This window comes from Kineothrix alysoides, from assembly GCF_000732725.1.
GTDB lineage: Bacteria > Bacillota > Clostridia > Lachnospirales > Lachnospiraceae > Kineothrix > Kineothrix alysoides.
On record NZ_JPNB01000001.1, the window covers coordinates 1,268,775 to 1,326,445 of the forward strand.

General features: G+C 45.3%; 53 protein-coding genes, 1 pseudogene and 1 other annotated feature (2 of these 55 cut by a window edge). Of the genes and pseudogenes, 52 read left to right on the forward strand and 2 right to left on the reverse strand.

What is annotated here, in order from left to right:
* From CC90_RS22955 to CC90_RS0105995, 4 genes are all read left to right on the forward strand, one after another.
* Positions 1-743, forward strand: partial view of a sensor domain-containing diguanylate cyclase gene (locus CC90_RS22955; protein WP_051869304.1) — the 3' portion only. Its footprint begins 547 nt before the window's first position; 743 of the gene's 1,290 nt are visible here — the last part of the coding sequence; its start codon lies beyond the left edge, outside the window; the stop codon is at positions 741-743.
* 279 nt (positions 744-1,022) lie between these two features.
* Entirely contained in the window at positions 1,023-1,484 is a 462-nt protein-coding gene (locus CC90_RS0105985) for a MarR family winged helix-turn-helix transcriptional regulator (protein WP_031389889.1), read from the forward strand.
* Entirely contained in the window at positions 1,477-3,627 is a 2,151-nt protein-coding gene (locus tag CC90_RS0105990) for an ABC transporter ATP-binding protein (protein ID WP_031389890.1), read from the forward strand. The genes CC90_RS0105985 and CC90_RS0105990 overlap by 8 nt, the downstream gene beginning before the upstream one ends.
* Positions 3,627-5,471 carry an ABC transporter ATP-binding protein gene (locus tag CC90_RS0105995; protein ID WP_031389891.1) on the forward strand — a complete coding sequence of 615 codons (1,845 nt, stop codon included), beginning with the start codon at positions 3,627-3,629 and terminating at the stop codon, positions 5,469-5,471. The genes CC90_RS0105990 and CC90_RS0105995 overlap by 1 nt, the downstream gene beginning before the upstream one ends.
* A 16-nt stretch (positions 5,472-5,487) precedes the next feature.
* On the opposite strand, the gene CC90_RS0106000 is transcribed toward CC90_RS0105995, so the two are convergent.
* A complete protein-coding gene (locus CC90_RS0106000) occupies positions 5,488-6,741 on the reverse strand; it encodes a nucleotidyltransferase (protein ID WP_031389892.1) in 1,254 nt (417 codons plus the stop codon).
* Positions 6,742-6,966: 225 nt separating this feature from the next.
* Here CC90_RS0106000 and pta point away from each other — a divergent pair, with 225 nt between their 5' ends.
* The 36 genes and pseudogenes from pta (at position 6,967) to CC90_RS22965 (ending at position 43,058) form a co-directional block, all read left to right on the forward strand.
* Positions 6,967-7,968, forward strand: coding sequence for a phosphate acetyltransferase (gene pta / locus CC90_RS0106005; protein WP_031389893.1), 1,002 nt, complete (start codon positions 6,967-6,969; stop codon positions 7,966-7,968).
* A gap of 114 nt (positions 7,969-8,082) precedes the next feature.
* Positions 8,083-9,279, forward strand: coding sequence for an acetate kinase (locus CC90_RS0106010; protein WP_031389894.1), 1,197 nt, complete (start codon positions 8,083-8,085; stop codon positions 9,277-9,279).
* A 108-nt stretch (positions 9,280-9,387) separates the two neighbouring features.
* Complete coding sequence (locus tag CC90_RS0106015) at positions 9,388-9,912, forward strand: YceD family protein (RefSeq protein WP_031389895.1); 525 nt, start codon at positions 9,388-9,390, stop codon at positions 9,910-9,912.
* A 2-nt stretch (positions 9,913-9,914) separates the two neighbouring features.
* Positions 9,915-10,094, forward strand: a complete 180-nt coding sequence (gene rpmF / locus CC90_RS0106020) for a 50S ribosomal protein L32 (RefSeq protein ID WP_031389896.1) — start codon at positions 9,915-9,917, stop codon at positions 10,092-10,094.
* Positions 10,095-10,399: 305 nt separating this feature from the next.
* Positions 10,400-11,413, forward strand: a complete 1,014-nt coding sequence (gene plsX / locus CC90_RS0106030; RefSeq protein WP_031389898.1) for a phosphate acyltransferase PlsX — start codon at positions 10,400-10,402, stop codon at positions 11,411-11,413.
* Positions 11,414-11,428: 15 nt separating this feature from the next.
* The gene (gene acpP / locus CC90_RS0106035; protein ID WP_031389899.1) at positions 11,429-11,659 is read left to right on the forward strand and encodes an acyl carrier protein; all 231 of its coding nucleotides are present in this window, start codon (positions 11,429-11,431) and stop codon (positions 11,657-11,659) included.
* 63 nt (positions 11,660-11,722) lie between these two features.
* The gene (gene rnc / locus CC90_RS0106040) at positions 11,723-12,412 is read left to right on the forward strand and encodes a ribonuclease III (RefSeq protein ID WP_031389900.1); all 690 of its coding nucleotides are present in this window, start codon (positions 11,723-11,725) and stop codon (positions 12,410-12,412) included.
* Positions 12,413-12,433: 21 nt separating this feature from the next.
* Positions 12,434-15,993 (forward strand): annotated as a pseudogene (gene smc / locus CC90_RS22155) (chromosome segregation protein SMC).
* 29 nt (positions 15,994-16,022) lie between these two features.
* Positions 16,023-16,970 (forward strand): signal recognition particle-docking protein FtsY, encoded by a 948-nt coding sequence (gene ftsY / locus CC90_RS0106050; protein ID WP_031389901.1) that lies wholly within the window; start codon positions 16,023-16,025, stop codon positions 16,968-16,970.
* A 127-nt stretch (positions 16,971-17,097) separates the two neighbouring features.
* A complete protein-coding gene (gene ilvA / locus CC90_RS0106055; protein WP_031389902.1) occupies positions 17,098-18,309 on the forward strand; it encodes a threonine ammonia-lyase in 1,212 nt (403 codons plus the stop codon).
* A 198-nt stretch (positions 18,310-18,507) separates the two neighbouring features.
* The gene (locus tag CC90_RS0106060; protein ID WP_242843250.1) at positions 18,508-19,569 is read left to right on the forward strand and encodes a YitT family protein; all 1,062 of its coding nucleotides are present in this window, start codon (positions 18,508-18,510) and stop codon (positions 19,567-19,569) included.
* A gap of 114 nt (positions 19,570-19,683) precedes the next feature.
* Positions 19,684-20,781, forward strand: coding sequence for a glycoside hydrolase family 25 protein (locus tag CC90_RS22960; RefSeq protein ID WP_051869305.1), 1,098 nt, complete (start codon positions 19,684-19,686; stop codon positions 20,779-20,781).
* Positions 20,774-21,622: an AraC family transcriptional regulator gene (locus CC90_RS0106070; RefSeq protein ID WP_031389905.1), complete on the forward strand. Its 849-nt coding sequence runs from the start codon at positions 20,774-20,776 to the stop codon at positions 21,620-21,622. The genes CC90_RS22960 and CC90_RS0106070 overlap by 8 nt, the downstream gene beginning before the upstream one ends.
* Positions 21,623-21,720: 98 nt before the next feature.
* Positions 21,721-22,062 carry a YlxM family DNA-binding protein gene (gene ylxM, locus CC90_RS0106075; protein WP_031389906.1) on the forward strand — a complete coding sequence of 114 codons (342 nt, stop codon included), beginning with the start codon at positions 21,721-21,723 and terminating at the stop codon, positions 22,060-22,062.
* Positions 22,063-22,103: 41 nt separating this feature from the next.
* Positions 22,104-23,462 carry a signal recognition particle protein gene (gene ffh / locus CC90_RS0106080; protein ID WP_031389907.1) on the forward strand — a complete coding sequence of 453 codons (1,359 nt, stop codon included), beginning with the start codon at positions 22,104-22,106 and terminating at the stop codon, positions 23,460-23,462.
* Between the two features lie 34 nt (positions 23,463-23,496).
* On the forward strand, positions 23,497-23,742 hold the full coding sequence (gene rpsP / locus CC90_RS0106085) for a 30S ribosomal protein S16 (protein WP_031389908.1): 246 nt from the start codon (positions 23,497-23,499) through the stop codon (positions 23,740-23,742).
* A 25-nt stretch (positions 23,743-23,767) separates the two neighbouring features.
* Complete coding sequence (locus tag CC90_RS0106090; RefSeq protein ID WP_031389909.1) at positions 23,768-23,995, forward strand: KH domain-containing protein; 228 nt, start codon at positions 23,768-23,770, stop codon at positions 23,993-23,995.
* Between the two features lie 532 nt (positions 23,996-24,527).
* A complete protein-coding gene (rimM, locus tag CC90_RS0106095; protein WP_031389910.1) occupies positions 24,528-25,040 on the forward strand; it encodes a ribosome maturation factor RimM in 513 nt (170 codons plus the stop codon).
* Positions 25,041-25,102: 62 nt separating this feature from the next.
* Positions 25,103-26,536: a tRNA (guanosine(37)-N1)-methyltransferase TrmD gene (gene trmD, locus CC90_RS22160; protein ID WP_242843251.1), complete on the forward strand. Its 1,434-nt coding sequence runs from the start codon at positions 25,103-25,105 to the stop codon at positions 26,534-26,536.
* 69 nt (positions 26,537-26,605) lie between these two features.
* The gene (locus CC90_RS0106105; protein ID WP_031389912.1) at positions 26,606-27,121 is read left to right on the forward strand and encodes an RNA polymerase sigma factor; all 516 of its coding nucleotides are present in this window, start codon (positions 26,606-26,608) and stop codon (positions 27,119-27,121) included.
* On the forward strand, positions 27,111-27,623 hold the full coding sequence (locus CC90_RS0106110) for a zf-HC2 domain-containing protein (RefSeq protein WP_031389913.1): 513 nt from the start codon (positions 27,111-27,113) through the stop codon (positions 27,621-27,623). The genes CC90_RS0106105 and CC90_RS0106110 overlap by 11 nt, the downstream gene beginning before the upstream one ends.
* 176 nt (positions 27,624-27,799) lie before the next feature.
* Positions 27,800-29,539 carry an indolepyruvate ferredoxin oxidoreductase subunit alpha gene (gene iorA, locus CC90_RS0106115; protein ID WP_031389914.1) on the forward strand — a complete coding sequence of 580 codons (1,740 nt, stop codon included), beginning with the start codon at positions 27,800-27,802 and terminating at the stop codon, positions 29,537-29,539.
* A gap of 16 nt (positions 29,540-29,555) precedes the next feature.
* Positions 29,556-30,125, forward strand: a complete 570-nt coding sequence (locus tag CC90_RS0106120) for an indolepyruvate oxidoreductase subunit beta (RefSeq protein WP_031389915.1) — start codon at positions 29,556-29,558, stop codon at positions 30,123-30,125.
* Positions 30,126-30,159: 34 nt separating this feature from the next.
* Positions 30,160-31,458 (forward strand): phenylacetate--CoA ligase family protein, encoded by a 1,299-nt coding sequence (locus tag CC90_RS0106125; protein ID WP_031389916.1) that lies wholly within the window; start codon positions 30,160-30,162, stop codon positions 31,456-31,458.
* Between the two features lie 39 nt (positions 31,459-31,497).
* Positions 31,498-31,932 (forward strand): amino acid-binding protein, encoded by a 435-nt coding sequence (locus CC90_RS0106130; RefSeq protein WP_031389917.1) that lies wholly within the window; start codon positions 31,498-31,500, stop codon positions 31,930-31,932.
* 217 nt (positions 31,933-32,149) lie between these two features.
* Positions 32,150-32,497: a 50S ribosomal protein L19 gene (gene rplS, locus CC90_RS0106135; protein WP_031389918.1), complete on the forward strand. Its 348-nt coding sequence runs from the start codon at positions 32,150-32,152 to the stop codon at positions 32,495-32,497.
* 266 nt (positions 32,498-32,763) lie between these two features.
* Complete coding sequence (gene lepB / locus CC90_RS0106140; RefSeq protein WP_031389919.1) at positions 32,764-33,345, forward strand: signal peptidase I; 582 nt, start codon at positions 32,764-32,766, stop codon at positions 33,343-33,345.
* Between the two features lie 31 nt (positions 33,346-33,376).
* On the forward strand, positions 33,377-34,219 hold the full coding sequence (ylqF, locus tag CC90_RS0106145) for a ribosome biogenesis GTPase YlqF (RefSeq protein ID WP_031389920.1): 843 nt from the start codon (positions 33,377-33,379) through the stop codon (positions 34,217-34,219).
* 63 nt (positions 34,220-34,282) lie between these two features.
* A complete protein-coding gene (gene lepB, locus CC90_RS0106150) occupies positions 34,283-34,822 on the forward strand; it encodes a signal peptidase I (protein WP_031389921.1) in 540 nt (179 codons plus the stop codon).
* 16 nt (positions 34,823-34,838) lie between these two features.
* A complete protein-coding gene (locus CC90_RS0106155; protein WP_031389922.1) occupies positions 34,839-35,603 on the forward strand; it encodes a ribonuclease HII in 765 nt (254 codons plus the stop codon).
* 33 nt (positions 35,604-35,636) lie between these two features.
* On the forward strand, positions 35,637-37,487 hold the full coding sequence (gene fliK / locus CC90_RS0106160; protein WP_031389923.1) for a flagellar hook-length control protein FliK: 1,851 nt from the start codon (positions 35,637-35,639) through the stop codon (positions 37,485-37,487).
* A gap of 66 nt (positions 37,488-37,553) precedes the next feature.
* A complete protein-coding gene (locus CC90_RS0106165; protein ID WP_242843252.1) occupies positions 37,554-37,859 on the forward strand; it encodes an EscU/YscU/HrcU family type III secretion system export apparatus switch protein in 306 nt (101 codons plus the stop codon).
* A 10-nt stretch (positions 37,860-37,869) separates the two neighbouring features.
* Positions 37,870-38,238: a YraN family protein gene (locus CC90_RS22165; RefSeq protein ID WP_031389925.1), complete on the forward strand. Its 369-nt coding sequence runs from the start codon at positions 37,870-37,872 to the stop codon at positions 38,236-38,238.
* Between the two features lie 598 nt (positions 38,239-38,836).
* Positions 38,837-39,688, forward strand: a complete 852-nt coding sequence (pgeF, locus tag CC90_RS0106180; protein WP_031389926.1) for a peptidoglycan editing factor PgeF — start codon at positions 38,837-38,839, stop codon at positions 39,686-39,688.
* Positions 39,689-39,763: 75 nt separating this feature from the next.
* Complete coding sequence (locus tag CC90_RS0106185; RefSeq protein WP_031389927.1) at positions 39,764-40,456, forward strand: response regulator transcription factor; 693 nt, start codon at positions 39,764-39,766, stop codon at positions 40,454-40,456.
* Positions 40,457-40,553: 97 nt separating this feature from the next.
* Positions 40,554-43,058 (forward strand): HAMP domain-containing sensor histidine kinase, encoded by a 2,505-nt coding sequence (locus tag CC90_RS22965; RefSeq protein ID WP_051869306.1) that lies wholly within the window; start codon positions 40,554-40,556, stop codon positions 43,056-43,058.
* A gap of 188 nt (positions 43,059-43,246) precedes the next feature.
* Here CC90_RS22965 and CC90_RS0106195 read toward each other — a convergent pair whose 3' ends face one another.
* A complete protein-coding gene (locus tag CC90_RS0106195; RefSeq protein WP_031389929.1) occupies positions 43,247-44,434 on the reverse strand; it encodes a ribose-phosphate pyrophosphokinase in 1,188 nt (395 codons plus the stop codon).
* Between the two features lie 295 nt (positions 44,435-44,729).
* On the opposite strand from CC90_RS0106195, the gene der reads away from it, so the two are divergent.
* From der to CC90_RS0106260, 12 genes are all read left to right on the forward strand, one after another.
* On the forward strand, positions 44,730-46,067 hold the full coding sequence (gene der / locus CC90_RS0106205) for a ribosome biogenesis GTPase Der (RefSeq protein ID WP_031389930.1): 1,338 nt from the start codon (positions 44,730-44,732) through the stop codon (positions 46,065-46,067).
* Position 46,068: 1 nt separating this feature from the next.
* Positions 46,069-46,710: a glycerol-3-phosphate 1-O-acyltransferase PlsY gene (plsY, locus tag CC90_RS0106210; RefSeq protein ID WP_031389931.1), complete on the forward strand. Its 642-nt coding sequence runs from the start codon at positions 46,069-46,071 to the stop codon at positions 46,708-46,710.
* A 21-nt stretch (positions 46,711-46,731) separates the two neighbouring features.
* Positions 46,732-47,745 carry an NAD(P)H-dependent glycerol-3-phosphate dehydrogenase gene (locus tag CC90_RS0106215; RefSeq protein ID WP_031389932.1) on the forward strand — a complete coding sequence of 338 codons (1,014 nt, stop codon included), beginning with the start codon at positions 46,732-46,734 and terminating at the stop codon, positions 47,743-47,745.
* Between the two features lie 3 nt (positions 47,746-47,748).
* Complete coding sequence (locus tag CC90_RS0106220) at positions 47,749-48,570, forward strand: AAA family ATPase (protein WP_031389933.1); 822 nt, start codon at positions 47,749-47,751, stop codon at positions 48,568-48,570.
* Positions 48,571-48,600: 30 nt separating this feature from the next.
* On the forward strand, positions 48,601-49,803 hold the full coding sequence (locus CC90_RS0106225; protein WP_031389934.1) for a VWA containing CoxE family protein: 1,203 nt from the start codon (positions 48,601-48,603) through the stop codon (positions 49,801-49,803).
* A gap of 38 nt (positions 49,804-49,841) precedes the next feature.
* The gene (locus tag CC90_RS0106230; protein WP_035315202.1) at positions 49,842-51,239 is read left to right on the forward strand and encodes an alanine/glycine:cation symporter family protein; all 1,398 of its coding nucleotides are present in this window, start codon (positions 49,842-49,844) and stop codon (positions 51,237-51,239) included.
* Positions 51,240-51,305: 66 nt separating this feature from the next.
* Positions 51,306-51,591: a binding site (T-box leader), on the forward strand.
* Positions 51,592-51,687: 96 nt separating this feature from the next.
* Positions 51,688-52,914, forward strand: coding sequence for a tyrosine--tRNA ligase (gene tyrS, locus CC90_RS0106235; protein ID WP_031389936.1), 1,227 nt, complete (start codon positions 51,688-51,690; stop codon positions 52,912-52,914).
* Between the two features lie 66 nt (positions 52,915-52,980).
* Positions 52,981-54,462, forward strand: coding sequence for a stage IV sporulation protein A (gene spoIVA / locus CC90_RS0106240; protein WP_031389937.1), 1,482 nt, complete (start codon positions 52,981-52,983; stop codon positions 54,460-54,462).
* Between the two features lie 174 nt (positions 54,463-54,636).
* Positions 54,637-55,458 carry a purine-nucleoside phosphorylase gene (locus CC90_RS0106245; protein ID WP_031389938.1) on the forward strand — a complete coding sequence of 274 codons (822 nt, stop codon included), beginning with the start codon at positions 54,637-54,639 and terminating at the stop codon, positions 55,456-55,458.
* Between the two features lie 46 nt (positions 55,459-55,504).
* Complete coding sequence (locus CC90_RS0106250) at positions 55,505-55,945, forward strand: cytidine deaminase (RefSeq protein ID WP_031389939.1); 441 nt, start codon at positions 55,505-55,507, stop codon at positions 55,943-55,945.
* Between the two features lie 103 nt (positions 55,946-56,048).
* Positions 56,049-57,347 (forward strand): amidohydrolase, encoded by a 1,299-nt coding sequence (locus CC90_RS0106255; protein WP_031389940.1) that lies wholly within the window; start codon positions 56,049-56,051, stop codon positions 57,345-57,347.
* A gap of 41 nt (positions 57,348-57,388) precedes the next feature.
* Positions 57,389-57,671, forward strand: partial view of an MBL fold metallo-hydrolase gene (locus CC90_RS0106260; protein WP_031389941.1) — the 5' portion only. The gene runs 443 nt beyond the window's last position; only the first 283 of its 726 coding nucleotides appear in the window; it begins with the start codon at positions 57,389-57,391; its stop codon lies off the right edge, out of view.

The window sequence follows — 57,671 nt, forward strand, 5'->3', positions numbered from 1 at the left end:
TAATGGAAATGGTAACGCCCATCGTACTTCTTACGGCAGTCTTTATGATAGTCATGGGCTATGTGAGCATTAGCTATTCCGGCAAGATGGTGAGAGGCTTCCGGAAAATAGAGAACTTTCTTTACAGGGTATCCGAAGGCGATTTAATGTCTTCCATGGATGCCTCCATTCTCGTAAGAAGAGATGAGATGGGAGAGATGGCGAGGCATATCGTAGCCATGCAGAAATCCTTCAAAGATCTGGTGGAGAAGGACATCCTGACGGGACTCGATAACAGAAGATGCGGAGAGAAGGCGTTAGAGCGACTTCATAGGAGCGCATTAGAGGAAAACGGTAAATTTGTAGTGGTATTAGGCGATATAGACCTTTTTAAGAAGATGAACGATCAGCACGGACATCCCGGCGGCGATGCGGTGCTAAAGGCGATAGCATGCCTGCTCCAAAAAAATGTGGAAGGAAAAGGAAGCGTTGCAAGATGGGGCGGCGAAGAATTTTTGCTGTTATATGAGAATATGGATTTGCCATCGGCCTTGAAAGCGCTGGAATGTTTGCTTAAGGAGATTAGGGAAACAATGGTGAATTACAAGGGAAATGAGATTCACGTAACGATGACCTTTGGTGTGGTGGAAGGAAGCACAGAGGAGATACATACGCTGCTTAAGGCTGCGGACGACAGACTTTATTTCGGGAAGGAGCACGGAAGGAACTGTATTATTTACGATATGGGGGAAGAGAATGAATAAGGGTGTTCGGTTTTTGGAGGACACATGTCTATAAACATGATAAAAAGGTTGCTTACAGGGAAGGATATAAGAGCTTGAAAAAACGGATGGCTCATATCCTTCTCTTTATTATTTTCATTTATAATTATTTAATATTTTTTTTATTGAATAGCATCGTAAATAATAGTATTATGTTAAATGCTAAATACATAACGAGGTTAAGAATTGCTTGTGTTAAGTATTTGCAGTTTATAGAGTGAGGGCAAGGTCTTCAGACTTTGAAAGGGGTGCAGTTATAAAATGAATCTGAATAAAATGCAGGAGGACTTATTAAAAACGGCGAATCGGTTTCGGAAGATGAAATACGAATTCCTTTTTCACGATATTTCCAAGAGAGAATTCGAAATGCTGATGGTGATGGAACACTTTTCGAGGGAAAATGATGACAGAAAAGGAATATACGTATGGGAGTTGGCAAAGGCTCTTCATATATCCTCTCCGGCAGTATCGAAAATGATAAGAGCGCTGGAGGAACGGGGATATGCAGGGCGCGATGTGGATAAGGCGGACAGAAGGAATACCTACGTATATGTGACCGATAAAGGAAAGGAAGCTCAAAGGAAGAGTAAGGAAAAGATGGACGAAGTCATGCGCAAAGTCGTGATACGTATGGGCGAAAAGAATATGAAAGAATTTATCGTATTATGCAATTTGTTAGAGGATATTATGGAAGAGGAGTTAAAAGGAGACAGTCATGTTTAAAATATTAAAATATTTAAGCGAGTCTAAAGCATCAGTAGCGGTAATTATAGCTCTTTTGGTGCTGCAGGCATACTGTGATCTGACCCTGCCCCAGTATACGGCGGATATCGTAGACGTGGGGATAAGCCAGGGAGGTATCGATCATGTGGCGCCCGATGAAATAAGGGAAGAAACTTTGGAAAACATAAGTCTGTTCATGCCTGAGAACGAGGCAGAGTTCATGATGTCTTCCTACAGTGTGAAAGAAGATGGAAATTATGAGCTGAATACGGCGGATGTTCAGACGGTGGAGACGCTGGATGAGAGCATGGCGGTGCCGATGGCGATGTTAACGGCACTTTCCCAATCGAAAGAAATGGATATCGACACGCTGAAGACTATGATAGAAGGCGGCATGATGACGAAGGAGCAGGTACTGGATTACCGGAGCAAAGCAATGGAAGCCTATGAGGACATGGGAGATGCTGCCGTTTCACAGATGGCAGTGAATTTCGTGAAGGCGGAATATGAGGCCATGGGCTTGGACAGTGCTTCTATACAGACACATTATCTGCTGAACAAGGGAGGAAGGATGCTCGGACTTTCCGTAGTGATGATGATTACGGCAATTTTATCCAGCCTTCTCGCATCCAGAGTCTCAGCGAAAATAGGAATGACGCTGAGAGGAAGAGTATTTCATAAAGTTGTTTCCTTCTCTAATACGGAAATGGAGAAGTTCTCTACGGCTTCCCTGATTACGAGAAGCACGAACGATATTCAACAGGTACAGATGGTTTCCGTCATGTTACTGCGTATGGTGATGTACGCTCCAATCATAGGAATCGGCGGCGTGATCAAGGTTGCGAGTACGAGAACCGGTATGGGCTGGATTATCGGAGCGGCGGTAGCGGCTATTACCGTGCTGGTGTCAGTACTTATGGTTGTGGCTATGCCTAAGTTCAAGATCATGCAGACACTTATTGATAGATTGAATCTCGTTTCCAGAGAAATACTTACAGGTATTCCGGTTATTCGCGCGTTCGGCAGGGAGGAGTTCGAGGAGGAGCGCTTCGATGAAGCTAATGTGAAGCTCATGAAAAACCAGTTGTTCACCAATCGGGTCATGACCTTTATGATGCCTCTTATGATGTTAATTATGAACGGAATTACTGTTACGATCGTCTGGTTCGGAGCACAGGGCATCGATATGGGCAACCTTCAGGTGGGTGATTTGCTCGCATTTATTACTTATACGATGCAGATCGTTATGGCGTTTTTGATGATAACGATAATTTCTGTCATGCTTCCCCGTGCGGGAGTGGCTGCAGAGCGTATTGAAGAGGTTATTCATACGGAAGCGGCAATTCACGATAAGGAAGAGGTGAAGGATGAGGAAACCGGAGAATTAAAGGGCAGGCTTTCCTTTGAAAATGTATCCTTTAAGTATCCGGGAGCGGATGAGGATGCTCTTTCTAACATCGATTTTACGGCGGAACCGGGTAAAACTACTGCGATTATTGGAAGCACCGGCTGCGGCAAATCTACGCTGATCAATCTCGTTCCGCGGTTTTATGATGTGACGGAGGGAAGAATTACGATAGACGGTATAGACATCAGAGATTTATCCCAGCATAAACTAAGGAGTCAGCTAGGTTATGTTCCGCAAAGGGGTGTGCTTTTTTCTGGGGATATTGAATCAAATATTAAGTTTGCGGGAGATACCATAACCGACGAAGAAATGGTAGAAGCGGCCAGAATCTCACAGGCCCAGGAGTTTATAGACAGTAAGCCGGAGACTTATAAGAGCGAGATTTCTCAAGGCGGAACTAACGTATCGGGAGGACAGAAGCAAAGATTGTCCATTGCCAGAGCAATCGTAAAGCGCCCGAAAATTTGTCTTTTCGACGATAGTTTTTCGGCTCTGGATTATAAGACGGATGTGGTGCTTAGGAAGGCGCTGCACGAGAAACTGACGGAGACGACAGTCATCATCGTGGCGCAGCGGATCAGTACAATACTGCATGCGGATCAGATTATCGTATTGGACGACGGAAAAATAGTGGGAATCGGGACCCATGAGAAATTACTGAATTCCTGCGAGACATATCGGGAAATCGCCAAGGCGCAGTTGTCCGAAGCAGAGTTGAGAGGAGGGGCCTTGTAATGAGCGAGAATAATTCAAAACCTCAAAGAGGGATGCATGGTCCCGGCGGCGGGATGATGCCGGGAGAAAAGGCGAAGGACTTTAAAGGAACTACCCGGAAGATTTTGCAGTATATGGGAGCCTATAAATATGGATTGCTGGCAGTTATGATTTTCGCTATAGGAGGTACTGCATTCAATATTATAGGACCTAAAATAACGAGTAAGGCGATAACGGAAATTTTTAACGGTGTAATGGCAAAGGTTGCAGGAACGGGAGGGATCGATTTCGAGAAAATTGCCCGTATTTTGCTTTTGTTACTAGGGCTTTATGCGATCAGTGCATTGCTGTCGTTCATACAGGGGCTGATCATGACGGGGATTTCCCAGAAGCTGAGTTATCGGTTCCGAAAAGAAATTTCCCAGAAAATTGACCGTATGCCCATGGAATATTTCGAATCTAAGACAGTGGGAGAGGTATTATCGAGAATTACTAACGATGTGGATACCTTGGGACAGAGTTTGAACCAGAGCGTAACACAGCTCATTACCTCAGTAACGACGATTATCGGTATTCTCATTATGATGCTCAGCATCAGCCCTGTTATGACGTTGATTGCTTTTGTCATTCTTCCGGTGTCTGGAGCGTTCATCGGGGCAGTAGTGAAATTTTCGCAAAAATATTTTGTGGCGCAGCAGAAATACCTGGGCAAGATCAACGGGCAGGTGGAAGAAATATATAGCGGTCACAATATTGTGAAGGCCTTCAACCGGGAGGAACAGGCGCTGAAAGAATTCAATGAAACTAACACTGTTTTGTATCAGTCAGCTTGGAAATCCCAGTTCTTTTCCGGTATGATGCAGCCTATTATGAATTTCGTGGGAAATCTGGGATACGTAGCGGTGGCAGTGAGCGGAAGCTTGCTGGTAGTAAAGGGAACCATTGAAATCGGAGATATTCAGGCGTTCATACAATATGTAAGGAATTTCACACAGCCGATTACGCAGGTGGCACAGGTATCTAACATGCTTCAGTCTATGGCGGCGGCAGCGGAAAGGGTATTTGAGTTCTTAGGAGAAGAAGAGGAAGAGCAGCAAAAGGGAAATATTGCAAGCCTTGAGAACGTAGAGGGCAGCGTAAGCTTTGAGCATGTACGCTTTGGCTATAAGCCGGATAAAATCATTATCCATGATTTCAGCAGCGAGATAAAATCGGGGCAGAAGGTGGCGATTGTAGGGCCCACGGGAGCAGGGAAGACGACGATGGTTAAACTTCTGATGCGCTTTTATGATGTGAATGGCGGAAAGATACGCGTAGATGGTCAGGATATAAAGGAAATTGAAAGAAGCGAGCTGAGAAAAGCCTTTGGCATGGTACTTCAGGATACGTGGCTGTTTAAAGGAACGATTATGGAGAATATCCGGTACGGCAGACTGGATGCTACGGACGAGGAGGTCATTGCGGCAGCGAAAGCAGCTCATGCTCATCATTTTGTCCAGACTTTGCCCGGTGGTTATGATATGGAACTTAACGAGGAAGCCAGCAACGTATCACAGGGACAAAAGCAGCTTCTTACGATTGCAAGAGCAATCCTTGCAAATAATAAAATTATGATTCTGGATGAGGCCACAAGTTCTGTGGATATGAGAACGGAGGCGCGAATCCAGAAAGCGATGAACAACCTGATGAAGGGAAGAACCAGCTTTGTTATCGCTCACCGCTTATCGACAATACGGGATGCGGATGTGATATTGGTAATGAAGGACGGCGATATCGTCGAGCAGGGTAACCACGAGGAGCTATTGGAAAAGAACGGCTTTTATTCGGAATTGTATAAATCTCAGTTCGAGGAGATAACGGCATAATAAATGAAACGGATGGTTAGAGGATAACCATCCGTTTTTCATATTCGTTTACGAAGCCGGCGCCGAATTTACCGGAAGCTACCGAGTCGTAAATGTGGGATGCCTGGATGTCTTTTTGCAGCATGGCAAGACTGGGGCCAGTAAGCGAGGCGGCAGCATCAGCCAGCTTGGAAACGAGAGGAATGGAGGCGCAGATTTTCATTTCGTGCAAAAGCTCCGAGGCATCCTTTTTTAAGCCCAGGATTCTGGCATAATGAATGTAGTCGGTTTCGACATAATGGGCGAACTCATCCTTTTTCATATCAAGAAGGATATGGAGAAGGCAGCGGCTTATACGGGAATAGGTCATGTCCTTGGACTTTAAAAGTTCGCAGAACTGTTCGAAGCATTCAAATCGATAGAGATTCTTTTTTATTTTATCCGATAAATCGGGAAGTACGTCCACGTACTGCGTATATCCCCCATTTTCCTCTAAAAGAAGCTTGTATTTTAATAAAAGTGAAAAATCATTGCTCTTTATGGGAAAGCTTTTCAGATAGGAAGCGAGTAACAACTCGTATACCGATTCCGGAACATGTTCTCTGATGCGGGAGATTCCGCCCTCATTATCGATAGACTGTCGGATAGCGGAAGCGGAACTTTTCGGGGGGGAGTCCTCAAGTATATCTGTCAGGAGCATATCATCGTGATAGCCGGATCCTTCTCTTCGTATGGTATAAGGTTGAATGGAACTTGTACGTTTACCTATGGCTTTTATATATTCGATGCCGAGAATATTGTTGGGTGAGATGATCGCTTCAGCGCAGGCAGAATCCGGAAGGCAGGCAGTAAGAGCAGCGCTTCGCGCCTTAGGAAAGGAAAGTCCTTTTTTAAGATTCTCTTGTAATATACTCCGGTAAAGGGCGGGCTCCTCCAAAAGGATGGAGGCGACTTCAGAAAGGACATGAATGTCTGCGCATTCGCTTCCGAAGCATAGGGAGTCCACAACTCCCAGCTTATCCAAAAGAGTAACGGCGCCCATGGCGAAATATTCAGCGCTTCCTGCGGCATAAAAAAGCGGAAGCTCCAAAACCAGATCCGCACCGTTTTCCAGGGCCATTTTTGTCCGGGTATATTTATCGATAACGGCAGGAACACCGCGCTGTGTATAGTTTCCGCTTATAACGGCCACGAGAAAATCGCAGCCTGTCAGTCCCCTTGTTTTTTCTATATGATATTTGTGACCGTTGTGAAACGGATTATATTCTACAATGATGCCAGCAGTCTTCATATAGGCTCCTTAAAAATTTATAGATTTATTTATAAATAGTATCATGAATTGCCAATCAGTTCAATGGAAAGGCTTTGTACTCAATTTAGCACAATATTTGCAAGGTTTCGGGTAATTTTTTGCTTGTATGGATTATATAAATCTTGTATAATTTTTTGTATACAAGATTAAGTGATAATGGGGGAGTTTGTTTTTATTACGTTACTCGAAAGGAGAAATAGGATTATGGCCTATATTGACATTATTAAAGAAAAAGCGAGAAGCGACAGAAAGACGATCGTCCTGCCGGAGACTACGGATAAAAGGACCTTGATAGCCGCATCGCATATTATCTCTGAGGGAATTGCGAATATCATTATGATAGGTGACGAAGAGAAGATTATGGACGGTGCCGGATGGCTGGAAGTAGAGCTGGGAGGTGCCAAGATCGTGAATCCGGAAAAGACGCCGAAGCTGGAAGAGTATATAGAGATGCTGTATGAACTAAGAAAATCCAAAGGAATGACGATGGAGAAGGCGAGAGAGCTTATTTTGAATGATTATCTGACCTTTGGAGTTATGATGGTAAAATCTAACGATGCAGACGGCATGGTTGCCGGAGCATGTCATGCCACAGCGGATACTTTGCGACCCGCATTACAGATATTGAAAACGGCACCGGGAGTGAAGCTCGTATCGGGCTTCTTCATTCTGGATGTACCGGATTGTGAATACGGAGATAACGGAACCTTCCTTTTTGCCGATTGCGGGCTCAATCAGGACCCTACGTCGGAGGAGCTTGCCGCGATTGCGGATTCCAGTGCTACGAGCTTCAGGCAGCTTGTGGGAGCGGAGCCGGTAATCGCTATGTTGTCCCATTCTACAAAGGGAAGCGCAAAGCATCCTCTGGTGGATAAGGTGGAAGAGGCTACGAGAATTGCCAGAGAAAAATATCCGAGCCTCATATTGGACGGCGAATTGCAGGCGGATGCCGCATTGGTGCCTCAGGTAGCGAAGTCGAAAGCACCGGGCAGTCCGGTGGCAGGGAAAGCCAACGTCCTTATTTTCCCCAATCTGGACAGCGGAAATATCGGCTATAAGCTGGTACAGAGGCTGGCAAAGGCAGAAGCCTACGGACCAATGCTTCAGGGAATCTCAAGGCCGGTAAACGATCTGTCCCGCGGATGCTCGTGGCAGGACATCGTGGGCGTTGTGGCGCTTACAGCAGTTCAGGCTCAGCTCGCATAATTTAGTGAATAAATTTAAATAAAAGATAAAATTTCAGGAGATATAAGGTTGAATAAAAATGCGTATTCAACTATTGATTTGAGTGCGCGTCGCAACGCGCAAATGGGTATAAAAATGAATATATTAGTAATAAACTGCGGCAGCTCTTCTCTTAAGTTTCAGTTAATAAACGCCGCGGATGAGAAGTTGATTGCAAAGGGACTTTGTGAAAGAATAGGAATCGAAGGAAGTCAGTTAGTGTATGCTCCTACCGGAGGAGAAAAAATAACAACGGTAACTCCGATGAAGGATCATACACAGGCGATAGGGCTTGTTCTGAATGCTCTAACGGATGAGAAGGCGGGTGTTGTAAAAAGCCTTCAGGAAATCAGCGCGGTGGGACACCGTATCGTGCACGGCGGAGAGAAGTTCGCCGCTTCCACCATTATCACCGATGAAGTGATTGAGGCAATCCAAGAGTGCAATGAGCTTGCGCCTCTGCACAATCCGGCAAATCTTGTGGGCATTGATGCATGCAGGGAGCTTATGCCGTCGACACCTATGGTAGCCGTATTCGATACCGCTTTCCATCAGACGATGCCGGAGGAAGCGTATATGTATGCGATTCCTTATGAGTATTATCAGAAATATAAGGTGAGAAGGTACGGCTTTCACGGCACCAGCCATTCCTATGTATCCCACAGGGCGGCAAAGCTTCTAGGCAAAAACTATGAGGATTTGAAGATTATCGTATGTCATCTGGGAAACGGAGCCAGCGTGTCGGCGGTGAAGAACGGAAAATGCGTGGATACTTCTATGGGACTTACGCCCCTTGAAGGCCTGATCATGGGAACCCGTTCCGGCGATATCGATCCGGCAATTATTGAATTTATCGCCCATAAAGAAGGAAAAAACATCGATCAGATTATGGATATTCTCAATAAGGAATCCGGAGTGTTAGGGCTTTCCGGCGGATTGTCCTCCGATTTCAGAGACTTGGTAGCAGGCTATGAAAAGGGTGACGCAGCTTCTGTTCGCACGATGAAGGCTTTCGCCTACAGAGTGGCTAAGTATATCGGTGCGTATACGGCAGCGATGAACGGTGTGGATGCCATTTGCTTTACAGCAGGATTTGGAGAAAACAGCGGATTTATCCGAAACCTCGTTTGCGACTATCTTGGCTTTCTGGGAATCGCTTTGGATGAGCAGGCGAATAAGGCACAAGGGGAAGAAACCGTGGTTTCTGCGGCAGGTTCCAGAACAAAGGTACTCGCCATTCCTACCAATGAGGAGCTGGCAATAGCAAGAGAAACGTTTGCACTGGTAAAATAAGTTACTGTTCACTCCGTTCACAGTAACAAAAATAACTATTGACAAAAAAGTATACGATATGTATAATTGACAAAGTGTGAAAATGATTATTTTCATAAGGAGTCAGCTATGTTAATGAACCTAACTGATGTTTTAACATCCGAAGGAAAAGTGGTGGAGAAGCAGGTAGATGTGGATATAGCGGAGCTGAATTGCCGTTTAGGCGATTTTCCCGTAATCCAGAAGACACCCTTGACACTTACTTTAACTAATCTTGGAACGAACAAAGCGTCTATTGAGGGGAAGATGGAACTCACATTTGCCATGAGCTGTGACAGATGTCTGAAGTCTGTCAATCAGAAGGTGACACTCGACTTTATGCGGACGGTGGAAGGACCGGACGAATATAAGGAAGACGCGCAGGATGATGAGCAGAATTTCATGGAAGGTTACCAGCTTAATGTAGACGGCTTAATTAAGAATGAGTGTTTTATGGACTTGCCGATGAAGGTCTTGTGCAAGCCGGACTGCAAAGGAATTTGCATGAAGTGCGGAAAAGACCTGAATGCGGAAGCGTGCGATTGTGATACATTTGTACCCGATCCGAGAATGGCAAGGATAAAAGATATCTTTGATGCAAATAAGGAGGTGTAACAATGTCTATTTGTCCCAAGAATAAATCTTCCAAAGGTAGAAGAGATAAGAGAAGAGCGAACTGGAAAATGAGCGCTCCTACATTGGTTAAATGCAGCAAATGCGGTGCTCTTATGATGCCCCACAGAGTATGCAAAAAATGTGGCTCTTACAACAAAAAAGAAATTATCGCAGTAGATTAATGATTGAAAAGCTGAGGTTTTCCTAATAAATTAGGAAGACCTTTTTTCATGCAATAGGAAAGAGCCTCTATTGCATGAAAAATGAATGCGCAGCTACACGCGCGGAACAAAAAGTATGCTGCTAAAGTGTTTGGCGGTGGGAGTGTTTGAAGCATACCTTTATTCTATATTAGGAAGGTGCCCCCTATTGCATGAAAATGGATGCGCAGCTACGCGTGTGAAACAAAATTTTTTTGTGTATGAAAAACAACTTGATTTTTATATATGGGTTTAGTATATTAAAGAAAGATATTAGGAGGTTGCATATGTCAGAGTTGGTGAAAGTTGCTGTCGATGCGATGGGCGGAGACAATGCGCCGGAAGAAATCGTAAAGGGTGCGGTTGAAGCGGTAAAGGAGAGCAGTAAAGTTAAGATCTATCTGGTAGGAATTGAGGATAGGATCAAAGATGAGCTGAAAAAGTACAATTACCCTTCGCAGCAGGTGGAAATCGTAAATGCGGCGGAAGTTATCGAGACGGCAGAGCCTCCGGTCATGGCAATTCGCAAGAAGAAGGATTCCTCCATTGTGAAAGCTCTTCAGTTGGTGAAGGAAGGAACCTGCGATGCATATATATCTGCAGGGAGTACCGGGGCGACACTAGTCGGAGGACAGGTCATCGTAGGACGGTTAAACGGAGTGGAGAGACCGCCTTTAGCACCTCTTATACCGACGGAAAAGGGCGCTGCACTTTTGATCGACTGCGGAGCCAATGTGGATGCCAGGTCTTCCCATCTCGTACAATTTGCGAAAATGGGAAGCGTATATATGGAAAGCATTATGGGAATTAAGAATCCCAAGGTTGCGATTGTTAATATCGGAGCCGAGGAGGATAAAGGGAACGCTCTTGTAAAAGAAACCTTTCCTTTGTTAAGGAACTGTCCGGACATCAATTTTATCGGAAGCATCGAAGCGAGAGATATTCCGGCAGGCTATGCGGACGTCATTGTCTGCGAGGCATTCGTAGGAAATGTTATTTTGAAATTATACGAAGGAGTGGGAGGAACGCTCATTAAGAAGGTAAAAGCCGGAATGATGACTTCCCTCCGTAGTAAAATAGGTGCATTGTTAGTAAAGCCTGCCTTAAAGGAGACTTTAAAGACTTTCGACTTGGAGCAATACGGCGGTGCGCCGCTTTTGGGGCTCAAGGGACTGGTAGTAAAGACACACGGCAGTTCAAAAGCAGTCGAAATCAAAAATTCTGTTCTTCAATGTATCACATTTAGCGAGCAGAAGATTAATGATAAAATAAAAGAAAAAATTACTCTTGAGAATGAATAAGAAAGGGCTATTATCATGGAATTCGAAAAATTAAAAAAAATCATTGCCGAGGTGCTCAACGTGGACCCGGAGGAAATTACGCTGGAAACTACTTTTGCGGATGATTTAGGAGCTGATTCCTTGGATGTATTTCAAATTGTTATGGGAATTGAGGAAGAATTTGACATTGAGATTCCTGCGGAAGAGGCTGAAAAGATTAGTACGGTTGAAGAGGCGGTTGAGTTAATCAAGAGCGCTATGAATTAGTAACTATGTAGAGTATCGAAAGCCCTATATCAAGGGCTTTTTCGATGTTTATGGGGGAATGTGATGTTAACGGAAAATGATTTGAATGAGTTGGAAGGCAAAATAGAGTATTGTTTTAAGGATAAGGAGTTATTAAAACAGGCACTTACCCATAGTTCCTTTGCCAACGAACAGAAGATTAAAAGAGCGAAGGATTATGAACGTCTGGAATTTTTGGGGGATGCGGTGCTTGAGCTGGTAACCAGCGACTTTTTGTATCAAAGGCACCCGACAATGCCGGAAGGGCAGCTTACGAAAAAGCGTTCTGCGCTTGTATGCGGGCCGGCTTTGGCCTTTTGTGCGGCTGATATTGAAATCGGCAGTTACATACAGCTTGGCAGAGGAGAAGAATCCACAGGCGGCAGAGGACGCGATTCCATTACTGCGGATGTTATGGAGGCTATTATCGGCGCTATATATTTGGATGGAGGATACGAAGCATCCAGCGTTTTCATCCACCGTTTTATATTGTCTGATTTGGAAAATAAAGAACTATTTTATGACAGCAAGACGTTGCTTCAGGAGGAAGTGCAAAAGGACAGCAAGGGAACTCTGCGCTATGAGCTCGTCAGCGAGACGGGACCGGATCATAACAAGAGATTCGTCATTGAAGCGAGGGTGAACGGAAAGATTTTGGGAAGAGGTGTCGGAAAAACGAAAAAGGCGGCAGAACAGCAGGCGGCTTATGAAGCCCTTCTGGCATGCAAAGCCTAAAAAGGGGTAATGGGAGTAACTATGTATTTAAAAAGTATTGAGATACAAGGGTTTAAATCATTTGCAAATAAAATTAATTTTAAGTTTCATAATGGAATCACCGGAATCGTAGGTCCGAACGGAAGCGGAAAGAGTAATGTAGCTGACGCAGTGCGCTGGGTATTAGGAGAACAGCGCATTAAACAGCTTCGCGGGCCTCTATGCAGGACGTCATTTTTTCGGGGACGGAGCTTAGAAAGCCGTTAGGATACGCTTATGTGGCCATTACGCTGGATAATTCGGATCATCAGCTTGCAGTGGACTACGATGAGGTAACGGTAGCCAGAAGAATATACCGCTCGGGAGAGAGCGAATACATGTTAAACGGCACACCCTGCCGTTTAAAAGACGTGAATGAATTATTTTACGATACCGGTATCGGTAAAGAGGGCTATTCCATCATCGGGCAGGGGCAGATCGATAAGATTCTGAGCGGAAAGCCGGAAGATCGAAGAGAGCTTTTCGACGAAGCGGCAGGCATTGTAAAATTTAAACGCCGCAAATTTGCGGCGCAGAAGAAGCTGGAGGATGAAAAGCAGAACCTGCTTCGTGTGAAAGACATTCTGTCAGAGCTTGAAAAGCAGACAGGACCGCTCGAAAAGCAGTCTGAAATTGCAAAAATTTATTTAAAGAAAAAAGAAGAATTGAAGACGTTAGACGTGAATGTGTTCCTCTTGGAAAATAACCGCATCAAAGAGCAGCTTCTGGCCGTAGAGCAAAAATATGGTATTGCAGGCAGCGATTTGCAGGAGACCACGGAGAGGTATGAGGGCATCAAGGCGGAGTATGAGCAGATTCAGGGAGAGATTGAGATGCTGGACGAGTCCATCGAGTCGGCGCGCACGCAGCTTACGGATACCGGACTTTTGCGAGGTAAACTGGAGGGCGAAATCAATGTCTTAAAGGAGCAGATCAATTCTGCCAAAGGAAACGAGAGTCATTTTCGTTCCCGTCTGGAAACGGTGCAGAAGGAAATCGACGCAAAAAACATAGACAAAGAAGATATCTTAAAAAATAAAAGCGAAATCGATGGGAAGCTGGCTGAAATAGAAGGTATAAGGGATGAAGCGAGGCGTTTACTGAACGAAGTTCAGGGTAAGATCGAGGAGCTGAATAACCATATCGAGGCCGGAAAGAATACGATTATCGATGCGCTGAACGGCAGGGCCACCATTAAGTCTAAAATCGGCCGCTACGATACGATGCTGGAGCAGGCTAATATACGTAAGGCCGAGCTGAATTCCAGATTGCTGCGGGCAAAATCGGACGAGGAGAAGCAGGAAGAGACCATTAAGCAGCTTCAGGAGGAGTTTGAGAACATTAACGGAGAAATTCGCCGGCTGAACGATTCTCAGACAGTTATCGAAGAGCGCCTTAGCGGCATGCATAACGAGCTTTCCACCAAGGATCAGAAACTTCGGGATACGCAGGTGGTCTATCACCAAGAGAAATCCAAAATGGAAGCGTTGATTAATCTAACGGAGAGATATGACGGTTATGGCGGCAGCGTAAAGCGTGTCATGGAATGCAAGGACGAAGAAAAAGGTATTATCGGCGTGGTAGCCGATATAATCAAAGTGGATAAGAAGTATGAAACCGCGATAGAGACCGCTTTGGGCGGCAATATTCAGAATATTGTCACGGAGGATGAGGAGACTGCAAAACGGATGATTGCCATGTTGAAGGCACACAAAGCCGGGAGGGCAACTTTCTTACCTCTTACGAGCATCAAGGATCCGCAGGAATTCAAGAACCTGGAGGCGCTGAAGGAGAAAGGTGTCATCGGCATGGCGGACGAACTGGTGCAGATGGACAAGAAATATAAGGATGTGGCAAAGTCCATGCTTGGGCGCATCGTGGTAGTAGATCATGTGGATAACGCCGTTAAAATAGCGAGAAAGTATAGTTACGGCATCCGAATGGTTACAATAGAGGGCGAGCTTCTTGTGCCGGGCGGTGCTATCAGCGGCGGAGCATTTAAAAACAGCAGTAATCTTCTCGGACGCAGGCGTGAGATGGAGGAATTGAACGCCAAGGTTAAAAAGTATCTGGAAGAAATTGATTTGCTGCTGGAGGATATCGAGGAGACGAAAACGCTTAGAAATAAGCTTCGCATGGAATTGGAGGATACCAAATCCAGACTGCAGGAGGAATTCATCAAGCAGAATACGGCGCGGATGAACGTTATAAAGGCGCAGGAGAGAAAAAGCGAGGCGGAGGAAGGCTTCGGAGAGCTGAAAACTGAGGAGAAGGAAATCGAGACCCAGATAGTGGAGATCAAATCCAGCAAAGAGGGTATTCAGAAGGAGTTGGAAGAATCAGAAAACCTGGAAAAACAAGTGGAGCTTCAGATCAACGAGTTCCAGAAGGAACTGGAGGAGCAGAGGCTGAAGGAGTCCGAGCAGTCTAAGGTAGTGGCAGAGCACGACGTGGGAGTGGAAAAGATGCTCCAGCAGCAAGGCTTCCATAAACAGAACGTGGATCGTATCGACAACGAAATCGCCCGCTTCATGTCCGAGCTTATGGAAATCAAGGAGGGCCTTGAAAGAAATGAGGAAGACATAGAGAGAAAGGCGCAGAACATTGTTGAAATCGAAAAGACAATCGTGTCCTCTAATACCTCAAGAAGTGATGCGGAAGTGAAGATGAAAGAAGACATCACGAAGAAGGAAGAGCTATCTGCAAAGCAGAAAAACTTTTTCGCTACGAGAGAAGAGCTTTCTGAGAGAATGTCTGCTCTGGATAAAGAGGTATACCGCTTAAGTTCCCAGAAGGAGAAGCTGGAGGAATCCATCGAAAGCCAGATCAACTATATGTGGGATGAATATGAAATCACCCTTTCGGACGCAGCCTCCCTTAGAGATGAAGAAATGACGGACCTTTCGTCGATGAAGAAGGAAATCGCATCGTTAAAGGATGGAATCCGCAAGCTGGGTGATGTTAATGTCAACGCTATCGAGGATTATAAGAATTTGATGGAGCGTTATCTGTTTTTAAAGACCCAGCACGATGATTTGGTGGAGGCGGAGAAAACCTTGACACACATTATCGAGGAGTTGGATACTGCCATGCGTAAACAGTTCAACGAGAAGTTTACCGAAATAGCCAAGGAGTTCGATAAAGTATTCAAGGAGCTTTTCGGAGGCGGAAAGGGAACGCTGGAGCTGATGGAGGACGAAGATATTCTGGAGGCAGGAGTACGTATTATTGCCCAGCCCCCCGGAAAGAAGCTGCAGAATATGATGCAGCTTTCGGGAGGAGAAAAGGCGCTGACAGCAATCGCATTGCTTTTCGCCATTCAGAATTTAAAGCCGTCACCGTTTTGTCTGTTGGATGAAATAGAAGCGGCTCTGGACGAAAATAACGTAGGCAGGTTTGCTAAGTATTTACATAAATTAACAAAATACACACAATTTATTGTAATTACCCATAGGCGTGGTACAATGGAAAAGGCGGACCGACTGTATGGTATTACGATGCAGGAAAAGGGTGTGTCAACGCTTGTAAGCGTTAATTTAATCGATAAGGACCTTGACGATTAAACTATTTAACAACTCATAGAGGAGGGCACATGGGCGAGGAAAAGAAAGGCTTTTTTGGAAGGCTTAAGGACGGACTTACCAAGACCAGAGATAATATTGTAAATGGAATCGACTCCGTTTTTAACGGCTTCTCCGCGATTGATGAAGATTTTTACGAGGAATTGGAAGAAATTCTGATTATGGGAGACATCGGTGTTAACGCTACGAATGCCATTATCGAAAAGCTTCGCGGACAAGTAAAGGAAAATCATATCAAACAGCCGTCAGAGTGTAAGGAAATCTTGATTCAAAGCATCAAGGAGCAGATGAAGGTGGGAGAGACGGCATATGACTTCGAGCAGGAGCAGTCCGTTATTCTTGTAATTGGTGTGAACGGTGTTGGAAAGACCACCTCTGTAGGAAAGCTGGCAGGTATATTGAAGGATCAGGGAAGGAAGGTACTTCTTGCAGCGGCAGATACTTTCCGTGCGGCGGCAGGAGAACAGCTTACGGAATGGGCGAACCGTGCCGGAGTGGATATTATCGGAGGTTCGGAGGGATCGGATCCCGCCAGCGTGATTTTCGACGCGGTGAACGCGGCCAAGGCCAGACATGTAGACGTGCTTTTATGCGACACAGCAGGGCGTCTTCACAATAAAAAGAATTTGATGGAAGAGCTGAAAAAAATCAACCGGATAATCGATAAGGAATTTCCCGGAGTTCATAGGGAGAATCTGGTCGTGCTTGACGGAACCACCGGACAGAACGCTCTTCAACAGGCGAGGGACTTTGGCGAGGTGGCCGATCTGACGGGCATCATTCTCACTAAAATGGATGGGACGGCAAAAGGTGGAATCGCAGTAGCTATTCAGTCGGAACTGAATATTCCGGTGAAGTATATCGGAGTGGGCGAGACCCTAGAGGATTTGCAAAAGTTCGATTCCGACCAGTTTGTAAACGCACTCTTCGATATAAAAGTATCGGGAGAAGAAGAGTAGTCCAAGACACTTGCAACAGGTAGAACGCTCGTAACGAGCGGAGAACACCTGAAGCGAGTACGGAACGCTCGTAATAGTATAATGAAACAGTAAGACGGATGGAGGATGAGGTAAGTTGGACGAGAAGATGCTGACACTTGACAGGTTTGAAGAAGCTTCCGAGGTAGTGAAAAGGGTGACGCAGGAAACGAAGCTGGTTTACAGCGATTACCTGAGCACTCAGACAGAAAATAAAGTGTACTTAAAGCCGGAAAACATGCAGTTTACCGGGGCATATAAGGTACGAGGTGCCTATTACAAAATAAGCACCTTATCCAAAGAAGAACGGAGCAGGGGATTGATTACCGCTTCCGCGGGCAATCACGCCCAGGGAGTTGCTTATGCGGCAAAATGCAACGACGTGAGGGCTGTTATCGTCATGCCAACCACCACACCTCTTATTAAGGTAAATAGAACGAAGAGCTATGGCGCAGAGGTAATTCTTTACGGAGATGTTTATGATGAGTCTTGTGCCCGCGCTTATGAGCTGGCAGAGGAAAAAGGATATACCTTTATTCATCCTTTCGACGATCTGGCGGTAGCGACGGGGCAGGGTACGGTGGCGATGGAAATCTTCAAGGAGCTTCCATTAGTGGATTATATCCTGGTTCCTATCGGCGGAGGCGGACTGGCTACCGGCGTATCCACTCTCGCCAAGCTTCTCAATCCGAAAATCAAGGTAATCGGAGTGGAGCCGGCAGGAGCTAATTGTATGCAGGCGTCCTTGAGGGAGGGAAAGGTTGTTACCTTAGATCACGTGAATACGATTGCGGACGGAACGGCGGTGAAGACGCCGGGAAGCAAGATTTTCCCTTATCTTTCTGAAAATCTGGATGATGTTATTGCGGTGGAGGACGAGGAGCTGGTAGTCGCTTTTCTCGATATGGTGGAAAATCATAAGATGATCGTGGAGAATTCGGGACTTCTTACCGTAGCGGCGCTGAAGCATCTGCCGGTAAAAAATATGAGAATCGTTTCTATCTTAAGCGGCGGAAATATGGACGTGATTACGATGTCCTCGGTAGTACAGCAGGGCTTGATACTTCGGGACAGAATCTTTACCGTATCGGTACTGCTTCCCGATAAGCCGGGAGAGCTTAGCCGCGTATCGGATGTGATCGCGAAGCAAAACGGTAATGTTATCAAGCTGGAGCACAACCAGTTTGTTTCCATTAACAGAAATGCTGCAGTAGAGCTTAGAATTACGCTGGAGGCATTCGGGCCGGAGCACAAGAAACAGATTATAGTGGCACTTCATCAAAACGGTTATAAACCGAAGGCAGTTCGCACGATTATGTAAATATAAATAAAATAGTCAGAGCGCATCATAGATATTTGGTGCGTTCTTTTTCGTCTGGTGATTGGAATCAGAGGCTTAATAAATTAAGTAAGGCTCGAAAGAAGAGGTCCGGTATGGTAGAATAGAAATCGGAGTAATGGAAATATTTATCAAAGAGAAGGGATACGATGATTGGCGTGGAGAGGCAGGAAGAAGTTCATGGATAAGAAGGAAAATGATATAAAAAGAGAGCCGGAAATAAAGAAAGAAAATGAAAATATACAACTTGAAAAAATAGAAGAGGAAAAGAAGAGGAAGACCATGGAAAAAGAAAAGGAGGAAAAAAGAGAGAAGGAAAGGGAGGAGGAAGATAAGTATATTTTGGAGATAGAGCAAGAATATGAGAAGAAGCGGGAAGAAGAGAAGACGGTGAAACAGCGCATTCTGGATTATATTATTATCACGCTGGCCTCAGTGGTGTATGCGGTAGGAGTCAGTCAGTTTATCGATCCGAACAATCTGGCTCCCGGAGGGGTGACAGGTGTTGCTATTATTTTGAACCGCATCGTACCGGTGGAGACGGGGACTCTCATTTTGATTATTAATATACCGATTATCTTATTGGGAATGTGGAAGTTCGGAGTGAGATTCATTATTTCGACCTTTTATGCAATTGCGGCCACCTCTCTTTTTACAAATCTTCTGGCACCTTTGGGAGCGGCGACGGATGACCTTTTGTTAGCGGCACTTGCAGGAAGCGTTCTGATTGCAGTTTCCATGGGTATTATTTTTAAAAGAGGAGCAACTACCGGAGGAACGGACATCATCATTAAGTGTTTAAGGCTAAGGTATCCTCATTTGAAGATGGGAATGCTGTTCTTCCTGACAGATGTGGGTGTGGTGGTGGCTTCCGCCTTCGTGTTTCAGGATATCGATTCCGCACTGTATGCCGGAATTGCCGTAGTTGTTACATCGATGATGCTGGATGTGGTTCTTTACGGAAGGGATGAGGCGAAATTGATTTATGTCATCAGCGATTTTTCTTCTGGGATTACGGACAGGCTTTTGGAGGATCTAGGCATCGGCGTCACCCATTTGAATGGGCAGGGGGCATACAGCGGGAAGGATAAACAGGTAATTATGTGCGTGTCGAAGAAAACGCTGGCTCCGAGAATTGAGGAAATCGTAAGGGAAGAGGATCCGGACGCATTTATGATTGTGACCAGTGCGACGGAAATATTTGGAGAAGGATATAAGAGTTATTTCAGCGAAAAGATTTGAACAGTATTTATCATGTATGATAGAATATAGAAATAAGATACTAATGAAATCTATCATTTACAGTCAGTAATCTGACTGGTAAAGGCCAGATAGGAGAAACGGGGAACGGATAATTTGGATACGGGAATGGGAAGCAGAAGGAGACAGGGGAAAAAGAAGAGAAGAAATAGTGGCATGTGGCTGTCTGTAATTTTATGTGTTATTGCTCTGGGAGCCTTGACTGGATGTCTTTACCTTTTGGTAAAAAACCGCAGTCTTGAGGGGGACGTCAGCGAGGCGCTGGCTTATATAGAGGAGGTCAATTCCATTACCACCTATACGGAGGAGGAATTGAAGGAGAAGAAGGAGGAGGCCGCTTCACAGGCATCATCGGAAAAGGAAGAGGAAATTCTGAATGAAATGAAGGAAAGAATGGAAAGTGGGGACGGTACCACCGCTATGCTTAAGTATTTTTATCCGGAAGAAATCGTAGTGGCTTCGGACGGCAGATACTATTTCTTCCCTATTTTGGATACGATAAAGCATCATGCGTATAACGAGGAACAGTTCGTTATGAATGAGGATGAGACGCTTCAATATCTCGAAAACGGTGAAGTGGTTTCGCACAAGGGAATCGATGTTTCCAAATACCAGGCCTCTATCGATTGGGAGAAGGTGGCGGGGGACGATGTGAAATATGCATTCATTCGTCTCGGGATAAGAGGTTCCACGGAAGGAAAGCTGGTTTTGGACGATACCTTTGAAGACAACGTGGAAGCGGCATTGAAAAATAAAATCGATGTAGGCGTATACTTCTTTACGCAGGCGCTTAACGAGGCGGAAGCGGTGGAGGAAGCGGAGTTCGTATTGGAAAATATCGCAGATTATGATATATCATATCCTATTGTACTGGATGTGGAGGATATCGAGGTGAAGAATCCAAGAACGAAGGATATGACAATGCAGGATTGGACGAACGTATGCATCGCTTTTTGCGAGAGGATCAAAGAGGCAGGATACACGCCGATGATATATGGCAACCTGAAAACGTTCATGCTCATGGTTGATTTGACCCAACTGGAGGAGTACGATAAATGGTTCGCATATTACAGCACTCCGTTGTATTTTCCTTATGAATTTTCCATGTGGCAATATACCTCTACAGGCAGGGTAGACGGAATTAAGGGCGACGTAGACGTGAATATAAGTATGAAGGATTGGAAACATGAGTGACATAGCAGGAGCATATGAAAAAACAGGGTATCTGAATAAGCACTACAAGTTCTTTCATTTGAAGGATTCCGACAGCAGGAAATTCGATTACCATTATCATGATTTTGATAAAATAATATATTTATTGAACGGCAGAGCGGATTATATGATAGAGGGTAAGAAATATCTGTTAGAGCCTCACGATTTCATCTTTGTCAATCGAAACGAGATACATAAACCTATAGTGGATTTTTCTATACCCTATGAGCGCATGATATTATATATCGACCATAGCTTTATCGAAGGGTATGCGAAAGACGATTATGATCTGAGTGAATGCTTCGGCCGAACCTTTAAGGAAAAGACCAACGTAGTCCGCTTTCCGGCAGTGGTTACCAGAGAACTTTATGAGACGCTCCGCAGAATGGAGGAGAACGATAAAACTTCCGGCTATGCGGGAGAGCTATATGGCGAACTGCTTTTTCTGGAGTTCATGGTTCAGATGAACAGAGCCTGTCTGGAAAATGAATTTGCTTATCATCATACGGCGAAATATAATAAGAAAATAATTGATATCATTCAGTATATCAATGAGAACTTATCGGAGGAGTTGTCTATTGATGACTTATCGGAGAATTTTTATATGAGCAAGTATCATATGATGCGCCAGTTCAAGGAGGAAACGGGATATTCCATTCACCAGTACACCCTGGAGAAGCGCATCGTGACGGCGCGTTCCATGCTTTTGAATGGAGTTCCGGCAATGGTTGCAGCCATGGAATGCGGATTCAAGGATTATTCCACCTTCGCACGCGCTTTCAAGAAAAAGTTGGGCAGTATGCCATCGAAAATAAAGGGATGAAGGTGTCAAGAAAAAACACTTGACACCTTTACTTCTTTATAGTATGATATGCAATGTGTTCGAGAAAGGAATTTCTTCGTATACATGGGAGAACCGTTATGGAAAAAATTGTAGCACAAGGTTTGTTATATGATTTTTATGGAGAATTATTGACGGAGCATCAGCGTAAGATTTATGAGGCTGCGGTATATAATGACCTGTCTCTCAGCGAGATCGCGCAGGAGCAGGGAATCAGCAGGCAGGGAGTGCACGATTTGATCAAAAGGTGCGATAACCTTTTAGAAGGATACGAAAGTAAGCTCCATCTTGTGGAACGCTTTAACCGAATCAAAGATAAAGTGCAGTGCATCGATGTGCTCACAGAGAATGAGCAGATAAGCCACGAACAGCTTAGAAGAGAAATCAAGAAGTTATCGGATGAGATACTGGAAGCCTTGTAATTTATAAAAGGCGTAATTATAGATAGAATAAGAGGTAGCCTATGGCATTTGAAAGTTTGACGGACAAATTGCAGAATGTATTTAAAAATTTAAGAAGCAAAGGCCGTTTGACTGAGGAGGATGTGAAAGCCGCCTTAAAAGAAGTAAAGATGGCATTGCTGGAAGCGGATGTTAACTTCAAGGTAGTGAAGCAATTCGTAAAAGCGGTGGAAGAACGAGCGGTCGGCGTTGACGTAATGAATGGTCTCAATCCCGGTCAAATGGTGATAAAGATAGTAAACGAGGAAATGGTGACGCTGATGGGCTCCGAGACGACGGAGATCCAGATGCAGCCCGGTAAATCGATAACCGTAATTATGATGTGCGGTCTTCAGGGTGCCGGTAAGACCACTACTACAGCCAAGATTGCCGGTAAATTGAAACTGAAGGGCAAGAAGCCTCTGTTGGTAGCCTGCGATATTTATCGTCCGGCAGCAATCAAGCAGTTACAGATAAACGGTGAAAAGCAGGAAGTGGATGTTTTTTCCATGGGTGAGCACCACAATCCTGTTGATATTGCCAAGGCGTCCATGGAGCACGCAGGTAAAAACGGACACAATGTAGTAATTCTCGATACGGCAGGGCGCCTTCACATCGATGAAGATATGATGATGGAGCTTCAAAATATAAAGGCTAATGTAGAAGTTCATCAGACGCTTCTCGTAGTGGATGCCATGACCGGACAGGATGCCGTGAATGTGGCAAAGGAATTCGATGAAAAAGTCGGTATTGACGGCGTTGTTTTGTCGAAGATGGACGGTGATACGCGAGGCGGTGCCGCACTTTCTGTAAAGGCGGTGACGGGTAAGCCGATTCTCTATGTAGGTATGGGAGAAAAGCTTTCGGATTTGGAGCAGTTCTATCCTGACCGAATGGCCAGCCGTATTTTAGGAATGGGCGATGTGCTTACTCTTATCGACAAGGTTCAGGCTAACTTGGATATCGATGAAGGTAAAGAAAAAGAAATGGCTGCCCGGATGAAAAAGGGCAAGTTCGATTTCAATGACTATCTGGAAAGTATGAAGCAGATGAAAAAGATGGGCGGTCTTTCCAGTATCATGGGGATGATGCCGGGGATGGGAAAACAGCTTGGCGACATGGAGTCTATGGTGGATGAAAAGCAGCTTTCGAGAATGGAAGCGATCGTGCTCAGCATGACACTGGCGGAGAGGGAGAACCCGAAACTTTTGAATCTGAGCAGAAAGAGCCGGATTGCAAGAGGCGCAGGCGTAGACATTGCGGTAGTAAACCGTTTTGTAAAGCAGTTTGAGCAGTCACAGAAAATGATGAAACAGTTGCCCGGCATGATGGGCGGCAAAAAAGGACGAGGTATGTTCGGCGGTATGAAATTTCCGTTTTAACATATAAAAAATTAATTTTGCGGAGGTGAAAAACATGGCAGTTAAAATCAGATTAAGAAGAATGGGTCAGAAGAAAGCTCCTTTCTATAGAATCATCGTAGCAGATTCCAGATCTCCCAGAGATGGAAGATTTATCGAGGAAATCGGAACGTATGATCCTAGCACAGATCCGAGCACATTCAAGGTAAACGAGGAGTTGGCTAAGAAATGGCTTGCAAACGGAGCTCAGCCCACAGAAGTTGTTAACAAGATTTTCAAATTGGCAGGTATTGCGAAATAGGACCGGTCGCTTTTGGAGGTGGACTATGAAGGAATTAGTTGAAGTAATTGCAAAAGCACTTGTTGACAATCCGGATGAGGTTGTGGTAACGGAGAAGGTAGAAGGCAAGAATGTAGTTGTCGAGCTTCACGTTGCCCAGTCCGATATGGGAAAAATAATCGGCAAACAAGGCAGAATTGCGAAAGCGATTCGTTCTGTTGTGAAGGCAGCGTCATCCAAAGACAATAAGAGAGTGGATGTAGAAATCGTTTAAACCGATTGGGAGAATGAGGATGGAGAGGTATGGGCCATCCTCATTTTTGGTATGATGGGGATTTGGTTGGGTGGCGAGAGCCTTTCTTCGGCAGCTTTGGGTTCGTTTCCGACGCGCGGGGCCTTGGTTTTCTAAATGAAACCGGTAGGTGGTGGCGACGGTCGGGTCGGCAGCAAAGCACATCCGTGTGCTGTGCTGCCTAAACGCCGCGTCCTTGCGGCGTTTGCCCTCGTTTTTGTGGTTTCATTAAGAAAACCAGGGCCCGTGCTGACGGAAACGAACCCAAACTGCCGAAGAAAGGCTCCCACTACGTAACGAAATGGAGTAGGATGGAAGGTTATTGGCGGCGGAAGCTGAGGGATGGCGTGGATGTGGTGAGAGTTGATAGGCGGGAAGTTGTGGGAATGGGATGAATAGGTGCTAGTTGAGAAGGAATGCTTTTGTTGGGGGTTGAGAGGGTGACTTGGAGGGGCAGGACTTTGTCGGGATGGAGTGGGGAGTTAAGATTGAGTGGATGGAGAGAGGAATTGGTATGGAAGAGAAGTTGAGAGTTGGGGTTATTGCTTCGACGCATGGGATTAAGGGAGAAGTTAAGGTTTTTCCTACTACGGATGATTTGGAGAGGTTTAAGTCGCTGAAGCAGGTTGTTTTGGATACGGGGAAGGAAGAAGTGGAGCTGGAGATTGAAGGGGTTAAATTTTTTAAGAAGTTTGCGATTGTGAAATTTAAGGGGATTGATAATATTAATGATATTGAGAAGTATAAGGGGAAGGAGCTTTATGTGACGAGGGAGAATGCGCAGAGGCTTCGTAGGAATGAGTATTATATTGCGGATTTGATTGGGATGAAGGTGGCTGAAGATAGCGGAAGGTACCTCGGGGTTCTTTCTAATGTGATTAAGACGGGGGCGAATGATGTTTATGTGGTGGAGATGGAGGATGGAAAAGAGCTTTTGATTCCGGCGATTAAGCAATGCATATTGGATGTGGATATGGAGAAGGGGGAGATGAAGGTGCATTTGCTGGAGGGGCTTTTGGAAGAATAGATTTTGTGTGCATACATGTTGCAGCTTAGCCGAAGGCTGAACTTTAACGAATAGAGGAAGGGATGGAAGATGTCATGAATTTTCATGTTTTGACGCTATTTCCGGAGATGATATCGCAGGGGGGGCAGGCCAGTATTTTGGGGCGTGCTTTGAAGAATGGATGTATTTCTTTGCATCCGGTGGATATTAGGGATTATACGGAAAACAAGCATAAGAAGGTGGATGATTATCCATATGGAGGCGGTGCAGGTATGCTTATGCAGGCACAGCCTGTTTATGATACGTATTTGTCGGTGAAGGAAGGGATTGAAGCGGAGAAGGTCAGGGTGATTTATTTGACGCCGCAGGGAAGGCGGTTCGACCAGAAGATGGCGAAGGAGCTTTCCAGGGAGCAGGATCTGATATTTCTTTGCGGGCATTATGAGGGAATCGATGAGCGGGTTCTGGAGGAGATTGTTACAGATTATGTGTCTGTAGGCGATTATGTGTTGACGGGAGGGGAACTTCCGGCGATGGTGATGATCGATGCGATAGCCAGACTTGTTCCCGGGGTGTTGAATAATGAGACTTCGGCGGATTTCGAGTCTTTTCATAATGACTTGTTGGAATATCCTCAATATTCCAGGCCGGAGGAATGGAAGGGGAAGCGTGTGCCGTCTGTGCTTTTGTCAGGGAATCATGCGAAAATTGAGGCATGGAGGCAGGAGCAGTCTATACTCAGAACGAAGGGAAGGCGGCCGGATCTGTATGAGAAATATGAGGAGAAACGTCGTGTTATCGAACGGCTGTTAAAGAAGAATAAGTTTTTATATATGGATATGATAGAAAGCCTGCGGCGGGGCAGGGGTGAGCTTGTATATAATGAAACGGGAGGCGTGACGGTATGGGATGCGGATGCCGATGTTTATATGCTGGCGGCATTTGGAGAGGCTTCGGCAGAAGAAATGGTAAAGGAGTTGCCTTATGAAAGGGGAATGAATCAAATTGTTGTCCATCAGGAATATTTGCTTAGGAAGGTTGAAGAACGATTTCAGATAGAAGAAATAATTCCTGTCAGGCATGCGGTCTATACGCAGAAGGTTCCTCTTTTCGTTTCGAAAGAGATAGAGATCAGGCCGCTTGGAATAGAATATTTGGAGGAAGTCATCGAGCATTATCATATGGTTTCTGAGGATTATATAAGGGAACAGCTTCTTGGAGGGAAACTGGCAGGGGCTTTTGTAGAAGGAAGGCTGGCAGGGTTTGCAGGAGAGCATAAGGAAGGAAGCTTAGGAATACTGGAGATTTATGAAGAATATCGACGAAGGGGCTTGGCTGCCTCCTTGGAAGCGTATATGATAAACCGTCATTTGGCAAATGGCTTTACTCCTTATGGGGATGTTTTGACAGAGAATGAGGCATCGCTGCGTCTTCAGGAGAAATTAGGGCTTTGCATATCTAAGGATGAGCTGTATTGGGTAATCGTTAATAAAAAATGTAACGAAAACCGCGATTGAGCTGTCTAATTATGTAAGAACATATAAACAGTGATTCCGTACCGGGATAAAGTTGAGCAGGATTATGAGATGGAAAACGATATAAGTATTTTATACAAGGAATATTATAAAGATTTATACGGATATATTTACATGATAACTTTAAATTCCTTTGATACGGAAGACGTTTTACATAATGTGTTTCTAAAGGCGATGAAGGGGTTGGCAACCTTTAGAGGGGACAGCTCGCTGAAGACATGGCTTTTTACGATTGCCCGAAACGAATGTCTGAGCTATATGGAGAAGAACAAGAGAGAAGTACAAACGGAAGATATCGATATTTCAATCGGAGTAGGTAATTTTGAGGATAAGCTGGTGCAAAGAGAGTCTGTTCATCGTATCCTTCAGTATATTAGGTCCAAAGAGGAGCCGATCAGGAGCTTGTTGATTTTACGCCTGATTGAAGAACGGTCATTTGTAGAAATCGGCAGGATTCTTGGCAAGACGGATGTATGGTGCCGGATAAATTTTTTCCGAACAAAGAAGATACTTATAGATTTGCTGGAAAATGATGAAGAAGCGGAGGGTAAGCGGGATGAAGGATGAAAAATGCGCAATTGTGGAAGAATTGCTTCCGGCGTATATAGAGGCCTTGACTAGTGCACAGGTCAATGATTTTGTAGAGGAGCATTTAAGCACTTGTCAGGCATGCGGTGAAGTTTACCGGAAGATGCAGGCGGATATTCGAATTGTTCCCGCTTCACATAAACCGGATAAAAAAATTCTGTGGTACTTAAACGGCGCCAGAGTATGGTATTTGCTCTGTCCGCTGCTCGCGTTTATCTTTACTTTTTATGGGTGGAAAACGGCTTTTCATATATATGAAGGGCTGTTAGGGCTGATTTGTGCTGTTTTTTTCGCTTCTGAATTTTTTCATAGAGGCACGTGGTGGGATGAGGAATGTGTGGATTTGCAGGAGGAAGCAAGAGAAGGTGCGAAAAAGAAATGGGGAGGTTTTTATGTAAGGCCTCTTTTTTGGGGAATTCCTGCACTTTTTGTAATCGTAGTGGCACAGTTACCGCTAATCGTTGAATATATTATGGGATAACGATAACAAAAAGACTTTTGCTTTTACATATTTGAGTAGAAATAAAGGGATATATATGTTAAAATAAAAACACTGTAAGATTTTAGTGCTCTACAACAGTAAAAGAGAGTAGAACACGCAGTCTATGACGAATAGGGGAAGAAAAGATAAGAGAAGCGAGGAAGGAAGAACAGCAAATGGCAGAGAAAAAAATCATGTTAGGAAATGAGGCAATTGCCAGAGGAGCATATGAGGCGGGTGTGAAGGTGTCTGCAGCTTATCCGGGAACGCCGAGTACGGAAATCAGTGAGAACATCGTGAACTACGATGAAATATATGCTGAATGGTCTCCGAACGAGAAAGTCGCGATGGAGGTGGCAATAGGAGCTTCTATCAGCGGCGTGCGCGCCATGGCATCTATGAAGCACGTAGGTGTGAACGTAGCCAGCGACCCGCTGTATACTGCTGCTTACAGCGGCGTGAACGGAGGTCTCGTTCTCGTAGCCGCCGACGATCCGGGACTATATAGTTCGCAGAACGAACAGGATACGCGATGCGTGGCGAGAGCTGCGCAAGTGCCGGTGCTGGAGCCTTCCGACAGCCAGGAAGCGAAGGATTTCGTGAAATTCGCTTTTGAAATGAGTGAAAAATATGATACGCCGGTAATTGTAAGAACAACGACCAGATTAGCTCATTCTCAGGGAATGGTTACCCTGGAGGAGAGAAGCGATGTGCCGGATAAAGAATATGAAAGAAATATAAGCAAGTTCGTCATGATGCCCGGAATGGCAAAAGCAAGACACATCATCGTGGAACAGCGTATGGACGCTATCGCGGAGGAGGGCTGTACCTTTCCGATAAACAGCGTGGAAATGGGGGACACCTCCGTAGGTTTCATTACCAGCGGCATTCCTTATCAATACGTAAAGGAAGTGTGTCCCGAAGCCTCCGTACTAAAGCTGGGCTTAGTGCATCCCCTTCCCCGTAAATTGATTGAAGAGTTCGCCTCTAAGGTGGATAAATTATACATATTTGAAGAACTGGAGCCGGTCATTGAGGAACAGGTAAAATCATGGGGAATCGAGGCCATAGGCAAGGAAGTCTTCACCAAGCAGGGCGAATATAGCTCGAATATGCTGCGTCGTGTTGTTCTTTCAAATAAAGGGGAAGAAATGAAGCCGGAGCAGGTTCCGGCGCGTCCTCCTATTCTCTGTCCGGGCTGCCCGCACAGAAGTGTATTTTCCGTTATGAAGAAATTAAAGCTTCACGGAGCGGGAGACATCGGATGCTATACCCTTGGAGCAGTGGCTCCTCTTAGTGTTATCGACACGACGATTTGTATGGGGGCGAGCATTTCCTCCCTTCATGGAATGGAAAAGGCGAGAGGCAAAGACTATGTGAAGAATTGGGTAGCAGTTATCGGAGATTCCACCTTTATGCACACCGGAATCAATTCCCTGATGAACATGGTTTATAATCAGGGTACGGGAACGGTTTTGATCCTGGACAATTCCACCACCGGAATGACAGGACATCAGGACCATGCGGCTACCGGTAAGACATTGAAGGGCGAGACAGTTTCTTCTATTAATATCTATCATTTGTGCAAGGCCATGGGAATCGAACATGTGAGAGAAATCAACGCCTTCGATCTTCCCGGCCTGGAAAAGACTCTTAAGGAAGAGACTGCAAGGGATGAAATCTCGGTGATCATAACCAAGTCCCCCTGTGTGCTGTTAAAGGGCAATGTATTTCCTGATAAATGTGTGCCTTTGCCGGAGAAATGTAAAAAATGCGGAGCATGCCTGAAACCGGGCTGCCCGGCTCTTACGAAAAATGAAGACGGCACCATTTCCATCGATGCAACGATGTGCAACGGCTGTGGCTTATGTATGCAGCTTTGCCCCTTCGGAGCAATTGAGAAGCAGGCGAAATAGAGAGGAGAGGACTAAAATGATGACAAAAAGTATTATGATAGTAGGTGTAGGCGGACAAGGGACTCTTCTGACCAGCCGTATTCTCGGAGGAATTATTCAGGAAGCGGGATATGATGTAAAGTTATCGGAGGTACACGGAATGGCGCAGAGAGGCGGCAGCGTTGTAACCTTTGTAAGATATGGGGAAAAGGTGTGGGAGCCTATCGTAGAGGAAGGACAGGCGGATGTCCTGATCGCGTTTGAACGCCTGGAAGCTCTTCGGTATGTACACTTTTTAAAAAAGGACGGAGTGTTGATTGTCAACGACTGGAGAATCGATCCGATCACTGTCGTTACAGGAGCGGCTCAGTATCCGAAAGATATTATTGAAAACTTGAGCAAGGACCACAAGGTGTATACGGTAAACGCGATGGAGGAAGCGATAAAGCTGGGTAATTCTAAAGCTTTTAACGTAATTGTGCTGGGACTTGCGGCAAAGCATATGGAATTCGCGATGGAGGACTGGCTTAAGGTAATTGAGAGAACAGTGCCGCCTAAGACGGTGGAAATTAACGAAAAGGCGTTTTTGATCGGATACGAAGGGTAGCATAATAAATATACGATGGGAGAGGGCGGACAAGATGATTTGGAATGAAGCGAAAGAATGTATGAGCAGGGATGAAAAAATCGTTCTTCAGGGGGCGAGGCTGGTAAAGACGGTAGACAGGGTATATCACAGCGTGCCGTTTTACAGGAGAAAGATGCAGAATATCGGCATTGAACCGGGAGATATCAGGGGAATTGAGGACTTGGAGAGGCTTCCGTTTACGACGAAGGCGGACTTGCGGGAGAATTATCCCTTCGGGCTGTTTGCGGTTCCTCAGTCAGAAATTATCAGAATTCATGCGTCCAGCGGAACCACTGGAAAAGCAACAGTAGTAGGGTATACGAGAAAGGACTTGGATATTTGGAGCGAATGCGTGGCGAGGGCGTTTACGATGGCGGGAGTATCTAAGGATGACATTATTCAGGTGGCTTACGGCTACGGACTTTTTACAGGCGGATTGGGTGCTCATAACGGTGCTGAAAAATTGGGAGCCACGGTAGTTCCAATGTCCACCGGCAATACGAAGAAGCTGACGACGATGATGGTCGACTTCGGCGCTACGGCAATCGCCTGCACCCCCTCTTATCTTCTCCATATCGCGGAGACGCTGGAGGAGAACGGCGAAATCGATATGATCAAGCTAAAGGTTGCCATCTGCGGTGCAGAGCCGTGGACGGAAAATATGCGTAAGCAGATAGAAGCGAAGCTGAATATCCACGCGCACGACATTTATGGGTTGTCGGAAATCATGGGGCCGGGAGTGGCTTGTGACTGTGAATACCATAAAGGCCTCCACGTATATGATGATCATTTTCTTCCCGAGGTCATTGATCCGGATACGCTTTCGGCCGTAGCGGAGGACGAGCTGGGAGAGCTGGTGTTTACTACGATTACGAAGGAAGGAATTCCTCTTTTAAGATATCGGACCAGAGATTTGACGAGCATAAGCTATGAAACCTGCGAATGCGGAAGAACACTGCCGCGCATCAGCCGGTTCAAAGGACGCTCCGACGATATGCTGATCATCCGCGGAGTGAACGTTTTCCCCTCTCAGGTAGAAGCGGCTCTTTTAGAGATGGGAGAGACCAGCCCGCACTATATGATGATTGTGGACAGGGCGAACAATCTGGATACTTTAGAGGTTCAGGTAGAGGTAAACGAAAGATTCTTCTCGGATGAAATCAAGGAGCTTGAGAAGCTGACGAAGAGGATAGAGCATTCACTTCAGCAGGCGCTTGGTATCGCAGCAAAAGTGAAACTGGTGGAGCCTAAGAGCATCGAAAGAAGTATGGGAAAAGCAGTACGTGTCATAGATAAAAGGAAGCTGGTATAAAGTTTTTCAGGCGGCATGGACGCAGATTGGAGGGGTTTTATGTTTATTAAGCAATTGTCGGTTTTTTTGGAAAACAGAGAGGGGCGTCTGGAGGATGTGCTTCAAGTGCTCAGGGACAATGAAGTGAATATTGTATCCTTAAGCCTTGCGGATACGGAAAAGTTCGGTATGCTCCGTCTGTTGGTGAGCAATCCGGAGGCAGCCCACAATGCCTTGAAGAGGAACGGTTTTTCCTCCAAGCTTACGGATGTGCTGGCTATCAGGATTTCTCATCGCATAGGCATGCTTCAGGAGTTGTTAGAGCCTATTTGCGATGCGCATATCAATATCGAATACATGTATGCGTTGTCCACGGGGAATGATGATGCATCTATGGTTCTAAAGACCTCGGACCTGGAGTTCGCAGAAAAAACTTTGCGCGCGAAAGGGGTAGAAATCATAGCTCCGGAAGAAATTATTGATATGCAGTCGTGAAATGTTCCTATTCACTACGTTCTCAGTAGCGTATATATATAGTAACTCTTGGTTGGAAAATAGGGAAAAAATAGCTTGCATTTTATATGTGGTTATGCTAAAGTATTCATGTTGCGAAAATGGGATGGTCCTCTGTTATCATAGCCGCTTGAATTGTGGCTTTGCAAAGCACAGCTTTGTGTGTATTAAGAACATCTAAATAATAAGGAGGCACACGATGAGTAATATTATTAGAGAAATCGAAGCGGAACAGTTAAAAGAATCCGTATCAAAGTTTAACGTAGGCGATACGGTAAAAGTATACGGTAAAATCAAAGAGGGTAACCGTGAGAGAATTCAGATTTTCGAAGGTACCGTTTTGAAGATGCAGGGTGGAAGCAACAGAGCTACCTTCACAGTAAGAAAAAATTCCAACGGTATCGGCGTTGAGAAGACTTGGCCTTTACATTCTCCTAACGTAGAAAAGGTAGAAGTAGTAAGAAGAGGTAAAGTAAGAAGAGCAAAACTGAACTACTTGAGAGACCGAGTAGGTAAGAAAGCAAAAGTAAAAGAATTAGTAAAATAATGTGACTGTTCACACAGTAGCTTAACACTTGCTGTTAAGCTGCGTAAGAACGTGATGCAAGAGATGGTTTCTGCTTCGCGAAGCGAATTTAAATGCAGAAATCATGCGTTACTGTGAACGGAGTGAACAGTAACAAAATAATGACGATGTAATAAAGAGCAATTATCAGCGTGTAATTGCTCTTTGTTGTTTTTTATTGTATACTAATCATAGGTATTACAATTAGCGAAGCGTTTTATTTTGACATAATGAACGGGAACAAGAAGATGAGAAGAAGCAAGGGTCTTAGCTTTTATGAGAAAAAGAAGCGGATAAGCCTCCATGTAGTGAGGGAAATTTTCGGCATGGTGTTCGGCACCTTTGCCGCTATTTTGCTTGCCGCCGTTTTTGTGTTCAGCGTGGGAATGAGGACCAATGTCATCGGAGTATCTATGGAGCCGACGTTGTATAACGGACAGCAGATACTGATTAACCGCTTCGGTTATAAACTGACCTCTCCGAAGAAGGGAGATGTCATCGTGTTCCTTCCCAACGGCAATCAAAACGCCCATTATTACATAAAGCGTGTAGTAGCGCTGCCGGGTGAGACGGTTCAGATCATCGACGGACAGCTTTATGTGGACGGAGTTCCCGAGGACAACGAGACATACGATAAAATGGAGGATGCGGGGATTGCGGAAAATGAAATCATTTTAAAAAATGATGAATACTTCGTTTTGGGCGATAACAGAAATATAAGCGAGGACAGCCGTTCGGGCAATATAGGCCCGGTGAATAGAGATACCATCTATGGGAAAGCATGGTTTCATATGAGGGCAGAGAACGATGGAATGGGGCTTATACAATAATAGTTTAAAATAAAATTAGGAGTTATAGAATATGAATTATCAGTGGTACCCAGGGCATATGACTAAGGCAAAGCGGATGATGCAAGAGGACATCAAGCTGATAGATTTGGTAATCGAGCTAGTCGATGCCAGAATTCCTCTCAGCAGCCGCAATCCCGATATCGACGAATTGGGAAAAAATAAAGCAAGATTGATTCTCCTTAACAAATCGGATTTGGCGGACCCCAAATATAATAAGCTTTGGGCGGAATATTTTAAGAAAAAGGACTTCTATGTGCTGGAGATAAACTCAAAAAACGGTACGGGAATAAAAGCGATACAAGGTGTCGTACAAGAGGCTTGTAAGGAAAAAATAGAAAGAGACAGAAGAAGAGGTATCATCAACAGACCTGTTCGGGCTATGGTTGTAGGAATACCAAATGTGGGGAAATCGACATTCATCAATACGTTTGCGGGAAAGGCATGTACAAAGACGGGAAACAAGCCGGGTGTTACGAAGGGGAAGCAATGGATCCGCTTGAACAAAGGAATCGAACTTTTGGACACGCCAGGCATCTTATGGCCCAGATTCGAAGATCAGGCGGTAGGGATGAAGCTCGCGTTCATCGGTTCTATGAACGATGAGATTCTTCATATCGATGAATTGTCCTTGGATTTGATACATTTTTTGCAGGAGAAGTATGACGGGGCATTGGAAAAACGCTACGAGGTGGAGCCAGGCGGAAACACTTCTGATATGCTTCGCAAGATATGTATTGCAAGACACTGCTATTTGAAGGGCGAGGAGCCGGATTTGCAAAGAGCCGCTGCCAGTGTAGTGGAAGATTTCAGGAGCGGAAAGCTGGGAAGAATTACGCTGGAATTTCCGGAATGATTTGAGATATACTATTAAAATAAGCTGACATAATATGCCGGTTTGGAAGGGCATGGTTCAAGAATGAAGAAAATGTTAAAAGAAATATTGAGTACCAGCGTATATCTGCTTGTGGTGCTTTGTTTGACCTATGTGGTTATTCATTTTATCGGTCAGCGGACGCAGGTGATTGGAAGCTCCATGGAGACGACCCTTAGCGATAACGATAATTTGATCGTGGATAAGATCACTTACCGTTTTAATGACCCTAAGAGATTCGATATTGTGGTATTTCCGTTTCAATATGCGAAAGATACCTTCTATATTAAGAGAATTATCGGTTTGCCGGGAGAAAGTGTTTATATCGATGAAGACGGTGTTATTTATATCGACGGAGAGGCCCTTGAAGAGCATTACGGAAAAGAGGTCATTTTGGATGCCGGGCGGGCGAAGGAACCGGTCACCTTGGGAGAGAACGAGTATTTCGTGATGGGCGATAACCGAAACAACAGCTCTGACAGCAGAGACCCTGCAGTGGGCAATGTTTCCAGAGATAACATTATAGGAAGAGCATGGATTCGTATTTGGCCTTTGGAGGATTTCGGCATCTTAAAACACCAGTAGGGACGGAGACAAAACAGTGGAAGTAAAAACAATCGATATAAAGAAGATTTTTCAGGCAGCCGACATCGAAAAGCTGCCTGAATTAATAGAAAGTTATTCTGCCGATGAGAGAAAAGCGGTACAGGTAATCATCCTTTCTGCAAAAAAGAAGTTGGAAGCTTTACATAAGGAAAGAGAAAGAATGGAGCAAATGTTCCGGTATGAGAGAGAATACTGCGATTTTGCTTATATCTGCGGCATCGACGAGGTGGGGCGGGGGCCTTTAGCGGGGCCGGTAGTGGCAGGAGCAGTAATTTTGCCAAAAGATTGTGACATTTTGTATCTTAATGATTCCAAACAATTGTCCGAAAAAAAGAGAGAAGAGTTATATGACGTTATTATGAAGGAAGCGGTCGCCACGGGACTGGGTTATGTGGCTCCGGAGAGAATTGATGAAATTAATATACTGCAGGCAACCTATGAGGCGATGCGTCAGGCTATAGACAATCTTTCTGTCAAGCCGGATTTGCTGCTGAACGATGCGGTGACGATTCCCCTTGTGGATATCAGACAGATTCCTATTATCAAGGGAGATGCAAAGAGTGCCTCTATTGCCGCAGCGAGCATTATCGCGAAGGTAACGAGGGACAGGCTGATGGTGCAGTATGACAGTATTTTTCCCGAATACGGATTTGCCGCCAACAAAGGCTATGGAGCACAGATTCATGTAGAAGCCCTGAAAAAATACGGCCCGTGCCCGATACATAGGCGTTCCTTCATAAAAAATATAATTCCCGTTTAAACCATATGTTTTTATCGATAGGGAGGTATTGCTTTGAACTTAGCCGGTTTATTTCAACCCCAATATGGAAACAAAGGCTCTGGCAGCCGTTCGGGTTCGGTGAGAGCTCCGATAAGCGTGACCGCTTCGGGAAATTACCAGACCCAGCAGGTAATCAAGAATCTGTCGCCGGGCCAGACGATTCAAGGGGAAATCGTAAACAGAAATGGCAATGAGGTGCAGATTCGGGTGGATAAGGATGTAATCATCACCGCGAGACTGGATAAGGACATCAGCCTTGCGGTAGGCCAGAACGTGACCTTCGAGGTGAAGAACCAGTCCGGTCAACAGTTAGCGTTAAGGCCGCTTTATGAGAATTTATCCCAGAATCCCAATGTACTTAAAGCGCTGGAGGCCGCCAAACTGCCCTTGACAGATGAATTAATGCGCATGGTTTCTTCCATGATGGAACAGGGAATGTCCATTGATAAAAATGCGCTCTTAGACATGGGAAAGTTGATATCCGCTCATTCGGGAGTTAACCCCGAGACGATTGTGGGACTTCGAAGCTTGTATCTTCCCGTGACACCGGAGAATATAGAACAGTTTGAAAATTATCAGAACTACAGACATCAGATAGTAAGCAGCGTAACGGAATTCTTGTCGGAGCTGCCATCGGCTTTTCAGACGATGGTGGCGCAGGGACAGGCCGAGGGGGCTGTTAATTTTTATAAGCAGGTATTGCAGCTATTTGCAGAGTCTTCCATGCAAGGGGAAACACAAAATGCAATGCAAAATGCGGTGCAAAATAATGAAGCCGGTAAGGTAATATTTGCCGATGCAGGCAGACCGGCAGGAGGTATGCAGGAGGAGGCACAAGCCGCAGGAAAGGAAAGCGTACTGAATGCCGCACAGAATCAGGCAGAAGGCAGGATGACGGAATCCATCATTCGAATAATAGATGGAGAAGGCGATGCAAAAGCGGTAAATGCGGATGGCACGGCTGTAGGTAAGGGAGCGGATACCATGGCTTCTCAAGAGCGTGTCTCAGCACAAGGCGGTAATTTGCAGAACTACACGCCGCTTTTTGAGGTACTGAACCAAGATGCAAGAAATACACTGTTCAACTTATTGGAGGGAATAGGTTTTTCGAAACAACAGCTTTCGCAGGTTGCAGATGGCAGCATGCCGGTAAAGCAGTTGCTGCAGGACATAAATACGATGCTGACGGTAAACGCAGAAGCGGTGAGTCGGGAGAGTGTTATCAATTTATTCGGAAGCAGGGTGTACAATCAACTGCTTAACAACGAGGTCTTGCAGCAATGGCTGCTTAAGCCGTCGGATGTGGGGCAGAAAAACACTGTGGAGGACTTTTACGGAAAGCTTAGAGAACAGTCAGCGCGGCTTACGGAGGCCCTCGGTCAGATTTCGAAGGATATACCGTTGGCAAAGAACCTTTCGACCATGCAGAGCAATATAGAATTTATGAATCAGCTTAATCAGGCGTTCAATTATATCCAGCTTCCGTTGAAGATGAGCGGGGGAAATGCCCATGGAGATTTGTACGTCTATACCAATAGGCGAAATGCTCCTAAGGAGGATGAAAGCGTCAGTGCGCTTTTACATCTGGATATGCAGCATCTGGGAACGATGGATATTTATGTGAAGATGAAAGAGAAGAATGTCAGTACAAAATTTTATTTAAAAGATGAGCAAACGATAGACTTTATTGCAGACCATATTCATATTTTGAATGAGAGGCTTTCGGAGAGGGGTTATACCATGAATGTGGAAATGGTAATGAGCAAGGAAGAGGAAAAGGGAATGGATGTGATGGAAACTATGAGCGCTCAGGAAAAGCGGGAAAATATTTTAGCACAGTATTCTTTTGATGTAAGAGCTTAGGAGAGATAAGGCGTGGGGCATACCCGCACGAGGTCTTCAGACTTTGAAAGGAGCATGGTTATAAATATGAAGCCGTACGAAAAAGGAAAGGAAAAGCCAAAGCGGGCTATCGCGTTGGCCTACGACCCGGACGATGAAGCGCCGCGGATTATTGCGGGTGGTCAGGGAGAGCTGGCGGAGAGGATTGTTGAACGGGCAAAGGATGCCGATATTCCGATTCATAAGGACGGCAAGCTGGCAGATACCTTGTCCAGATTGGAAATTGGAGATATGATACCGACGGAGCTGTATGAAGTTGTGGCGGAGATTCTTGTATTCGTGGATGCTATGGATAAGATTAAAGGGAAGATGGATAAGGATAGATCGCGATAGGAGATGGATATTGAATAATAGGGGAGTGGGAACTCAGTATGAGATGCTCGCAGGCAGGTATTTAGAGGAGCAAGGGTTTAAGGTTTTGGAGAAGAACTTTAGAAGCAGGGACGGGGAAATCGATATTGTCGGGCGCGATGGAGAATTTCTTGTGTTTGTGGAGGTAAAATACAGGGCTACAGAACAAAAGGGTATGCCGGAAGAAGCGGTCGGAGCTGCAAAACAGCGCAAGATTTGCAGGACAGCGGATTATTATCGGTTTATACATCGTTACCCGGAGGACGAACCGGTGAGGTATGATGTGATTGGGATAAGCGGCGGGGAAGAAATTAGTATAAGGTGGTATAAGGATGCTTTTTCGCATGTTTATAGGTGGTAGGTGTAAGGGTTTGTGGTAAAGAGGGAGGTTGTGAGAGCTTTTCTTCGGCAGCCTTTGGGTTCTGTTCCTGCGCGTACGGCTCGGATTTTCTAAATGAAGCCTGTTTGGGTTGTGGTGACGGACGGGGCGGCAGCAAAGTGCATCCGTGCACTGTGCTGCCTAAACGCCGCGTCCTTGCGGCGTTTGCCCTGGGTGTTTCGGGCTTCATTAAGAAAATCTGAGCCGTGCGCTTAACGGAACAGAACCCAAAGCTGCCGAAGAAAGGCTCCTGCTACGTTATGAGTTTACACACGAAAGTGCTGTGGTGGGGGATGGAATGTGGGGCAGATATAGAAGTAAGAGGTTACTGTTCACATAATAGCTTAATGCTTGTTGCTAAGCTATGTAAGAACGTGATTCAAGAGATGATTTCAGCTTTGCAGAGCGAATTTACATGCGATTTTTTGCGCTGCAGAAATTATGTGTTGCTGAGAACGGAGTGAACAGTAAGAGGATATAAGAGTAGATGGATTATGCAAGTAAGTGTAAAGTGATAGAATGAATATAGTAAATAGAATTAGAAGTACGGTGATAGTTTGAGAGATGGAGAGTACAGGATATGGAGATTAAGAGAGTTGGCGGCGGGGAGGTTGTCAGGAGGAATTGGTTTGGGGAAGTGGAGTATTTGACGTTTCCGGGGATTGAGGAGACGGGGATTGTGAGGCATTTGTTTTCTACCAGGGTAGGGGGAGTTAGCGAGGGGATGTTTGCTTCGATGAATTTGAGCTATACGAGGGGCGATGAGAAGGATGCTGTGGATGAGAACTTTGCCAGGGTAGCCAGAATACTGGGAAGAAGGGCGGAGGATTTTGTTTTTTCGGATCAGACTCATACGACTAACGTTAGGAGGGTGACGGCGAAGGATAGGGGAAAGGGGCTTGTGCGGGAGAAGGATTATGCGGATGTGGATGGTCTGATTACGGATGAGCCGGGAATTGTGCTGTCTACTTTTTATGCGGATTGTGTGCCGCTGTTTTTTGTGGATACGGTTCATAAAGCAATTGGACTTTCCCACTCGGGGTGGAAGGGGACTGTGAATAGGATGGGGGGGCGTACTCTTGAGGAGATGAGACGGGAGTTCGGAACGGAATCTAAGGATGTGACGGCGGCGATCGGGCCGTCTATTTGCGGTAAGTGCTATGAGGTGGATGGCGATGTGGCGGAGCAGTTTGCTGCGGCTTTTGAAGGTGAATCGTTAACTGATATTTTGGCTAAGAAGGAAAATGGGAAGTATCTGCTCGATTTGTGGAAGGCAAATTTTTACGTGCTGGCGCAGGCAGGGGTTCCGAAACAGAAGATATCGGTTACGGATATATGCACCTGCTGTAATTCGGATTATCTTTTTTCCCATAGGGCCAGTAAGGGGAAAAGAGGGAATCTGGGGGCTTTTTTAAGCTTGTGCCCGACTTAAGAAAATCTTAAATAATTTCCTATATGTCCCTTAAAAAATATATGGTTAGATGAAGAACGGAGAGAGGATTTTACTATGGCGAATGTATTAGTGTGCGACGACGATAAAGCGATTGTGGATGCAATTGAAATTTATCTTATGCAGGAGGGTTATCATGTGCTGAAGGCATATGATGGGGAGCAGGCGATCAAGGTTCTGAAAGAGAATAATGTGCATTTGCTTATTATCGATATTATGATGCCCAAGCTGGATGGAATTCATGCGACTTTGAAAATAAGAGAATACAGCAGTATACCTATTATCATTTTATCGGCCAAATCGGAGGATTCGGATAAAATTCTGGGACTCAATATCGGGGCGGACGATTATGTGACGAAACCATTTAATCCGCTGGAACTGGTAGCAAGGGTGAAGTCTAATCTGCGCCGCTATACGACTTTAGGGAATCTAAATAGAGAAAATAACGAGTTATTCAGTGTAGGCGGTCTATGTATTAATGATGACACAAAAGAGGTGACCGTGGATGGAGATAGTGTGAAGCTGACGCCGATAGAATACAATATTTTGCTGCTTTTGGTGAAAAATCAGGGGAGGGTGTTTTCTATTGATCAGATTTATGAAAGCATATGGAATGAGGAAGCCATCGGTGCCGACAATACGGTAGCCGTTCATATAAGACACATCAGGGAAAAAATAGAAATCAATCCGAAGGAGCCACGCTATTTAAAGGTAGTCTGGGGCGTAGGCTACAAAATCGAAAAACAATAATTTTGTGTAGTTTTATCGCATTTTGTGTGCATACTTGTTACAGTTTAGCCAAAGGCTGATCTGTAACGCCGGATATGGAAAGGAGCAGGAGGCAAGGATGAAAAAAAAGGTACCAGGGAAGAAGCTTGGAGGATTTTTACACATACTCCAGCATATGTTAATCGTTTTTGCGGCGATAGCTGTTTTGCTGGTGGTGACGGGCTCAAGCGTAATGATAAAGGGTGTGGATGGCAACTATAGCTATAGCATGGATGCGGATGAAAAGGGAAAGTTGTATGAGGATTCCTTTTTATTCAATTATATATTCGGCAGAGGCATTGCGGACGTAGCCCGCATAGGTGCGATCAGAAGCCAAATGGAGACGGATGGCAGGTTCAACGGTGATAAAGAAATAGACGTAGCTACATTCTACTATCGCTTTGAGGGGGTGCCGAGCCGGTATGTGACGGCGAAGTATCGTTTGGAAGATTTAATTAAATGGGCGCAGTACGGCTTTGAGCACGAAGAGCAATGGATGAGCGGAGAGCAGGTGGATGAGTTCTTAAACCGCATGACTACCTATACCAAGATTAACTACAGTCTTGGGAACCTTCAGGGAAATATCAGCACTCCTTTTAACTCGGATATTGAAGAGAGCACGGAGGTGTACAGCGTATCGGCAAACGGGCTGGAGGATAGTGAGAACTTTTACAGAGACGATACAAATGCCACTGTTCTGGTTAACCGCTATCAGACTGTGGAAGGAAAAAATATAGAGAATTATACCGGGACTTGGGATGATTATTATGATTTGTGCAGCTACGTGGAGAGTACAGCTTCGGAATTGAATTCCAATTATCAAAATTATTTTACATACAATGATTTTTATGATTTGGAGAATTCCAATCTTAGGTATTATATGATCAAAACGATTGGGGACCGTCAGGAAGTTTATACCAATCTCGAAGTTTCAGGTTTGTCGGAAAAGGAAGTGGCCCAGGAGTTTTCCCGCTATGGGAGATTTATGTATTTCAGTCCTGCCGATATGGAATATACTACGGATACGCTGGTAAAGGAAGAGACGGTGCGTCATGTGTTCAATTCCTACGAATATGCTTATCCGGAAACGATAAAGGTGTGGATCGGCGTGGATACCGACTATCCGGTAAACGACGTATATATTCAGGGCTTGAATGGATATACCAGCTATATACCTTATTACTGGCAGCTGATCGGCTTTGCAGCCACAGCTCTCGCTCTTTATCTGGTGCTGTTTATCTTTTTGACTGTTGTAGCAGGCCGTGTCAGAGATGAGGAGGGAAATGTAGTCATCCGATTACAGAAAATCGATATTATCCCTACGGAGCTTTCGGTGCTTGGCACGATCGTTTTAACAGGGGGTATTATCATAGCTCTCACATATATCTATGACTCTATGTCTTTCGAGTACTATTACACTACGTGGTTTAAGGTGACGGCGGGCGTGGTAGTGTTGATTTGTGAGCTGTTGTTCACGGAATTTTATTATAGCATGGTGCGCAGGCTGAAGGCAGATAATCTCTGGGCGGAAAGCCTTACCTGCAAGGGTATTGCCAGGGGCAAAAAGCTTGTTTGGAAGCTATATGACAATGGAACGGTCATCGTAAAGACCTGGGTTCCTTACGCGATATTTGTGGCAGTGAATCTTTTGCTTTTCCTACTCGAAACGAAAGGAATTGTTGCAGTTCTATGTGCTGATACCGCTTTTGGCATTCTCATTTACCGCAATGCTAAGAGCAGGCAGAAAATTGTAGAGGCCATCAAAAAGATAAAGGACGGCGATTTGAAATTCAAGGTGGATGAAACGGGCCTCCATGGCGACAATCTGGTGTTGGCGCAGGCGGTAAACAGCATCGGGGAGGGGATCCGTACGGCTGTGGAAACGAGCATGAAAGACGAGCGGCTAAAGGCAGACCTGATTACCAACGTATCTCACGATATTAAAACGCCCCTTACCTCCATCATCAATTACGTAGACTTAATTAAGAGAGAGAATATTGAAAATGAGAAGGTGCAAGGATATGTAGAGGTTCTGGATTCCAAATCCCAGCGATTAAAGCAGCTCACCGACGATTTGGTAGAAGCGTCTAAGATTTCATCCGGCAATATTTCCTTGGAATGGGAGAGGATCAATCTCGTAGAGCTGGTTAATCAGACGATTGGAGAATTCTCGGAGAAGTTTGAGCAAAAGCGCTTAACTCCCGTACTGAATACGCCGGGTAATACGATGTATATAGAGGCGGACAGCAGAAGGATATGGAGGGTCGTGGAAAACCTGCTCAACAACATCTTCAAGTACGCGCTGGAGGGTACGAGAATATATATGGATATAACGGAACGGGCCGGCGAAGAAGGGGAGAAATATGTGGAATTTGCGATTAAAAATATTTCTGCGCAGCCTCTCAACGTCAACGCAGACGAATTGACCGAGCGTTTCATTAGGGGAGATGTGGCAAGAAGCACGGAGGGAAGCGGTCTGGGTTTATCCATTGCCAAAAATCTGACGGAAGCGCAGAAGGGAAAGTTTGAAATACAGTTGGACGGCGATTTATTTAAGGCAATCTTAACGTTTCCGCTGTTATAAGAAGCGATAAAAGGAACTAAAAAGGCCTCTGCTCCATAAAAATGATACGTCATTAAATATCACTTGATTTTAATGATAGTCCATTCTATGGAAAGAGGCTTTTTCATGTAATGGAAGCACACTTTTGTTCTATAGGACGAATGGCTTCCGGAACTCCCTTGTTATCGTTATTATTTTAAGCCGCGGCATTACAGCGGCAATTCTTCACGGTTGTTGTATCTGAAAAGCAGATCTTGAATCTTATCCGTAGGAGTATGCACGTTGGACATAGAGGAGTCGTGATTCATGAAGTCGATGATGGAGGCTAAAAACTTACTCATTTCCGCTTCCACGTAATAAGGTCTGCTTAACAGCTCCGGAGGCTGGTAGGTGAGGTTGGTCGTAACGATTTTGTCGAAATAACACTTTTCATAAGCCTCGTCGAATGCATCCATCCCATCCGTAAATAAGCCAAAGGTGCAGCAGATGAATACACGCTTTGCGTTCATGGATTTGAGCTGTTTCGCGGTATCGATCATGCTTCCGCCGGAGGAAATCATATCATCGATGATAATCACGTCTTTTCCGTCAATATTTTCCCCTAAAAACTCATGGGCTACGATAGGATTCTTGCCGTTTATGATGGTAGAGTAGTCACGGCGCTTATAGAACATACCGGTATCCACACCTAAAACGTTAGCAAAATATACGGCGCGGTCGAGTGCGCCCTCGTCGGGACTGATGACGATCGTATGATATTTATCGATGATGAGGTCCTCTTCCGTGCGCAGGAGAGCCCTTACGAACTGGTAAGGCGGCGTGAAATTGTCGAACCCGGAAAGTGGCGCCGCATTTTGCACACGTGGATCGTGAGCGTCGAAGGTGATGAAATTGGATACGCCCATATTGGTCAATTCCTCGATAGCATAGGCACAGTCGAGGGATTCACGTCCGTTTCTCTTATGCTGCCTGCCTTCGTAAAGAAAGGGCATTATGACGTTAATACGGTGGGCCTTTCCGTTAGCGGCAGAAATAAGTCTTTTCAAGTCCTGATAATGGTCATCGGGGGACTTATGATTGATATAACTGTTCATTTTATAGGTAATGCTGTGATTGCATACGTCAGTGATGATGAATAAATCCTTTCCGCGGATCGATTCGTTTAAAACGGCTTTCCCTTCTCCGGTACCGAAGCGCGGACAAACTGCACTGGTCAAATAATTATCCTGGGCATATCCTTGAAATGCCGGATCGTTCTTCGCAAGATTATTTACACTTCGGCGAAACTCTACGAGATAACGGTTGACGCTGTCTGCGAGCTTTATCGCAGAATCAGCTGCCATAATTTTTAAAGGGGCAACCGGAATGGCCGACTCAAGTTCACATAAATTAGGCATAATAACCTCCAATTGTACTTTTATAAAATAAATCCTATCCTATTTTATAGCATTCCGGTAGTGACACGTCAAGGAAATTCTAGTAAAATAGGTAGATAAAGGAGTAATGATATGGCGGTGATGGACTTGGAAAGGGCTTTACAAGTAAAGATAGATATTGTAAAATCAAGCGGACGCGACTTTGTAGACGCGTTGTTAAACATTGGTTAGAACGCCTGCGGGTTGCAGGCAGGTGTAGATTCGCAGTTACAGTCCGGCACTTGACCGGACTTTGGAAGGAGCAAGGTTAATAAAAATGGGAAAAAGAAAAACCAAGCCTATCGTGGCGGTAGTAGGAAGGCCGAATGTAGGGAAATCCACACTGTTCAACGTGCTGGCTGGAGAAATGATTTCAATTGTAAAAGATACGCCGGGAATTACCCGGGATAGGATATATGCGGATGTCTCATGGCTGGATATGTCGTTTACGTTAATCGATACGGGCGGTATCGAGCCGGACAGTAAGGACGTTATATTATCTCAGATGAGAGAGCAGGCAGAAATAGCTATCGAGACTGCGGACGTTATCCTTTTTATGGTGGACGTAAAGCAAGGACTGGTGGATGCGGACGCGAAAGTTGCGGACATGCTCAGAAAGTCGAAAAAGCCTATCGTGCTCGTGGTAAATAAGGTGGACCATGTAGAAAAATACATGGCGGATGTATATGAGTTCTATAATATGGGAATCGGCGATCCGCATCCGATTTCTGCGGCAAATCGTACGGGAATCGGCGATATGCTGGATGTGGTGACCTCTTATTTCAACAAGACCGTTTCGGCGGAGGAAGAGGATGAACGCATTAAGGTGGCCATCGTAGGAAAGCCCAACGTGGGTAAGTCCTCCATTATTAATCGATTGGTAGGGGAGAACCGGGTTATCGTATCTGATATTGCAGGAACGACGAGAGATGCTATCGACACGGACATAAGATATAACGGTAAAGATTATGTTTTTATCGATACTGCGGGACTTCGAAAGAAGAATAAGATAAAGGAAGAGCTGGAGCGGTATATGATCGTTCGGACGGTCAGCGCTGTGGAGAGGGCAGACATTGCGGTGTTAGTCATCGATGCGGTGGAGGGCGTGACGGAGCAGGATGCCAAAATTGCGGGCATTGCCCATGAGAGAGGCAAGGCAGTTATTATTGCCGTAAACAAATGGGATGCCATTGAGAAGGATAACAAAACGGTGAATAAGTTTACGAATAAGGTAAGAGAGGTATTATCCTTCATGTCTTATGCGGAAATCATCTTCATTTCGGCGGTAACCGGCCAGAGGCTTCCGAAGCTTTATGAGACGATAGATATCGTAAATGAGAACCATTCCATGCGAGTGTCTACCGGAGTGCTGAATGAAATTATGGCAGAAGCCGTAGCATTACAGCAGCCCCCTTCGGATAAGGGAAAGCGCCTGCGCTTGTATTACATTACTCAGGTGTCCGTAAAGCCCCCGACCTTTGTTATTTTTGTAAACGACAAGGAATTAATGCACTTCTCCTACACTCGTTATATCGAGAACAAGATAAGGGAAGCGTTCGGATTCAGAGGCACTCCTTTAAAGTTTATTATCAGAGAAAGAAAGGAAAATCAGTGAAATGGAACGAATCGTATGTTTAGTAATCGGGTATTTGTTCGGACTGTTTCAGACAGCCTATATTTACGGTAAAATGAAAGGTATCGACATAAGGAAGCACGGCAGCGGAAACGCAGGAACGACCAATACGTTAAGGGTACTTGGCACAAAAGCGGGCCTGATTGTTTTTGCGGGAGATGTAATCAAATGTATTTTCGCAGTGGTGATCTGTACTCTGTTGTTTGGGAAATCCCACCCGGATATGGTATATCTGTTGAAAATGTATGCAGCGGCGGGAGCGATACTGGGACATAATTTTCCTTTTTATTTGAACTTCAAGGGAGGAAAGGGCATCGCGGCAACGGCAGGACTTATTTTATCCTTTCATCCTACCTTCCTGCCGGTAGGTGTTATTATGTTTTTCGGCGCGTTTCTGCTTACTCATTACGTATCTTTAGGCTCCCTTCTGGTATATGCTGCATTCATCATCCAAATCGTGGTATCCGGGCAATTAGGACTGTTTGAGGGCATGACGCAGGCGGAGTTGATTGAAATGTATGTGATTGCGTTATTTTTAACGATAATGGCATACTATAAGCATTGGGAAAATATAAAGCGTCTTATAAAAGGGGAAGAGAGAAAAACATATCTTTTTAAAAAATAATAATATGTTGGAGGAAGAGGAATGGCAGAGGTAAGCATAATCGGGGCTGGAAGCTGGGGAACGGCGCTGGCAGTATTGCTGCATAAAAACGGCCATAAGGTTACTGTATGGTCTATCATGGAGCAGGAAATTGAGATGCTGAAAGAAACGCGTGAGCATAAGGATAAGCTGCCGGGAGTGAAGCTGCCGGAGGATATGACCTTTACGACGGATCTGAGAGCTGCGATAAATGGGAAGGATGTTCTCGTGCTGGCGGTTCCCTCCCCTTATACGAGGAGCACCTCCCACATGATGAAGGAATATGTAGCAGAAGGACAAATTATCGTGGATGTGGCGAAGGGGATTGAGGAAAATACCCTTATGACGCTGTCTCAGATTATCGAGGATGAGATTCCACAGGCTACTGTAGCCGTATTGTCCGGCCCTTCCCATGCGGAAGAGGTAGGACGAGGAATTCCCACTACTATCGTGGTAGGTGCTCACAAAAAAGAAACGGCGGAATATTTGCAGAATCTATTCATGAATGAGGTATTCCGTGTGTATATCAGCCCTGACGTACTGGGCATTGAGCTGGGTGCTGCGCTGAAGAATGTCGTAGCTCTCGCGGCCGGTATCGCCGACGGGTTAGGTTATGGGGATAATACGAAGGCTGCGCTCATTACCAGAGGAATCACGGAAATTTCCAGACTCGGTATGGCGATGGGAGGGCGTTTCGAAACCTTCAGCGGTTTGACCGGAATCGGTGATTTGATCGTTACCTGTGCCTCCATGCACTCCAGAAACCGCAGAGCGGGCATTCTGATCGGTAAGGGATATACGATGGAGGAAGCCATGGAGGAAGTGAAGATGGTAGTAGAAGGCGTTTATTCCGCGAAAGCGGCGATAGCTCTCGCTCATAAGTACGATGTCCAGCTTCCTATTATCGAGCAGGTGAACGAGGTGCTCTTTAGCGGCAAACCTGCGGATGTGGCAGTAAAGGAACTGATGATTAGAGATAAGAAGCTGGAAAGCGCCTTTTCAGAAGGATGGGAGTAGAAAATGAACGGACAGAACAACGGCTTTGCCGGTACGGCGGAATATGTGGCTTCCGAGCAGTTGATGGCCAGCGTGAACGTGGCAGTAGCCCTTCAAAAGCCCCTTCTCATTAAAGGAGAGCCGGGAACTGGCAAGACGATGCTTGCTGAGGCAGTAGCTAAGTCGTTAGGCAAGAAATTAATCATATGGAATATTAAGTCTACCACGAAGGCACAGGAAGGCTTGTACGTGTATGATACCATCCAGAGGCTTTATGACGGACAGTTCGGAGAAGAGGGTGTGGACGACATCGCCCGCTACATCAAGCTGGGCAAGCTGGGAGAAGCTTTCGAAAGTGAGGAGCAGGCGGTGCTCTTAATCGATGAGATCGACAAAGCGGATTTGGAGTTTCCTAACGATTTGCTTTGGGAACTTGACCAGATGGAGTTCTACATCCACGAGACGAAGCAGACCGTCAAGGCCAGACAAAGGCCTATTGTGATCATTACCTCCAACGCGGAAAAGGAGCTTCCCGATGCATTTTTAAGAAGATGCATCTTTCACTATATCGATTTTCCGGATGAGGAGCTGATGGAGGAAATCGTGAAAACTCATTTTCCTCATATCGGGGACAATTTACTGGAAAATGCGATGGAAGTATTTTACTGGATTCGTTCCATAAAGGACATCCGCAAAAAGCCCAGTACTTCGGAGCTCATCGACTGGATCAACGCCCTTCAGATAGGTGGCATTCCGTTGGATACATTGAGGAGCAGACTGCCCTTTATCGGAGTTATGGTAAAGAAGGACGAGGATTTGCAGACGGTAAGGGAGCGGATGAATTAGGCCGGAAGCCCGGCCATATGGGAGAACGATATGTTTGGCAGATTCTTTGACACATTAAAAGCTAAGGGACTGAACGTCACCCTGAGCGAATGGCTGACCTTGCAGGAGGCGCTGGATAAGGGCCTATGCAACAGCAGCCTTACGCAATTTTATTATATAGCCAGAATGATTCTCGTAAAAAGCGAGACGGAATACGACAAGTTCGATCTCGCATTTGAAGAATGCTTTAAAGGAATAAGGTCGGAGGACGAAGTGACCGCGAGCATGCTCCGGTGGCTGGACAAGCCGGAAATGAGCGAACTTTTGCATGAAGAAGAAAAGCATTGGATGAATCAGGGGGAAGACCTTCAAATCGACAAGGATGACGTGGAAGAAAAATTCAAGCAGCGACTGAAGGATCAGGACAGCGAGCATAACGGGGGAAGCTACTGGATCGGTACGATGGGCAAGACCTCTTTTGGCAATACGGGAGGAAACGTGGGCGGAGTCCGGGTAGGAGGTACCACAGGCTACCAGTCGGCATTTCAGGTAATCGGTGCGAGAAAATACAGAGATTTCCGCGATGATAAGGTTATCGAGAACAGACAGTTCCAATTGGCACTTAGAAAGCTCAGACATTTTTCCACCAAGCTGGATATTCCGAAAACGGAGCTGGATATCGACGGAACCGTTCATAAAACGTGCAATAACGGCGGATGTCTGCAGATAGTCATGGATAAGCCGAGAAAAAATGCAGTAAAACTGCTGCTTTTGATGGATTCGGGAGGGACGATGATTCCCTATACTACCTTGTTGAGCGAGTTGTTCCAGTCGGTGCATAAGTCTAATCATTATAAGGATGTGAAGACCTATTACTTTCACAATTGTATTTACAGCAAGCTGTATAAGACACCGGAATGTCAAAATGGAGACTGGATAGATACGGAATGGATGTTCCGCAATCTGGACAGCGATTATAAGGTAATTATCGTGGGAGATGCCGCTATGGCGCCGGAAGAGCTGTACTCTACATCCGGCAATTACAGAGGCCCTAACGGAGGGCTGTCCGGCATGGATTGGCTGTTGCTCATGAAGAAGAACTATAAGAAAATAGTATGGATGAATCCGAAGATGGCTCTCGGAGAAGCGCCGTGGAGAGAAGCGGAGACCGTAATTAAAAATTTATTTCCAATGTACAAATTGACTGTGGATGGACTCAATCAGGCAATGATGCGCTTAATGGTAAATAGATGATATAAAATAAGTAGAACATGTTTTCAGGGAGGACTGAAATGTTAGGCATGATAAAATGGTTGAATACCAACATTATATGGGGCATTCCTATGCTCATATTAATGCTGGGAACCGGCACCTTTCTGACGATTCGTACCAAGGGGGTGATTTTTACCCATTTCGGAACGGTGATGAGAAATACTCTCAAAACTATTTTCAAAAAGAAGGAAACTGAGGAGCACGGGACCATTACTCCTTTTCAGGCGGTGTGTACTGCTTTAGCCGCGACAGTAGGAACGGGCAATATTGTAGGAATCGCCATCGCTATCAGCGTAGGTGGTCCCGGAGCCATTTTTTGGATGTGGGTCTGCGCCGTATTAGGGATGGTAACGAAGTTCTGTGAGACTACCTTGGCAGTAGCTTACCGTGAGAAAAACGAAAAGGGCCGTTATGTAGGCGGTCCTATGTATTATATAAGCAAAGCTCTTGGATGGAAGAAGACAGCCGTGGCTTTTTGTGCGTTTGCCGTACTGGCTTCTTTCGGCGTAGGAAATATGGTGCAGGCTAACGCCGTATCCGGCAGTATGGACACTATGTTTCATGTGCCTGCCTATGCTACCGGAATCGTGCTGGCGGCGCTGGTGGGCCTTGTCATTATCGGGGGAATCAAGAGAATTTCCGGCGTTGCAGAATTTCTTGTACCCTTTATGGCGGGAATGTATATTATTGTCGCAGTGGTCGTTCTGATTATAAATGCAGCTAAAATTCCTGCCGCCTTAGCAATGATTGTGACAGATGCGTTTGCAGGAACATCGATGATCGGCGGATTTGCAGGGAGCACCATGCTGTATGCTGCGCGCATCGGAGTGGCGAGAGGTGTGTTTACTAACGAAGCGGGCTTAGGAAGTGCACCCATCGCACATGCCAGCGCCGATACGGACCATCCGGCCCGTCAGGGATGCTGGGGGGCTTTTGAGGTGTTTTTCGATACGATTGTAATGTGTACGGTGACGGCGTTAGTTATTATTACAAGTGGTTTATGGCACGAGGAGGGAATGGAGGGCAATGCCATTTCTCTTGCAGCATTTCAGAACGTTATTCCGGGAGGCGGTCATATCGTGTCCATCGGTATTGCATTGTTCGCTTTCGCTACGATAATCGCCTGGTATTACTATGCAGAAAAAGCGCTGGAATATATTGCAGGATTTAAAGCTGTTTTCTTCTATCGGATAATTTTTGTGATTTTTGTGTTTGTTGGCTGTGTAGTGGAAGTGGATATCGTATGGGAGCTTGCAGACTTGTTTAATGGGATGATGGCGATTCCCAACCTGATCGCTCTGATAGCTCTCAGTCCGACCATTGTAAAGCTGGCACAGGATTTCTTTGCCGATTCGAAGACGATTCGTCCGAAGGGCCATTCTTTTTCGGGGATGCTCCAACTGAAAGACAAAAAATAAAAAACGCTTTGATTTCAGCTATTGACAATTGAAAAAAAGTAAGATACAATGCAGATAATTTAAAAACGAAAAGCTATGAACAGAACAAGTAGCAAGCGATGATAACTTACAGAAAGCCACCGGTTGATGAGAGGTGCAAGGGAAATTGCTTACGAATACATCTGGGAGCTGCATGGCAGAAGGAAATCCGAAAAGAGCTTTCGATAAGATTTCTTGTAGGCCACGACGTGTTTCCCCGCGTTATGGAGGAGAAGTATCGTTAAAAAGTATTTTAACCGTACTTGCGGAGGCAGATAACGCGAGTTGTCAGCAAATTTAGGTGGTACCACGAGTTTAAGACCTCGTCCTATGTATTGATAGGACGGGGTTTCTTTGCGGTTACTGAGAACGGAGTGAACAGTAACTCTTTGCGTGATAGGCAGAGTTGGAAACGAAAGGAGAAAGAAAAATGACTATTTTTGACGAACTGAAGGCGAGAGGCCTTCTCGCACAGCTTACGGATGAAGAGGAGATTAAGGAACTGATCAATAATGGAAAGGCCACCTTCTACATCGGCTTTGACCCAACCGCTGACAGCCTCCATGTAGGTCACTTCATGGCACTTTGTCTTATGAAGAGACTGCAGATGGCAGGAAATAAACCTATTGCCCTAATTGGAGGCGGAACCGGAATGATAGGAGATCCTTCCGGAAGAAGCGATATGCGCACGATGATGACGCCGGAGCTCATCCAGCATAACTGTGATTGCTTCAAGGTACAGATGAGTAAATTCATCGATTTTTCCGAGGGGAAAGCGATGATGGTAAACAATGCAGATTGGCTGATGGAACTTAACTACATCGAGCTTCTGAGAGAAGTAGGCGCGCATTTCAGCGTAAATCGTATGCTTACCGCAGAATGTTACAAGCAGCGTATGGAGAAGGGGCTTAGCTTCCTGGAGTTTAACTATATGATCATGCAAAGCTACGACTTCTATGTATTATATCAGAAATACGGCTGTAACATGCAGTTCGGCGGGGATGACCAGTGGAGCAATATGCTGGGAGGAACGGAGCTTATCAGACGTAAACTGGGCAAGGATGCATATGCCATGACGATTACCCTTCTCCTCAACTCCGAAGGCAATAAGATGGGCAAAACGCAGAAGGGAGCCGTATGGCTCGACCCCAACAAGACGCCTCCTTATGAATTTTTCCAGTACTGGAGAAATGTTGCCGATGCGGATGTTTTGAAGTGTATTCGGATGCTGACCTTTCTTCCGCTGGAACAAATCGACGAAATGGATAAATGGGAAGGCAGTGAACTGAATAAGGCAAAGGAAATTCTTGCTTTCGAACTGACGAAGATGATACATGGAGAAGAGGAAGCGAACAAAGCCTTAGAGAGCGCAAGAGCCTTATTCACAAGCGGAAACGCGGCAGATATGCCTACAGCGGAGCTTAAGGATGAGGATTTCGAAGAAGATAAGATTGATATTCTTTCCATGCTGGTGGCTTCCGGTCTCGTAGCCTCCCGCTCCGAGGGACGCCGTGCGGTGGAGCAGGGCGGAGTGACCGTAGACGGGGAGAAGGTTTCGGATATCAAGGCCGTTTTTGAAAAGGAGCAGCTTACGGGCGAAGGGCTTATCCTAAAGCGCGGCAAGAAGAGCTTCAAAAAGGTTATTTACAAAAATTAAATAAGAATAATGTTTTTTCCCCTTGCATATATTGTAACAGCAAATATGGAAGGGGAAACTTTTTTTATGGACGCTTCACATACACATAATTTATACAAAGACATACAATTTAGAACCGGAGGAGAAATCTACATAGGGGTGGTGGGACCGGTCAGAACCGGTAAGTCTACGTTTATCAAACGTTTTATGGATATTATGGTTTTGCCCTATATGACAGATGAACATGAAAAGACAAGAGCACAGGATGAACTGCCCCAAAGCTCCGGCGGAAGGACTATTACGACCACAGAGCCGAAGTTTATTCCGAAAGAAGCTGCCAGGATTTCTCTTGGTGAGGACATCAATGTTAATGTCCGCCTGATTGACTGCGTAGGCTATATGGTAGAAGGCGCCAGCGGTCATATGGAAGAGGATATGGAGCGGATGGTAAAGACGCCTTGGTCTGCGGAGGAAATTCCCTTTACACAGGCAGCGGAAATCGGTACGCGCAAGGTAATTAATGACCATTCCACTATAGGCATCGTCATAACCTGTGACGGCAGCTTCGGAGAGCTTCCAAGAGAAAATTACTTACCGGCAGAGGAGAGAACCATTCAGGAGCTTAAGAGAATACATAAACCGTTTATCGTATTAGTAAACACGGAGAAGCCCTATTCGGAGAGCGCTATCAAATTGGCGGAGGAAGTGGGCAGGAAATATCAGGTCAGCGCGATGCCCGTAAACTGCGAGCAATTGAAAAAGGAAGACATCAATGGAATTATGGAAAAGATACTCTACGAATTTCCGCTTACTATGGTGGAGTTCTATATGCCCAAGTGGGTGGAGATGCTTCCGAATACCCATAGAATGAAGGCTGACATCATTACGAAGATAAGAGAGCTCATCGGGCAGATAGGTTGTGTAAAGGACGTGGTATCCGGCGGAATTCAGATAGAAAGCGACTATCTGCGCAAGTGCAAGGTGGAGGGAATCGACATGGCTACCGGCTGTGTTACGGTGGCAGTGGATGTAGATGATTCTTTCTATTATGAAATGTTAAGCGATTTAATCGGAGAAAACATCACAAGCGAATACCAGTTGTTATCCGTTCTGAGGGAAATGGCGAAGATGAAAACGGAATATGTAAAGGTTCTTCATGCAGTGGATTCTGTTCGAGGCAAGGGCTATGGAGTGGTAACTCCTGAAAGAGGCGAAATCACTTTGGATAAACCGGAAATCATCCGTCACGGGAATAAGTTCGGTGTAAAAATCAAAGCGGAAAGTCCCAGCATCCATATGATACGGGCGAATATCGAAACGGAAATTTCTCCCATCGTAGGAACCGAGGAACAGGCGCAGGATTTGATCCGTTATATTTCCGAAGCTGGAACAAGCGAAGAAGGAATGTGGGAAACCAATATTTTCGGAAAGACGGTGGAACAGCTTGTAAATGACGGAATCACGGGAAAAATTGCGATGATCGGCGAAGAGAGTCAGGTAAAACTTCAGGAAACCATGCAGAAGATAGTGAATGACAGTAATGGCGGAATGGTTTGTATTATCATATAAAAATTTCAAGGAGTAACTGTTTTGCCGGAGGCGGCAGGGCAGTTACTTTTTTTCTGCGTAATGTGTACAAATTATGGAACTCGTGTTATATTTATTTCATCGATGTTCTATAAAATAAAGGGCAATAATTACTTCTGAAAAGCAAAATAATATAAAAAGATGGAGGTATACGAAATGAATGCGAGCTATGATAAATTGATGAAATGCTTTGAAAGTTTTAAAGAAAAGGTGGATTTCAAACCGAAGGCAGCTATCGTGTTAGGCTCCGGGTTGGGAGATTTCGCCGATACCATTGAAGTGGAGGCAGAGCTTTCCTACAGCGAGATAGAAGGCTTTCCGGTTTCTACCGTTCCGGGACATGCCGGTAAATTTATCTTCGGATATGTAGGGGATGTGCCGGTAGTATGTATGAAAGGAAGAGTACATTTTTATGAAGGCTATCCGATATCGGATGTGGTGCTTCCCATTCGCCTGATGAAGCTGATGGGCGCGGAGATTTTGTTTTTGACCAACGCTTCCGGCGGCGTGAACTATGATTTTAAGGCGGGAGATTTAATGCTGATTACCGATCAGATTTCCTGCTTTGCACCGAATCCGTTAATTGGAGCGAATATAGAGGAGTTAGGAACTCGTTTCCCCGATATGAGTACTGTTTACGATAGGGATTTGCAAGATATTTTGAGGGAAGCTGCCAGGGAGAGTGGTGTGCCTATGAAAGAGGGTGTTTACGTTCAGCTTACGGGTCCTTCTTTCGAGTCTCCAGCAGAAATACGCATGATACGTACTTTAGGAGGAGATGCGGTAGGAATGAGCACGGTAGTGGAAGCAATCGTGGCGAATCATATGGGCATGCGGATCTGCGGAATATCCTGCGTGTGTAATTTGGCGGCGGGCATGACGGAGAACCCTTTGACCCATGTGGAAGTACAGGAAGCTGCGGATAAGGCGGCACCTTTATTTACCAAGCTGGTGTCGGAGAGCGTAAAACGGTTTTAAAATATAAGCGTGAAGATTTCCCACGAGATGGAGGCTTTGAAGCGAAGTGACAGATAAAGAAACGAGAGAAACCCTGATAAAGGAAGCGTTGGAGGCCAGGAAGATGGCCTATGTGCCTTATTCACATTTTATGGTGGGAGCAGCGCTTCTCACGAAGGAAGGACGGATTTATCGGGGCTGCAATATAGAAAATGCTGCCTATGGGCCGACGAATTGCGCGGAGCGTACTGCTTTTTTTAAAGCGGTAAGCGAAGGGGAAAGGGCCTTTGCGGCGATTGCTATCGTGGGGGCACCGGAAGGAAACCCGTCGGCGCGGGAAGAAATAACCGGATATGCAGCGCCTTGTGGCGTATGCAGACAGGTAATGGCCGAGTTCTGCAGACCGGATGATTTCGAAATCATCGTGGCCAAGTCTCCGGATGATTATTATGTGAGGATGCTGGAATCGCTATTGCCGGACAGTTTCGGGCCGGCCAATTTGATATAAGAAATGGGTAAAAAACACCCATAATGAGTAAAAAGCGCTTATAATGAGTAAAAAACATTCATGATGAATAAAGAACACTTATAAGAAGGGAGTCTGTACCGCTATGAATATTCGTTTTTATAACGCGAGAATATTGACGATGGAGGAGAACGCGCCTATTTTCGAGGGAGAAGTATGGGTCGGCGATGAGAAGATTATTTATGTAGGCGATGGGCTGAATATGGACGAGTTCTATCGTCGGAGAAATATCACATGTATGATATGGGATGAGGAAATCGACTGCGAGAGAAATCTGCTGATGCCGGGCTTTAAAAATGCCCATACTCATTCAGGGATGACCCTTCTTCGTTCCTTTGCAGACGATCTTCCGCTGCATGAGTGGTTGAATAAACAAGTATTTCCCATAGAGGCTAAGATGTCACCGGAAGATATTTATCATCTGACCAAGCTGGCAGTGTTAGAATACCTGACCAGTGGTATTACATCTATTTTTGATATGTACTTGACGCCCGAGTCCGTAGCGAGGGCATGCAGCGATACGGGGATGCGATGTGTGCTGACGGGAGCGGTGAACAACTTCAGCCAATCAGTGGAAGCGATGGAGAAATGGTATGGAGAACTGAACGGCAAAGCCCCGTTAATTAGCTTCCTTCCCGGCTTTCATGCGGAATATACCTGCTCTAAGGAACTGATACAGGATATCGCGTCCATGGCGAAGCGTTTGAAGGCTCCAGTTTATGTACATTTAGCGGAGACAGAGGAGGAGGTTGCAGGCTGCGTGGAGCGCTATGGCCTGACACCCGGAATGTTCCTCGATTCTCTCGGGATGTTCGAGTACGGCGGCGGGGCTTATCACTGCGTATATCTGACCGAAGAAGAAATCGACCTTTTTCAGAAAAAGAATATACATGTTATTACGAACCCGGGTTCCAATACGAAGCTTGCCAGCGGAATCGCACCAATTAACGACTTTCTGAAGGCCGGGCTCAATATCGCTATAGGTACGGACGGCCCGGCCAGCAATAATTGTCTCGATATGTTTCGGGAGATGTTCCTCGTTACCGGTCTTGCAAAGCTTCGGGAAAAGGACGCTTCTGCAGTAGATGCCATGGAGGTTTTGAAGATGGCTACGGTAAACGGCGCAAAGGCGATGCATCTGGAGAATGCCGACATACTGGCACAGGATAAACTGGCAGACATCATCATGATCGATTTGTGCCAGCCAAATATGCAGCCCATCAATAATATTGCGAAAAATATTGTATACAGCGCAAGTAAGCAGAATGTAAAAATGACGATGATTCACGGACGCATTCTTTACCGTAACGGAGAATTTTATCTAAAGGACGAAGCTTTGTCCATTTATGAAAAGGCAAATGAAATTATAAACCGATTAAGATAGATATAAAATCAAGAGAGGAAAACGGGAAGAGAAGAAAAAATATGAAGGTGACTTATATTTATCACAGCGGATTTTCCGTTGAATTGGAGCAATGTGTACTGTTGTTTGATTATTATATAGGGAAGTTGCCGGAGTGGGAGCCGGAAAAACCAATATATGTGTTTGCGTCTCATAAGCACAAGGATCATTTTAGTTTGAAAATTTTCGACTTGGTCAGTCAATATAAAAATATACATTTTTTCTTGGGCAGTGACGTGAAGCTTAGCGAGAGCTACTTGGAGAGAAACCATGTAGCCCCTGCCGCGAGGAAAAAGATAATGAACG

Excerpts from the sequence above, each read along its gene's own strand:
- trmD (WP_242843251.1), top strand. The coding sequence starts at position 25,103 with ATGGAAGATGTCATGAATTTTCATGTTTTGACGCTATTTCCGGAGATG.
- plsX (WP_031389898.1), top strand. The coding sequence starts at position 10,400 with ATGTCAGAGTTGGTGAAAGTTGCTGTCGATGCGATGGGCGGAGACAAT.
- ilvA (WP_031389902.1), top strand. The coding sequence starts at position 17,098 with ATGCTGACACTTGACAGGTTTGAAGAAGCTTCCGAGGTAGTGAAAAGG.
- CC90_RS0106070 (WP_031389905.1), top strand. The coding sequence starts at position 20,774 with ATGAGTGACATAGCAGGAGCATATGAAAAAACAGGGTATCTGAATAAG.
- rnc (WP_031389900.1), top strand. The coding sequence starts at position 11,723 with ATGTTAACGGAAAATGATTTGAATGAGTTGGAAGGCAAAATAGAGTAT.
- CC90_RS0106110 (WP_031389913.1), top strand. The coding sequence starts at position 27,111 with ATGAAGGATGAAAAATGCGCAATTGTGGAAGAATTGCTTCCGGCGTAT.
- pgeF (WP_031389926.1), top strand. The coding sequence starts at position 38,837 with ATGGAGATTAAGAGAGTTGGCGGCGGGGAGGTTGTCAGGAGGAATTGG.
- CC90_RS0106195 (WP_031389929.1), bottom strand. The coding sequence starts at position 44,434 with ATGCCTAATTTATGTGAACTTGAGTCGGCCATTCCGGTTGCCCCTTTA.
- CC90_RS0106215 (WP_031389932.1), top strand. The coding sequence starts at position 46,732 with ATGGCAGAGGTAAGCATAATCGGGGCTGGAAGCTGGGGAACGGCGCTG.
- CC90_RS0106010 (WP_031389894.1), top strand. The coding sequence starts at position 8,083 with ATGAATATATTAGTAATAAACTGCGGCAGCTCTTCTCTTAAGTTTCAG.
- CC90_RS0105985 (WP_031389889.1), top strand. The coding sequence starts at position 1,023 with ATGAATCTGAATAAAATGCAGGAGGACTTATTAAAAACGGCGAATCGG.
- CC90_RS0106105 (WP_031389912.1), top strand. The coding sequence starts at position 26,606 with ATGGAAAACGATATAAGTATTTTATACAAGGAATATTATAAAGATTTA.
- lepB (WP_031389919.1), top strand. The coding sequence starts at position 32,764 with ATGAGAAGAAGCAAGGGTCTTAGCTTTTATGAGAAAAAGAAGCGGATA.
- rimM (WP_031389910.1), top strand. The coding sequence starts at position 24,528 with ATGGAAGAGAAGTTGAGAGTTGGGGTTATTGCTTCGACGCATGGGATT.
- ylqF (WP_031389920.1), top strand. The coding sequence starts at position 33,377 with ATGAATTATCAGTGGTACCCAGGGCATATGACTAAGGCAAAGCGGATG.
- lepB (WP_031389921.1), top strand. The coding sequence starts at position 34,283 with ATGAAGAAAATGTTAAAAGAAATATTGAGTACCAGCGTATATCTGCTT.
- spoIVA (WP_031389937.1), top strand. The coding sequence starts at position 52,981 with ATGGACGCTTCACATACACATAATTTATACAAAGACATACAATTTAGA.
- rpmF (WP_031389896.1), top strand. The coding sequence starts at position 9,915 with ATGTCTATTTGTCCCAAGAATAAATCTTCCAAAGGTAGAAGAGATAAG.
- CC90_RS0106230 (WP_035315202.1), top strand. The coding sequence starts at position 49,842 with ATGTTAGGCATGATAAAATGGTTGAATACCAACATTATATGGGGCATT.
- CC90_RS0106125 (WP_031389916.1), top strand. The coding sequence starts at position 30,160 with ATGATTTGGAATGAAGCGAAAGAATGTATGAGCAGGGATGAAAAAATC.
- CC90_RS22965 (WP_051869306.1), top strand. The coding sequence starts at position 40,554 with ATGAAAAAAAAGGTACCAGGGAAGAAGCTTGGAGGATTTTTACACATA.
- der (WP_031389930.1), top strand. The coding sequence starts at position 44,730 with ATGGGAAAAAGAAAAACCAAGCCTATCGTGGCGGTAGTAGGAAGGCCG.
- CC90_RS0106120 (WP_031389915.1), top strand. The coding sequence starts at position 29,556 with ATGATGACAAAAAGTATTATGATAGTAGGTGTAGGCGGACAAGGGACT.
- CC90_RS0106165 (WP_242843252.1), top strand. The coding sequence starts at position 37,554 with ATGAAGCCGTACGAAAAAGGAAAGGAAAAGCCAAAGCGGGCTATCGCG.
- CC90_RS0106000 (WP_031389892.1), bottom strand. The coding sequence starts at position 6,741 with ATGAAGACTGCTGGCATCATTGTAGAATATAATCCGTTTCACAACGGT.
- CC90_RS0106185 (WP_031389927.1), top strand. The coding sequence starts at position 39,764 with ATGGCGAATGTATTAGTGTGCGACGACGATAAAGCGATTGTGGATGCA.
- CC90_RS0106090 (WP_031389909.1), top strand. The coding sequence starts at position 23,768 with ATGAAGGAATTAGTTGAAGTAATTGCAAAAGCACTTGTTGACAATCCG.
- ffh (WP_031389907.1), top strand. The coding sequence starts at position 22,104 with ATGGCATTTGAAAGTTTGACGGACAAATTGCAGAATGTATTTAAAAAT.
- CC90_RS0106060 (WP_242843250.1), top strand. The coding sequence starts at position 18,508 with ATGGATAAGAAGGAAAATGATATAAAAAGAGAGCCGGAAATAAAGAAA.
- acpP (WP_031389899.1), top strand. The coding sequence starts at position 11,429 with ATGGAATTCGAAAAATTAAAAAAAATCATTGCCGAGGTGCTCAACGTG.
- plsY (WP_031389931.1), top strand. The coding sequence starts at position 46,069 with ATGGAACGAATCGTATGTTTAGTAATCGGGTATTTGTTCGGACTGTTT.
- CC90_RS0105990 (WP_031389890.1), top strand. The coding sequence starts at position 1,477 with ATGTTTAAAATATTAAAATATTTAAGCGAGTCTAAAGCATCAGTAGCG.
- CC90_RS0106130 (WP_031389917.1), top strand. The coding sequence starts at position 31,498 with ATGTTTATTAAGCAATTGTCGGTTTTTTTGGAAAACAGAGAGGGGCGT.
- ylxM (WP_031389906.1), top strand. The coding sequence starts at position 21,721 with ATGGAAAAAATTGTAGCACAAGGTTTGTTATATGATTTTTATGGAGAA.
- ftsY (WP_031389901.1), top strand. The coding sequence starts at position 16,023 with ATGGGCGAGGAAAAGAAAGGCTTTTTTGGAAGGCTTAAGGACGGACTT.
- CC90_RS0105995 (WP_031389891.1), top strand. The coding sequence starts at position 3,627 with ATGAGCGAGAATAATTCAAAACCTCAAAGAGGGATGCATGGTCCCGGC.
- CC90_RS0106245 (WP_031389938.1), top strand. The coding sequence starts at position 54,637 with ATGAATGCGAGCTATGATAAATTGATGAAATGCTTTGAAAGTTTTAAA.
- CC90_RS0106015 (WP_031389895.1), top strand. The coding sequence starts at position 9,388 with ATGTTAATGAACCTAACTGATGTTTTAACATCCGAAGGAAAAGTGGTG.
- CC90_RS0106225 (WP_031389934.1), top strand. The coding sequence starts at position 48,601 with ATGTTTGGCAGATTCTTTGACACATTAAAAGCTAAGGGACTGAACGTC.
- CC90_RS0106255 (WP_031389940.1), top strand. The coding sequence starts at position 56,049 with ATGAATATTCGTTTTTATAACGCGAGAATATTGACGATGGAGGAGAAC.
- tyrS (WP_031389936.1), top strand. The coding sequence starts at position 51,688 with ATGACTATTTTTGACGAACTGAAGGCGAGAGGCCTTCTCGCACAGCTT.
- rplS (WP_031389918.1), top strand. The coding sequence starts at position 32,150 with ATGAGTAATATTATTAGAGAAATCGAAGCGGAACAGTTAAAAGAATCC.
- CC90_RS0106220 (WP_031389933.1), top strand. The coding sequence starts at position 47,749 with ATGAACGGACAGAACAACGGCTTTGCCGGTACGGCGGAATATGTGGCT.
- iorA (WP_031389914.1), top strand. The coding sequence starts at position 27,800 with ATGGCAGAGAAAAAAATCATGTTAGGAAATGAGGCAATTGCCAGAGGA.
- rpsP (WP_031389908.1), top strand. The coding sequence starts at position 23,497 with ATGGCAGTTAAAATCAGATTAAGAAGAATGGGTCAGAAGAAAGCTCCT.
- pta (WP_031389893.1), top strand. The coding sequence starts at position 6,967 with ATGGCCTATATTGACATTATTAAAGAAAAAGCGAGAAGCGACAGAAAG.